Raw genomic sequence first — 57,671 nt, 5'->3', positions numbered from 1 at the left:
GCTTCTTTGTATCGGAATTGTACCATTGTTTGAGACAATCCAGCGTCTTTTTTCTATGCCAAAATAATCTTTCTGTAGATCAATAATCTGCTGTGAATTTTGGCTTTTGAGTTCGCCCAGCAATTCTAAGTTTAGACTTTTGCTGATTCCGTAAGCCACCTGCACTCTTGGTTCTGCAATATATTTTTTGAATTTTTCGATATAGTTAAGTCTAACGCCGCCCTTAAAATAGACTCGGGAAATGGTATCGTTATATTTTCCTTCTAAAATTACTGCATGAGTTCGTAAGACATCTTTTGTTTTGCGATAGAAAGCAGGATTAGTAACATGCTCTAAATTGGTAATACCGATTTCGTTAAACTGATAACCGTCGCTAAAACTAAATTTAGCGTTTAGAATATGATTGTTTTCTAAATTAACCCCATTGTTGTCTACCGTATTTTCCTGAACAACAATTTGGTTTCCATATGTTGTCTTCTGATTCGCCAAAAGTTCATACGAAGAATTGTAGACATTAATTTTCGTGGTGTTGAAGTTGTTCCAGTTTCTTTTCCACAACAAATTTCCGCCATAGTTCTGCTGACGTAAAACATTGTTTTCTGAAGTATTTATGTCGTAAACCGTTGCGCTCTGAAAAACTTCGAGATTGTCTTTTATGGTAATTAAGTCTAATACGATTTGATCTTTAAGGCCAATTTTTTGAGCATACTTCAAGGTTGCATCGTAAAAGCCAAACTTCTTGTCAATCTGATAATTTACATTTTGGTTCTGCGAAAAATCTGTTATCGTAGTGTTCTGAAATACTTTATTGAAATATTCTTTGTAAGTAGGGGTTTCCAGAAAATCAGTAATCGATTTGCGTGCAGAGATTTCGATATAACTTTTTTTAGAAAGATTATACTTGGCATAAACATCAGCATTGATCATGTTGATTCCGGCACTGAATGAATTTTTTTCTGCCTTTTCAGGGGTAGAAGAAATGGCTACTACACTAGAAACGCTTTCTCCATAAAAGGCAGAACTTCCGTTTTTGTAGATAGAAATCGTATGCGCGAGATTGGGATTGAAAACAGATATTAAACCAAAAAAATGTCCAGTCTGAAAGATTCGAATTCCATTCCACAAAAATAAATTCTGATCATGCGTGCCGCCTCGAACGTTTATGCTCGATACACTTTCGTCTAGACTGTTTACACCCGGAATCTGCTGCATGGTCTGCAAAGCATCAGGTTCAATAAGACCAGGAAGAATACCAAATTTTTTGGGTTTAATTTCAAGAGATCCGTCAGTGTTTTTTGAAATACCCGAAGCCAAAATAGAATTAGTTTTAATTTCGTGCAATTCAGTAATTTCAGGCTCAAGTAGAATTTGGAAGCAATCATTGGCATCTGTATTTCCGATTGAAATTCTCTTCGAGGCATAACCAACGTGAGTAATAATAAAGGCATTCTGATTCTCTTTGTTAAATTCGAAATAGCCGTCGGAATCACTGGTAAAGTGTTTTTTATTATTTAGGCCTATGTTTGCATTTTCAACAGGCTTTTTGTCTGCTGAAGATAAAATATAGCCACAGATTATTTTTGAGGCCTTATTCTTTTTATAGATATTGATGAATTTGTTTCCAATATTTTCAAAAGATAAATCGGTTTTTTCGGTGAGATATTCTAATTTTTGTTCTAAAGAAAGCGATTTCTTAGGGGGATTTAGTTCCAGACCTTCTATATTGTCTTCGGTGTAATTAAAGCTTACATCGTGCTGTTCTTCAATATCAGTTATTATTTTTTTAAAAGGCATAACTTTTTCTTTGCCCTGAGCAAAAAGATTCAGGACTAGAAAAAAGAAAAAAAACAAAAAATGAAATTGTTTGGGGCGGAACATTTATTTTTCGTCAAAAATTATTCTGTTGTTCGAAAGTTTTCTGGCTTCTAAATGATAAGTTGTACCGATAATCTGTAAAGCTGTATTGAGGTCTTTTGCAGGTAATTTTCCTGTAAATAGCGAAATAGTGTCTTTGGCGTTTAGATCGATCTTAATATTATACTGCCTTTCAACTTCATCTAAAATAGTTCTTATGTTTTCCTTATAAAAACATATCTGGTTATTCATCCATTCTGGTTGTAATGAAGTTACAGCTATTTTAACCTGTTTTCCGTTTTCAAAACGAACGCTTTGTCCGTGGGTCAACAGAATTTCAATATTAGAATAGTTTACTTTTACGCGGCCTTCGTAACATACAACATCAAATCTGTTCTTTCTGGCCTTAACGTTAAATTGTGTTCCTAAAACCGTTACTTTTCCAAGAACTGTCTGCACTTCAAATTTTTTGCCTTTTGCTACTTTAAAGTAAGCTTCTCCTTTTAATTCCAGATGTCTGTTATTGTCCCAATTCCATTTTTTAAAGTGTATTTCAGAACCTGAATTTAAGACCACTTCAGAGTTGTCCGGTAATGAAAAAGCAGTCTTTTTTCCAAAATCTGCAGTTTCAGTGTTAGATGCAAAAGCTTTTATTGCAAACGTAATTCCAAGAGCCATGACAAATAGAGCTGCGGCCTTAAAAATCCATTTTTTATACAAAGGGACTACTTTTGCAACTGATTTTTCTTGGCTTAAAATAGTAGACAGCATCGTATTTTCATCCAAATCGCCTGCTTCGAGGTGAGCGGTGTATTTTTTTATTTTTTGGTATTTTTCAAAATCGGGACTTGCCTCAAAAGCGGCCAATTCGTCTGGAGACAAATCGTCGTTGAGCCATTTTGCTAATAAGCGATTTTTTTTCATTTTATCGTATTATTTAATTAAAACAATTAGAACTAAATTTACCCTACTTTTTATAAATCAATTTCTTTACGTAAGCTTAACAGAGCCAAGTGAATTCGTTTTTCTACTGCCTTTACGCTAATGTCGAGTTCTGTGGCAATTTCGCTGTATTTTTTGCCATCAATCCTGTGCATCAAAAAAGCAGTACGCTGTTTTTCGTTTAAGTTCTCAATGGCTTTTAAAAGTTTTGCCTGAAATTGTTTTTCCTCCAAAAGATATTCTGGACTCTCGTTTGTCTTGTCTAGACCACTAAAGTTTTTTTCAAATTTAAGAACCACTTTTTGGTGCGCAATTTGGTTTAGGCTGCTGTTGTTTGCAATGGTATAAATATATGATTTAGCTTTTTCTAAAGGTACAGAAGCGCAGTTCTGCCAAAGCTTTACAAATGCTTCCTGCGTTATGTCTTCTGCTTGTTCTGCATTTCCAAATTTGTAAAAAAGAAAGTTTCGAAGCGCTTTTACATGACTTTTGAAGAAAGACGAAAAAATAATTTCATCACAAGTATTAGATTTGTTTTGATCTGGCATTTAAAGTTTCTATTTGTACAGCGCAAAAGTATTTGTTTTTAACATAAGTAGGGTAAAAGCAAAGCTGATTGTTTTATAGACAACAAAATGCTATTGGTTTTTGATAATTTAGTATCGATGAGCCGAGTGAAATTCTTGATGTTAGTTTGTTAAAAAAACAGTTTCTTTTAAATTTATTACCTTTGTAAAAATATTGATATGTTTCCCTTGAAAAAATATTCATCGATTGCAATTTTCCTATTCTTGTTGTTTTCATGTCAAAGTGAAATAGATGAGGAAAACAATAATTCGCAGGGAACAATTACTACCGTTTCTCCGCTTGCGACTTATCTGCAAAGGGTTGCTATGGTTACAACCGTACAAGACAACATGATTGACGGATCGAGTTATTGCACTATAAAACTCCCGTATACCGTTACTGTAAACAACCAACAGATTGCAGTCAACACTACAGCAGATTATCAAAAAGTCTTAGACAATATCAACGCCAGCAACTATGATGATGATATTGTAAGAATAGATTTTCCTGTAACGATGGTGTACTACAATTACATAGAAAAAGTAATTCCTGATCAGGCAGATTTCGATTCTTTAATCGACTATTGGAATCTTTATCCCGATCTTTTATCCAAAATCAACGGGCTAAATATCAATTATCCCATAACAATTAATATCTACAACAGCATTAATCAGATAGCGAGTTCTCAATCAATTGTAAGCGATCAGGCCTTCTTTAATTTTATTAAAAATTTAAACGAAAGTCAGTACATTTCTTTGCAATATCCTATCACAATTGCAGATTACAATGGTCAGACAAAATCGATTTCAAATAATCTGGAGTTTGAAAATGCTATTAAATATGCCATAGATTATTGTCCGGAAAATAACCTTGTCACGCTAGATTTTGCGGCAACCATCACCAACGGTGCTTGGGACTTATCCTATTTTTGCGACGGTACTGTAAAGACTTCAAATTACAGTCACTATACCTTTATCTTTAAAACAGATAAAGCTGTGGTGGCCACCAAAGCAGGTGTTTCAGAATACGGGCAATGGGAAAGTTCAGTTCAAAACGGTGTCAGAGAATTCAAAATAAGTTTTAGTACGGGAGCGCTTTCTAAATTAAATTTTAACTGGAAATTGTTCGAATTTAATAATTCTCAGATAAGATTCCGAGATACAGGCACAACGACTAATTATCTTTACTTTCAGAAAAAATAGTAACGCTAAAGCTTCTAACAGTCTTTTCGCCGGTATTAATCTTCTTCAGGACTTCTTCTATCATAAGAATCTTCACTGCCTTTTAAAGAAAATACTTTTTGAACATCAAATGCTGTTAAAGAAAAGAGCTGTTTTTTAGGACAGCTCTTTGTTAGGTTTTTCAAGTTAGAGTATATGCTTACTAATTCAAAAATACTTTAAAATAAAATAATGAAAAACCAAGTGTTTTTTATAAATGTTCAAATCAGAATTTTTGTTCTTAAGAAAAGGCTGTCTGGCAAAGACAGCCTCCCTTCACTAATAAAATAAAAATGTATTTTGAAGTTTTACTTTCCTGCTTGGCTTTCAGGACTCATAATAACTTCAACGCTACTAGAACTATCCAAAACATGCTTACTAAACTGCTGAATAGTTTTCTGGTTAATTTTAGAAATTAAGTTTTTATATTCCTCTTCTGTTGAAAACGGAATCTGATTTATGCTGTAATTGTATAAGGTTGTAGCCCAGAAAGTGTTTGTTTTGAGCGATTCTTCCCTGTTTTTCAATAAAGCTTTTTTAATATCTTCTAAATCATTTGCATTGACGGGATTGGTTTTTAAATCATTGATTTCTTTCCAGACAATCTGCATTAATTTTTCCTGTTTGTCAGGGTTGCAGTCAAATGTGAGGGCAAGGCTGAATGATGGTTTCGGAATCAATTCGAGATTACCGCCTACATTTACGCCATAGCTGCCGCCTTCTTCTTCTCTGATAGTTTCAAGAAAACGCTTAGACAGTAATTGCCCAATAATGTACATCGTCATTGCGCTCTCCTTGCTGTACTCGGTTTTCCCGGTTAGGTTCAGGTAAACGGAACTTTTTGCCACTTCCATCGGACGCTTGAAATACACCACGGTTTTTCCTTTTTTAGGCTCGATATTGTGGTCAATAAAAGCTTCCTTCGATGCAGGATTTGACTTTAAGTTACCGATGTATTTTTGAATCAGTTCTAACGCAGCATCAGGAACATTTCCGACAAAAACAAAAGTAAAATCGGCCGCATTCTTAAATCTGTCGCGATAAATGTTTTCGGCTTTATTCGAATCTATATTTTGGAGAAACTGCTCGTTGAACAAAAATGTTCGTTTGCTATGATTGGAATTTGCAACGTCTATAGAATCCTTAAAAGCATTATCATTGTCCTTTTTGATGGTTTCTAAACGGTTTTTATACTGCTCTTTCAGAATGCCGAAGATATTCGAATCAAAACGTGGCGATTCAAAAGAAAGATACAATAGCTGGAGCATTGTTTCAAAATCTGCTTTATTTGAGCTACCCTGAAAACCTTGTGTGTTTTCGCCAATAAATGGAGCAGACTGCGCTACTTTGCCTGTTAGTTTTTCTTTTAGAGCGATATTGTCGAAATTACCTAAACCAGATGATCTTGCAAGTACTGTAGCGATTTCTGCAGAAGCTAAATCTTCGGTTTTAATTAAAGATTTACCACCTTTAGCAAAAGCTGTAAGCACAACTTGATCCTGTGAATAAGTTGTAGGAAGGACAATTACGTTAGCACCATTTTCTAAAGTATATCCCTTTGCAGCTGTAATTCCCGGTATTTCAAATGTTTTTTTGATTGCTGCAGGTTTTAATTCTTTTGCGATTAACGGATCGTTGTTTTCTTTTTTCGTGTAAGGTTCCAAAGTCTTGCTTTCGACTTTTTTCATCACGCCAACCACAGCATCCTTAGTCGGAAAATTGGCTTTGTCTGCATCAGATCCTGTAACCAAAACTACTTGATTGGTTGGTTTTTGAATGGTTTTTACATAAGCATTCAGTTCTTCTAAAGTGATGTTTTTTATAATCCCGACAACCAATTTATAATCGTTTTCTGGAGAAAGGAAAGGTTTTGCCTTTAAGAAATAATCGGTCAGTTTTTCTGCCCAAGTATCATTATCCACTTTATCCTTATTGCTTATAAAATCATCATACGAGCTTACAAAAAGCTTTTTGGTGCGGTCTAGTTCTGCCTGTGCCGCACCAAAACTTTTTAGGCGTTCTGCCTCGGTATATGCTTCTTCAAAAGCTTCGATTGTTTTTCCTTTTTTGGCTGCAACCGAAATATTGTACGAGTTGTTTAACCTCGAAATAGGACTGAAATAAGCATTCATATTCAAGCTTGAGGTCTGATTTTTTAGCAACAACTCTTTTAAGCGGTTATTCAGAATGCTGGTATAAAAGGAGTTCAGCACATTTTTACGGGTGGCTGTGCTATCTTTTACCAGCGGTTCATCTAGTACATATCTTAAGGTAATTACCGTTGATGATGCTTCTTTGTCTGATGCAGTTCCAAAATACAATTCATCGTGTTTCGGAATCGTCTCATAATTTCGTGAAGCCACTTTTTTAGCCAACGGAATTCCAGAAAAAATGGTTTTTACTTTCTGCTCCATTGCTTTTACATCAATATCTCCCACAATAATTACAGCCTGCAAATCGGGTCTGTACCACTTTTTGTAATAGTTTCGCAGTTCAGGATATTTGAAGTTGTTGATGATGTTTAAATCTCCGATAACATCTCTTTTGCTGTATTTAGAACCTTTGTACAAAACAGGATCTGTCTGCATTTTTAAGCGGAAATCACTGGTTCTTCTCGTTCTCCATTCTTCACGGATAACGCCTCTTTCGGCATCGATTTCTTCATTGGTCAAAGAAAGAGAACCTGACCAGTCGTGTAAAACCCAAAGCGTAGAATCGATTAGCTTTTCATTAACCGGAACAGTGCTGATATTGTAAACCGTTTCGTCCTGAGCGGTATAAGCGTTGATATCTTTTCCAAAGGTTACGCCATTTTTTTCCAGCATTTTTATGATGCCTTTTCCTTTAAAATGTTCCGTTCCGTTAAACGCCATATGTTCCAGAAAATGCGCTAAACCGTTTTGGTTGTCTTCTTCTAAAATAGCGCCGACATTCTGAACAAAGTAAAAACTGGCTCTGTCTTTTGGTTCTTCATTATGCAGAATATAATAGGTTAGTCCGTTTTTTAATTTTCCGGTCGTAACATTTTTATCCAGCGGAATTGTGGTTTTGAACTGCGAAAATGCACCCTGAAAAGACAGGGCCATAATCGCAATCATGATATTTTTTTTAGTATTCATTTTTTTGAGTTTTATCTTCTATTTCTTCGAATAAGTATAAAAGCACCGCTTAGAATAATCAACAATGGAAAGATTCCTATAAACAAGATTTTGTTAATGAAAACCTGATTTGAAGTAATTGTTATTTTCTTGTCGGTTTTTACAGGACGAGTGGTATCGATTGGAAATTCATAATTGCTGAACCAGCTGAAAACGTCGGTTACAAATTGAAAAGTTCCAGACCCGCCACGGCTTAATTCGGCATTGCCCATAAAATCGGCATCTCCGGCAACAATTATTTTTTGTGTTTTCCCGCCTATGTTTCTGGTTAATGCAGTTACAAGCGGAATTGATTTTTTTGAAGGCTGCTTCTTGAGCTCCTCAGTAATTGATGTAATTCCGGACTGAGACTGCCAAGCTGGCTGGGCATTCGTTTTTAAAAGAGGAGTTGCTTTAAATCCGACCTCTTTTGTTGTCACAATTCCGCTACTGCCTAAAAACGGAATTGGATTATTGATTTTGCTTAATTTGATCAGAGTAGAATCAACATTTTTTTGAAGCTCGGTAACCAAGAAATCTGGAGAATTGGTTTCGCTTTCCTGAACTAAAGTCTGTTTAGTAAACTCGATTCCTAGTTTGTCTGTGATAGATGCCAAGGCCGAATTGGTTTCTGGTTCTGCCAAAATCATTAAGTTCTTTCCTTGATCAATATATTTAGAGATACGATCAACAGCACCTTGGCTTAATTGTGTCTTAGGATCTGCCAGAACAAAAATATCTGTATCAGCAGGAATATCCTGTGCATTAATATCTACAGTAGCAACATCAAATCCCTGATTAATCAACGAATATCTAAATGTAATTTCGTTAGCAAAGGTTTTGTAATTTTTGTCTCCAGTTTTTTCAATGCTGCGTTCCATGTTTCCAGAGGCAAAAACAACTTTTGGAGCTTTTACCACCAATCTTTTTAAGGCCGCTGAGATTTCTTTTTCGTTTGGCGCTTTAAAAAGATCATCATAGAACCTTAAAAATGTTCTTTTGCCATTGTATTCTACAGTTCTTACAACTCGGTTTTGCTCTGGTTCTAGGTTGATAATTTTTTTAATTTCGTCAGGAGTGTATAATTTTTTTAATTTCATATCCTGAGATTCCACCATTTTTTCTGCCAGCTGCTTATCATTCAAACCTGGATTGCGCGCATACAGTTCTGCATTGGTAGAAGTGCCGTAAAAATATACGTAGTCGAGTTCTATCTGCGGTAAGAAACGAGTATACTTAGCGAAACTTGAAATGTCCTCATTTTGGAAGTAAGGCATTGCCATATAGTAATTTACATCTAGGAGATTGTCATAAGTAGTAATCTTGATAGGACCATCCATCTGCTTCACAATCTCCAAGCTGTTTTGGGTAAGAGTTCTGTCTTTGGTGCGGGTCATATCGTAGTAAAGCGTAAGCGGTGCTCTTGAAGTGATGTAACCAAGCGATAGGACAACAGTGATTAATACAGCATATTTTAAAACTCTTTTTGAAGTGCTCTGAGCATCTCTTCCTGTTTGTAGTTTATAGATACTTAGAACAATAAATAAACCACTTACCAAGATAAAATAAAGTAAATCTTTACTGATAATTAAACCTTCAAGCATTTCATTTGCTCGCCCTGATATCGATAGAAAATAGGTTATATCTTTTATAACTTCAACGTCCTGCCATAATTTTCCAACGAAATTCAAACCCGCCAAGACAACCAACGTACTGATTGCAGCAACGACCTGATAAGAAGTAAGGCAAGACATAAAAAGTCCGATTGCAGCATAAGTGCAAACCAATAGATAAAGCCCTATAAGACCAGAAATAGCGAACTTAAAGTCTAGATTTTCTATAGAAAAACCTGCGATAATAACTTGAACTCCAAGTATGGCAACAAACAACATGCAGTAAGCGGCAATGGCCAGATATTTCCCTAAGACAATATCTTTGATTTTTATTGGAGAAGAAAGGAGGAGTTTAATAGAGCCGCTGTTGATTTCGCGGCTCACTAAACCCATAGTCAATAGTGGAACATATAAATATAAGTAATTCTGCATCTCGGTATAAAGACCGCTGAATCCTGAGAATACAACCTGTGATAAATTGTCCATTCCCTGTCCGATTTTTTGTGCTTTTTCAAAACGTTCGATCGTATCGAAGAATTTCCAGCTGGACTGTATTGAAAATATCACTAGAACAACCCATGCAACAGGCGAGTAGAACATCGTGTTGAGTTCTGTTTTAGCAATTCTATATATTGTTTTCATTTGTATATTTTTTATTTAAGAAAGTGTAGCGTTTTTAGATGGAGCCTTTTTTGATAACTGAGCGAAGATTTCGTCTAGTGAAACTTTTTCAAATTGAATTTCACGAAGTTTCCAATTCTTCTGAACGCTTAAGGAAACAATTTTTTCAGCAACTTCCTGTGTGCCGCTGAATGTAATCTGGACTTTTTTTGGAGTCAGGTACACGGCTTCTGTGATTTCTGAAATTTCTTTGAATGCCTCAACAGTTGGCGGATTTTCAAAACTAGCAGTCAGTTTATCGGCTTCGATATAATTATTAAATGCATCCAATGTATCAGAAAAAACCATGTGTCCGTTTTCAATCATTCTGATATCCTGGCAAGTTGCCTGAACTTCAGAAAGAATGTGTGAAGAAAATATTACGGCCTTATCTTTTGCTATTTTCTTAATTAAATTTCGAACTTCTAAAATTTGGTTAGGGTCTAATCCGTTTGTCGGTTCATCCAAAACAACCAATTTCGGCTCGTGTATGATGGCCTGAGCAATGCCCACACGCTGTCTGTAACCTCCTGATAAATTTTTGATTAAGCGATGACTGAAATGCGAGATGCCGCATTTTTCTTTTGCTTTTTCAACAGCGCTTCTTAGATTTTCTTTTGGGACTAATCTTAGTTGGGCACAGTGAATCAAATATTCATCCACTGTTAAATCTAAATGCAAAGGCGGTGTCTGAGGTAAAAAGCCAATCAGTTTTTTGGCTTCGACTGGGTTTTCTTTCAGGTTAATTCCATCAATAAAAATGTTTCCTTTGGTTTGGTTCAATACCCCGCATAGAATATTCATTGTAGTAGATTTTCCGGCACCATTAGATCCTAAAAGGCCTAGAATTCGATTTGTTTTGATTTCAAAAGTGATATTTTGTATCGCCCAATCCTTACTGTATTGATGCGACAAGTCCTCAACTCTTACAATTGTTGTTTCCATAGTGTTTTTTAAATCGCAGGAATGTTTGTGTTACATTCCTGCGTTATTTTAGTATTTAGTATCCTGAATTTTGTTTTAAGAAAGGATTGGAACGAATAGCCGTTTCCGGAATTGGATATAAAGCATCTGTAGCAGTCCAGATTTTACCCGTTAAACCTGAAAGCGTCTCATTTATTTTTGAAGTTCTTTTAAGATCTAGCCATCTGTGGCCGTTTTCTGCAAAAAATTCGCGCTGTCTTTCAAGAGCAATCACATCGAGTAGCTGGTTTGCATTTGTTGCAGTCGTATTTCCTAGTAATGCTCTGTTTCTGATTATATTAATATCCTGCTGAGCACCTGCAATATTGTTGGATTGAGCTCTGGCTTCTGCTCTTATTAAATACAATTCAGCAAGTCTTAGAACTGTTGAGCGTTCGATAGGAGCGTTTGTAAATCTGTTTTTGTATTTAGTAGGCGCTACACCAGCAAGGCTGCCTTGAGTGCTTGTAACGTTTCTGGTCCAGTTTATTTTACGTGCATCATCTGTTTCAAATAATGAATTGCCATTTCGTAGTAAATAGGTTGCTGTATTGGCATTTACAAAAACAGAAGACCCTTCGTAAGTATAATTGACATTAAAATAAGGGATTTGTAAAATAGCTTCATTGTTATCTGCTATAAAAGGACTGTTTGTTGCAGATAGTTCAGTAATCATACTGTAAGTTCCAGCTTGGCCGATTACAGCTGTTGCATGATTAGCGGCCTCATTCCATCTTCCTAAATAAAGATTTACTCTGGCTAATAAAGCTTCAGACGCCCCTTTTGTTGCCCTGATTCTTTCATTTTCATAATTAGCATAATTTGCAGGAAGATCTTGCGAAGCTTCGGTCAGATCTTTAAGTATCTGTGTATAAACAACGTTTTGAGAAGATTGTGGCAACACTGCTGATACATCTATATTTGTAGTCAGTACTAAAGGAACATCTCCCCAAAGATTAGTCAGATAGAAATAGCAATATGCTCTTAAGAATTTTGCTTCAGCGATCCATTGTTTTGTTTTGGCAGGCGTAAGGGTATTACTTTTTGTAATTCCTTCAATAACGTTGTTGGCGTTATAGATTGTTTTGTACAATTCTGTCCACATACTGCTTATTGAGCCATCGGTTTCAATAAGCTCATTAGAAGTGTACGGATTTGACAGGCCGCTGCTTAATATTAACTCATCAGATGTCTCTCCTAGAATGCTGTGTATTTGATTATAGTAGAAACCTGCAACCATACTTTGATAGATTCCATTTACGGCAGCCTCTGTAGTGGAATCAGACGAATAAACAGTTTCTGAAGACAATTGGTTGCTCGGAAGATCCACTTCAAGAGCACTGTCACAGCCAGTAAGCCCCAGTACAAAAAGAGAAAATACTGCGATATATTTGGTAGAAATATTTTTCATGTTTTTTAGATTTAAAATGTAAACTGAGTTCCAAGAGTTATAGTGCGCAACGGAGGCAGCGCCAGACCTTGTGTTTCTGGGTCGAGTCCTTTGTATTTAGTGAAAGTCAGCAAATTTTGTCCCTGAAGCGAAAGTCGGATTCCCTGTAAATATTTTTTCGTACCCTCATCTAAAGGAATTTGATACGAAGCACTTACGTTTTTAAGTCTTATAAAAGAGGCGTCTGTAATAACAGCATTTGATCCTAGATAATTAAAATAGCTGTTTTGATAACCAGAACTTAAAGCATTTCCTTGTGCTAAATAAGCATTGTATTCGTCTACTTGAAAGTTGGCAGTTCCGTACGGATAACCAGGCTGGGTTCCTGTAGCGGCCATCAAAGTGGTAGCGTCTTGTTTTACAAATTGGAATAAAAAGTCAAGTGAAAAATCTTTATAACTTATAGTATTAGACAGACCTCCATAGTACTGCGGATAAGCAGGGCCGTAATATTTTCTGTCTCCTCGTCCGGTTTCTGCAAATCCATTAGAAATTCTGCCGTCTCCGTTTGCATCTTCAAATTGAGCAACCCCATTAGCATCAACTCCTGTAAAAGTATGCAGAAAACGGCTGTTTAAAGGTTTTCCGACGATATATTGAGAATAATAGCTGGTAAATTCTATACCTGGAAATGAAACCAGTTTATTAGAGTTGAATGAAATATTAAAAGAGCTTGACCAGTTAAAGTTTTTAGTACGAATGTTGGCTGTACTAAAAGTAAACTCCCATCCTTTGTTTTCGACTTCGGCAGGTAAATTTGCAGTGTAAGTCGTAAATCCTGCCTGCGGACTTAGCGTATACCCAACCAATTGATTGCTTGAAGTATTTCTATAATAAGCTGTAGTGAAAGAAATGCGGTCATTATTAAAGCTTAAATCTAAAGCAGCTTCAAATTTTTTGGTCATTCCCCATTTAATATTTGGATTTGCTATTCTGGATGCCGTCATAGATGGATTTCCGTTTCCGTAAGTACGCGTGTCAAAAGTGTCTGCGTATTGGTATTCTCCAATTCCATCACTTCCGATTTCACCATAACTTGAACGGATTTTCCCGAAACTAAGCACCGGAATATTTCTCATGAAATTTTCTTGAGAAAAAACCCATGCACCTCCAACAGAGCCAAAATTTCCAAAGCGATTGTTGGCTCCAAAACGAGAAGAACCGTCTCTTCTAAAATTCAGGTTCAGAATATATTTGTTAGCAATATTATAATTAACCCTGCTAAAAAGAGAAATGTATTTATATTCTGTAGAGCCATTGTTTGCCGTAACATTTTCTGCCATAGCTAAGTTGCCAAGTAAATTGTCGGAACTATAACCGCTTGAATAAACATATGCTGGCATTTCAGATTTTCTGTTCTGCCAAGAACCTCCAACAAGGGCTGTAAGGTTTCCTTTCCATAATGTTGTGTTGTAATTAAGCTGCGGCTCAACAGAAAAATTATTGGTATTATTGATTGATGTAGTGTAAGATCTTGAAAAGTTAGAATCAAATCCGTTTGCTTCATTATAGACATGATTATTGGCAGATGCAGGCATAAATTGTTTAGTCTGCATTTGTGCTCTTCCGTATCCTAAATCTGTTTTAAAAGAAAATCCTTTCGCTATTTCATACTGAAGGCTGATACTTGTAATTAAATTAAGTCCTTTATCATCTACTCTTTTTCCTAATGCTGCAAGCGGGTTGATATCGCTGAAGTAATCAGGAGACCAATAGTAGCTTCCATCAGCATTGTACAACGGACGGTTAGGAGCGGTGTTTATTGCATAGGTGGTAATATCAAAAAATGGAAGCTTATTATTATCAGTAGCAAAAATAACAGAAGCGCCTATTTTCAATTTATTATCCAGAGTACTGTGATTAATATTGAAGTTAGTAGAGAATTTATCATAGCTGAAATTTCCTGGCACAACAGTGGTTTCTTTATGATAAGCTCCGCTTAAAAGGAAATTTGTCGTGTCATTGCCGCCTTTTAATGACGCAGAATAGTTATTAAAGTTTGCGGTTCCTCCGATTAATTTTTTCTGCCAGTTGGTGTACGCATTAGGATCCCAGTCTGTAAGCGCAATACCGTTGCTGAAATTAGAAGCTGTGTCACCGTTGTTATCCAATGCAGTCTGTAGCATGTTAAGATATGCCGGAGTATCTAATGTTTTGATCATATGTGCCACTTCCGAAACTCCAGAATTTGTAGTAATCGTAAATTCTGTTTTTCCAGATTTTCCCTTTTTTGTTGTAATAAGCACCACACCATTTGCTCCTCTCGAACCGTAGATGGCTGTTGCGTCGGCATCTTTTAGGATTTCAATACTCTCAATATCATTTGGATTAATGATATTTAACGGACTTGTAGATTTTTGCGCCCCTCTGATCACATTGTCATCCTGTGTCTGTTGTTTAATATCATCTCCAATGTAAGGAACTCCGTCTACTATGTATAGCGGCAGATTGCTTCCATCAATAAAGTTTCTACCTCTAATGCTAATGTTCATATCACTTCCGGCGTATCCAGAAGTCTGTGTCACATAAACACCAGGAGTTCTTCCCTGCAGGGTTTGTAAAATATTTGTTATCGGCTGTTTTTCAATGTCTTCAGCTGTAATTTTAACTACTGATCCTGTTGAAGTTCTTCGGGTGGTGGTTCCATATCCGATCACTACAATCTCATCAAGTTTAGCTAAGTCAGGCTGCATCTTGATCGTAATTGAAGTTTTGTTTTCAACAATTAGATCCTGAGTCTTGTATCCCAAATAAGAAACTCTTAAAGTGTGTTTGCCAGATGGAAGATGAATGTAAAATCGACCATCAAAATCAGATATTCCCTGCTTATTGCTTCCTACGAGCGAGACAGTCACACCTGGTAAAGGCAGGTCATTTTCATCGAGAATTTTTCCTTCAAGGACGTAATCGGGATCTTCGCTATTTTCTGTTCCTGAAGCTGTTGCCAACGCTTTAGGACTTTCCTTTTTGTAAATCACCACATTTTTATCAACCTGTTTGTAGTCAAGGTTACTGCCTTGAAATACAATATCCAAAATATCGCTTACACTTCTGCGTCCGCGTGGTGTAGTGACTTTAGGAAAATCTTTTATAATTTGTGGCTGATACGCAAATAGCAATCCCGTTCTGCTTTCGATGGTTTTAAAAAGCGTTTTAATGTCCTGATTATGCAGCTCGATGTCAACAGAAATAGATTCTAAATTCTGACCACTCATTTCAGTAGCGAAAATCATATGAGTGCCGCAGGTCAGTAAGAAAATGTGGAATAAACTGATTCGCATAATCATGATGGTTTTTTTTGACAGATGAAAAAAAGACGAATTCTTTTCACTGTCAAACATGGTTGTTTTACAGCGTAATTTCATAAATTTGCATGTTTTTTAATGGTTACTGGATTAATTGTTAAAAATCTCGGCCATCTGGTGTAGGAGCTAGATGGCTTTTTTAATTTGGTTTTTGGTTAATTGGTTCTTGTTTTTAAGGTTAATATTTATTTTCAAAGCTTTCTAAGTAGGAGGTTAGTCAGCCTTATCTCTTCTCTATTTTCTGTATTCTATATTCTATATTCTATATTCTGTCCTCTATATTGCTCATTCACAACCTTTCCCGTCCAAAATCACAACGCCAGCCTTACTGTAATGATACTCCGTTTCTATAACACTGCTGATTACTTTCAAGACATGATCAAGATCTTCTTCATTTAGGAAACTTGCTGTTATTCTGCAATTCTTAATTTTTTCATTGGAGATTAAAATCTGCACTTTATATTTTTGAGCTATTAATGAAACAGCTTCGGCCATATTCAAATCATCCAGAATAAGGTAATTGCTTTTCCATTCTGTTACAATAGCAGCACTCACATTATTCTGCTCAAAACTCAGGGTGTTTTTATTTACTTTAATCTGTTGATTTGGCGTAATAACGCCATATATTTTTTCTACATCTCCAACCTGAACTTTACCCCGTGAAACCGTAACTTCGATATTGTCTGACGAGTTTCTGGCATTAATATTAAAAGCAGTTCCTAGTACTTTGGTCTGAACTTTACCAGTATGTACGATAAAAGGTTTATCAGTGTTATGTTTAATATCAAAATAAGCTTCTCCGGTGAGTGTTACTTCACGAGTTTTAGAATCAAAAGAATTCTGATCGTATTTCAAGGTACTGCCATCGTTTAGTAAAACTGTACTGCCGTCGGGAAGGCGAACCAATTGTTTTCCGCTAAAATCAATTAGGGTATTTTGTGCTGCAACGGCTGGTGCTTCAGGAGCAATGCTAGGAGTCGTTGTTTGTTTAAATAATGAGTTTCCTAAAACAACAAGTAATGCAATGGTAGCGGCTGCAAATAGAGATTGTAAAATTATTTTTCTTCTCTTCGTTTGCAAATACACAACTTTAGATTCGGTTTGCGGTTTAGATAAAATGTAATTCAAAATATCATCGCTTTGTTTTTTATCCATCACATCGGCAACATAATCACCCTTCAGCATTTCATGAATTTTTTCTTTTAGAAAATCATCATGCCCGCCCTGCTGAATAAGCTCCATCAGCTGTTGCTGTTCTGCATCAGATAGATTATTCAGCAGATAGCCTTCAAATAACTCTTCGAATTTTTTTTGCTGCATTTGTTTCGTTAATTAAATTAGTACTTGTTCGTAAATGATAGTTTGGGGTTCTTTCTTTTTGCCCTTCTAATTTTGGGGATGGAACATGTTTTAAATGTCCCTTTTATATAAAGACCATTTAAAAAAGGGGAGGGAGTAGTCGAAAGTGAAAAAAATGTAAAAAAAATGTAAAAAAAGATGATTTGAAGTTTTTTTGAAAGAAAAAACTTCAGCTTAAAGTTTTACAAATACCAGCAACGACATGAACATATTCATATAAGGTGCAATTTTTATACGAATAAATTTTAGAGCTTGTGCCATGTGTTTTTTTACTGTCTCTGTTGAGATTCCTAAATCTTCTCCGATTTTTTGGTGACTTAGACCATCTCTTTTAGCCATTTGATAGACTTTTTGCTGTTGAGGAGGAAGCTGTTCTACTATCTGATTTAAAATAGTATTATATTGTTCGTCCTTGATATTAAGGTCGGTATCTATAAATCCGGTCTCGTTTAAATCATTTTTAGATACTAAGCTAGTTTCTCGGGCAATTTTTTTAATCGAATTAAATAAATGATTACGTGAAATTATAAAGAGATAATTCTCAAAATGAGTTACTTCTGCTAAGTTTTCTCGATTTTGCCAAATTTTTAAAAAGATGTCTTGAACAGCTTCTTCTGCCTGAATTTTAGATCGTGTAATCCGTAAGGCAGTAGAATAAACATTGTTTTTGTATAAATTATACATTGTTGTAAAAGCAGGCTCGCTTCCCTGAGACAATTCAAGAAGAAGTTCCTTTTCGTTTACATCAGAATTTCGAGCCATGTTTTTGAATGATAATCAGTTCAGCAATATTATTTATTTTTTTTTAATTGAAGAATATTTATCGATAACATGCCAAAAAAAATGTTGTTTTAACAATTTATTATTAAAATAATAAATAATTGTAAAAATAAATTACGCTCTTTTGCATCTTGTGCAAAACAGCATTTTGATTGGATTTGAAGTATTGTAGGTTAAGTCTTGTTTTAATTGAAAATTAAGCAGCTGACAATTTAAATTCGAACACTTTTTAAAGTATATTGAATGAAAAGTAATTTCGGCTTGAAGATTATTTCTCCTGAAAAAAAAATATGGAAAACATTTCGAGTTCTTTTGACTTCTGCCGCGTTATAAATCATAAAAAAAACCGGCGGAATCCTAATGGTTGCCACACGGTTTATTTTTTTGTAGTTTTTTATGCTAGAAAGACACTTTTTTATTTATGGTTTGCCCATTGTCTAGTGTTGTTTTGACCAATAAAATTTGGTTTTCTGCCTGGATGCTTGAAATTTCTAGCTTATCTTTTCCCACTTTACTATTGCTATAAAGCAGTTTTCCTGTGATGTCAAAAACATATACCTCTCTTAGGTCTGACTGGCTGGATATGAGATTGATAGTTCTATTTTTTGAAGAAATGATGAGATTCTCTGGAGTATTTTCAAAATCATCAATTCCTAAAGTCTTCTCTGAAGAACCGTAACTGATAAAAAAACGATCCGTAAAAACGCCCGTCAGGGTTGAGAATGTATAGCCGCCATTTTTTAAATTGTGAACAATTCCAGTTTCTTTATCGTGTAAATAAATAATTCGGTTATTTAACTCTCCGTCTGCATGATCAATAGATATGGTCAAATCTCCTGTTATGCCGGATCTGTAGCCAAGAGGGATTTTATCGGTTGGGTCAAATGGTAATGCACGGCCCTGAATGACCAATTTTTTACCTTCATTGATGCTGTAAAAATCGGCATAAGGATTCGCATCCATTGTTACGGCATCATAATTATGGTCCCATCCGTTGGTAGCACCTACTACATAGCCAATTAAAATTTGCTTAAAAAGTCCTTGAGTATTAGTTAAGTTGATCCATACTCTGTGTCTCCGCACCTCAAATGGAACTGTTGAATTTTCACAAGATTTGTTATCAAGCTTTTGAGATGCCCCTTCACGATTAGAGGCGCCCATTACGGTAGAAGGATTTGATAGGAGAACTGAATAAATAGTAAAAAGCAGTAAAGCTGATGAGAAACGTTTTTTCATTATAAGATAATTTAAATATTAATAAGGAGGCATAAATACCTGGTTACTCTGATTTTTAAATATCATCAATAGAAAAACACAACAGAATAAATATCCTGAGGCAACAATTACTGATAAAAGTGATGTGTAGTTTTTTTCCCCTATTGATTACGATTAAATTTGAAATATGTTTTTGAATCTGCTAAAGACAAAAAAGAAGATTTATAAGCGAAACATTATGTATGCGTTATACATCTGTTTTTTATGACATTTAGTCGACTAATTTATATTCCAAGGTATGAATTTACTCATAATTCCAGAAGTCGAAAAAGGAATAATATATAACGAAATATAACTTGGGACAAGTGGTGGTTCCCTCTTTATTTCGCATCTTATTCATCAATTTCATAAATTGTTTTAGAGAATGCAGTTGCGAACAAAATGTGTATAGGCGATGTTGAAGTTATTTGATAATCAATAATTTTTATATCCTGAGAAAAGAAATTTGAAGAAAAAAGCATTCTTAGCTGAAGAAGAATAGAAAATAAAATATAAAGAAAACTAACTTTTTTTAACCCGTTGAGTGGAATAGAACAAAATAGCAACATTCAATAATTAAAATCTAATTTGATCTGCTAAAATCCTTTTGCTTATAAATTTTTCACGCAGATTTAAACAGATTTGTATCTAAAAATGATTCAATAGAATTGAAAAAAACAATTTCACCCATTGGTTTTTTTAAATCAAGATCGTTTAGTTTTTAAGACTTGTTCAAAATCTGAAGTAGTCCTGCTTTGGTATTCATTTTTTGAAAAAGACAAATCATTTTTTGAAATGTCTTTTGAGAAAGAATTTAAAAAAGTTGCTTTATGTATCGAAAAAGATGTCAAGTCTGCTTAGATATTTATTAGGTCATGTGATTTTTTTTAAATAACTTCTCAATCTAATTTTAATCCTTTTTTTGATAGTAAAAATCCTTTTTAAGGAAATAGAAACTGCTAACAGAATTTATTTTTGCTTCTCGGAATTTAATACATTACAACTATATGTTAGAAAATGAATTTATAAATATCCCCGAAATAAACTTCGATGCCAAACACATTGTCATGACCAAACTGGCTCATTGGTATAGAAATGTAGAGGAATCAGGGTTTAAAAACTTTAATATTCTGCTCAATACCATAACCATTAATTACCAATCAATCTTGAACTATTTTGATAATAGAAGCACAAAAGCTTCTGCAGAATCTTTTAATGCAAAAATAAAGGCTTTCAGAAGTCAATTCAGGGGAGTAAGAAAAGTAGATTTCTTTTTATTTCGATTATCCAATCTTTTTGCATAATCCCCAAGTTTTGCTCCTGATACGTAAGAAATATAGACTTCTTCTTGTTCAGATTATCCAATCTTTTTGCATAATCCCCAAGTTTTGCTCCTGATCCACGAAGATTTTGTCTGTTTTTGAAAATATTGAAAAGCGGTATAAAAGAAGAAACCCTGCAAATCGTTTGATCTGCAGGGTTTTCCGTGAATTTTAGCCTTTTTTGTAAACTTTGAAAAGTCTCTTTTTTAGCTTCCAGCGGAGAAAGAGGGATTCGAACCCCCGGACCTGTTACAGTCAACAGTTTTCAAGACTGCCGCATTCGACCGCTCTGCCATTTCTCCAGTATGTCGCTATCATTGCTGATTGCGGGTGCAAATATAAGACGGTTTTTCGGTTCTCAAAACTTTTTTTAGACTTTTTTTGAAAGTTTTTTTTAATAATTTCCAAATGTCTAGTTATCAGTATTTCTCGTCTTTTTGAAAACTAGTCCAAATCGTCTAAAATTGGCACTGGTGTTTTGTTTTCGTCAACGGCAACAAACGAAAAGGTACCTGAAACTACAGTTTCACGAAGTTCAGAATACATTTGCTCCATAAAAATATCAACGTGAATTTTGCAGCTTGTTCTCCCAACACTCAAAACTTTTGCAACCAATTCAATCAAAGTGCCAGCCGGAATCGCTTTTTTAAAGTCAATTTGGCCTGTCGAAATCGTTACGACTTTTTTACGGCTAAAACGCGTTGCGCAGATAAAAGCCACTTCATCCATCAAATGAAGGGCGGTACCGCCAAATAAGGTGTCGTAGTGATTGGTTGTGCTCGGAAAAACAGCTTTAAAAATACGTGTTTCAGATTTAAGAATTCTTTCCTCTATCGTTCCCATATTAATAGTTTACGTATTCCGTTATTTCAAGACCATATCCAATCATTCCGACACGTTTGGTTTGTTCTGTGTTCGAAACCAGCCTGATTTTAGAAATGTCAATATCGTGAAGGATTTGCGCTCCGATTCCGTAATCCTTGCTGTCAATAATCACTTTTGGAGCTTTTAAGGTTCCTTGCGCCTGTAGGGTTTTCAGTTCAGAAATTCGGTTTAAAAGATTTACAGCTGTCATATCCTGATTGATAAAAATAACAGCGCCTTTTCCGTTTTCGTTAATCACCTTAAACATATCGTCTAACTGCTGTTCGGCATTATTGGTCAAAGTGCCCAATAAATCATTGTTAACCTGAGAAGAATGAATTCTTGTTAAAATTGGTTCGCCCAGATTCCATGTCCCTTTTGTTAAGGCAATATGAACTTGTTTGTTTGTAGTTTGTTCGTAAGCTCTCAATCTGAAAGTCCCGAAACGTGTCTCGATATCAAAATCTTCTTTTTTAACGATAAGACTATCGTGTTGCATTCTATAAGCAACGAGATCTTCAATAGAAACCAATTTTAAATCAAATCTTTTAGCTACTTCTACCAATTGTGGCAAACGAGACATTGTTCCGTCTTCATTTAGAATTTCACAAATTACTCCAGCAGGTTTAAATCCGGCAAGTCTCGCAAAATCGATTGCAGCTTCCGTATGCCCCGTTCTTCTTAAAACTCCTCCTTGTTTTGCAATCAAAGGAAAAATATGTCCAGGGCGAGCTAAATCATGTGGTTTTGTGTTTGGGTCGATTAATGACTCTACAGTTTTAGATCTGTCAGCGGCAGAAATACCTGTTGAAACTCCATTGCCTCTTAAATCAACAGAAACGGTAAAAGCGGTTTCCATATGATCGGTATTGTTGGTTACCATGGCTTTAAGGTCTAATTCTTTACAACGGCTTTCTGTAAGCGGTGTGCAAATCAATCCTCGGCCATGAGTGGCCATGAAATTGATCATTTCTGGTGTTACTTTTTCGGCTGCAGCCAAAAAATCGCCTTCATTTTCACGATCTTCATCATCTACGACAATGATTACTTTACCTTGACGAATATCTTCTATGGCTTCTTCAATGGTATTGAGTTGTATTTTTGTGGACATAGTTATTGTTTATTTTGAGCAGGAAATAACCGCTCAGAAATTTTTTGAAATAGTTGCGAAATTGGAGTGGTGATTACATCAAAATTGATTAACCCATTGTCGTTTGTTGCGCGATAGGTTAATAAAACGGCTAATGGAGACAATATGAAAGATGACATCCATGAACCCATAAACGGACTCATACCGCCTTCTTGTGAAAGCCTTTTTCCAAATGTATTGATGAAGTGAAATGTAATAAAGATTAAAACAGCGAACACAATCGGAAGTCCGAGACCTCCTTTTCTGATAATCGCCCCAAGTGGAGCTCCAATAAAAAACATTAAAAAACACGCAAAAGCAATTACGAATTTCTCGTACAATGCAGTCAAATGTTTATTTATCTCACGCTGTTTGTCTTTAAGGTCTTTTTGAGTCGTTTCTATAGAGTAGATGCTGCTCGTAACATTACTAGCGGCCATTCGTAGAATATCAGCTTTATCCTTATTGTTGTAAAGCGAAAGAAGGTTGTTTGGAAGCTGTTTCTTCTTAAAATCTTTTTTTGCTGGTGGAGCCGAAGTTTTACGAATTCCTACACGCTGATTGATGTTCTCAGAAAATGAAACAATTTCGTTATCCAGATTTTTGTTTAAGGAATCTAAGGTGTAACGCAACTCGTTTACATTCAGCATTCCGTTTGTATTGTTAATACTTTCTTTGCTGTCATCAACTTTGTTCAATTCAGACAAATCGATATTGATGATGTGTTTTTTGAAAGCGCCTTTGATGAAAGGAAGTTTGGCGCGGTCTTCGTATTTTTTAGGAGTGACATCCTGATAGTAATAGCCGTCATTCAGAACCAATTGCAGGATGCTAGATTTTTCACTGCTGATTAATTCTCCAGTCTTTGCTTTTATAACAGTTTTATTTTCGCCAACGTTATTGGATTTTTCGTGAATAGTAACTCCGGCTAAATGATTTCCATTTTCGCCAGACTTTTTATTTACTTTGATGTTGTAAGTGCCCACGTCATTAAACTGACCTTCGGCAATAGCCATTGCTGGTTTGGCTTGAGCGATGTTTTTTCTAAAGTTGACAAACTTATATTCTGCATACGGAATTACGTTGTTGGCAAACCAAAATGCCACAATGCTCAATACGCAGATAAAGATTATCAGTACACGCATGGCTCTTTGAAGCGAAATACCAGATGATTTCATGGCCGCAAATTCGTAGTTTTCGGCCAGATTGCCAAAAGTCATAATCGATGCTAATAATACCGATAAAGGTAAAACCAGCGGAATGATTCTCGGCATCGAGAAAAGCAGGAATTTCACAACCAGTATCAAATCGAGATCCTTACCGGCAAGTTCCGAAATAAAGAGCCATACGGTCTGTAATATGAATATAAAAAATAGGATTACAAATACCGTAGTAAATGTAAATAGGAATGTTTTTAGTAAGTATTTGTCTAAAATTTTCAACCTTGTAATTAATCTAATTTATTAATGTAGTATTTCGGGTATTTACTCGCTACAAATGTAAATTGATTTTTTGATAAAGGCTGATTGGTTTTAAAAGAATTAACGGTTAAAGTCGTTTTTGTTCCGTTTTTTCCAGTTTCAATCAAATTGTAAATGTGTTTGGTCTGAACGTCAATGCCTAATAAAATTTCTTTTCGCTGGTCTTTTCCGCTTGTAGGAACTAATTTGATGTACTGAATCTTTCTTCCTTTTACATTCTGAACGATATCCATATTGTACTTGTATCCAGAATTAAAGAATGTAAGCATTTTTGAAGGAGTGATTGCATTATCGTCCTTTTCGTTTACTTTAGATATCGTTACTTCTTCGTCTTCAGGAACAATAGTATAGGTTTTCTGACCATCAAAAATTTTAGTTACGCCCATGAAATTCAATACATATTGATTGCCTTTCATGGTGACATTTCCTTTGCTGTCTTGATTTATATTTTCTTTTGAATTGTTGAGCGAATATTTAAAATCGATAACAATGTTGTCGTAGCTTTTTATTTTTGAAGTCACTTCGTTCAATAAATCTTTGGCTTTTTTATCCTGCGCCTGCATAGAAGTGAAGCTCAAAAGCATGATAATTGCCATTTGAAAACACTTTTTAGTCATGCTTGTGATAGAATTGTTGTTGATTTCTTGAAATTTTGCTTTCATGATTGGATTAATTTTGTTCATTATTAAAAAATTGATCAAGAGCATTTAAGTCTAAGATGTTTACACTGCGTGCTTTACTGCCTTCAAACGGTCCGACGATTCCTGCTGCTTCCAACTGATCGATCAAGCGACCGGCTCTGTTATAACCTAATTTTAATTTTCGTTGCAGCAATGAAGCGGAACCCTGCTGTGCATTGACAATAATCTCTGCAGCTTCTCTAAATAAAGTATCTCTTTCAGAAATATCTATATCAAGATTGATGCCACTTTCTTCTCCAACAAACTCTGGAAGTAAATATGCTGTGGCATATGCTTTTTGTGCGCCGATAAAATCTGTAATTTTTTCGACTTCTGGCGTATCGATGAAAGCGCATTGAACACGAATTACATCATTCCCGTTTGTGTAAAGTAAATCTCCTCGTCCAATTAGTTGATCGGCGCCTTGAGTGTCCAAAATCGTTCTTGAATCGATTTTCGAAGTTACCCTAAAAGCAATTCGCGCCGGGAAATTGGCTTTAATTAAACCTGTAATAACGTTTACAGATGGTCTTTGTGTTGCGATAATCAAATGGATACCAATAGCACGCGCCAATTGAGCCAGACGCGCAATCGGAACCTCGACTTCTTTTCCTGCAGTCATAATCAAATCGGCGAACTCATCGACAACTAATACGATATAAGGCAAAAATCGATGTCCAGCTTCTGGATTTAATTTTCTTGATTTGAATTTTTCATTATATTCTTTGATATTACGAACCATCGCGTCTTTTAATAAAGAATAGCGATTGTCCATTTCAACGCAAAGAGAATTTAAAGTGTTGACTACTTTTGCATTATCAGTAATGATAGCGTCTTCTGTATCTGGAAGTTTTGCCAGATAATGTCTTTCAATTTTGTTGAAAAGCGTAAGCTCTACTTTTTTAGGGTCAACCAAAACAAATTTTACTTCAGCAGGATGTTTTTTGTACAACAAGGAAGTCAGAACAGCATTCAAACCAACCGATTTTCCTTGTCCAGTAGCACCCGCCATCAATAAGTGAGGCATTTTTGCTAAATCGACTACAAATGTCTCGTTAGAAATGGTTTTTCCTAAAGCGATTGGCAATTCCATTTCGGCTTCTTGGAATTTGGCTGCTCCAATAACGCTTTTCATAGAAACCATAGTTGGGTTTTTGTTCGGAACCTCAATACCGATAGTACCTTTTCCTGGAATTGGCGCAATAATACGAATTCCTAATGCAGATAATGATAATGCAATATCATCTTCTAAGCTTTTGATTTTAGAAATTCTAATTCCCGCTTCAGGAACAATTTCATATAAAGTTACCGACGGACCAACGGTTGCTTTGATTTGTGCAATTTCAATCTTGTAGTTGCGAAGTGTATCTACAATTTTGTTTTTATTTTCTTCTAATTCCTCTTGATTGATTGTAATTCCGCCAGTCGAATATTCTTTTAATAAATCGATAGTCGGAAATTTATAATTCGATAAATCCAAAGTAGGATCAAATAATCCGAAATCGGCCACCAATCGAGAAGCTAGGTTTTCTTCGATGATGTCTTCTTCTTCAGATTTTTCGATTACAAAAGCTTCGTCTGGAGAAACTAATGGCAATTCTTGTTTTGGGGTAATTGGCTTTAAAATCGGATTTAACTCAATCTCAGAAGCATGAGAAATAGTAGGTTTCAAAGCTTCTTTGTTGATTTCGAACTGCGAATCTACTGTCTTGATATGAATATTATCTATTTCAGGATCGCTTTCATCCTCAATAGCAAATTCTTCTAGATTATAGGCGCTTTCTGGTTCTTTAGCAACGGGTTTTAAAGTCTCTAATTCTGATTTAAATTCTTTTTTAGTCGAATCAAAGTATGATTGGATTTTCTCTGGAGATAAATTAATTTTGAAAATTAGGTAAACAATTAGGCCGAATAGCAATGTAAGCAATGTTCCTGTTTTTCCGATATAGTCCTGAAGGAATAGGTTTAATTCGTAACCAATTGTACCTCCTAATTCTGGTGCCGAAGTAGCAAAAAAACCAAAAAGGACAGAAACGACTATAATGGCAAAAATATCCCAAAACCAAGTGTTTTTTAGTTTTTTGGTCGAAAGCTCCAATGCAAGAAACATTCCTGTAAGGAAAAAAAGGCGTACGAATAAAAAAGAAGCGAGTCCGAAACCTCTGTAAACTGTCAAATCGGCAAGATAGGCTCCAAATTTTCCAAGCCAGTTTTGTACAACTTCTTCACGGTCGCCAAGATGATCAACTGCACTTTGGTCGGTCTGCCATTGGCCGTTTACATAAAAAGAAATAAATGCGGTTAATAACGCAATAGAAAAAAGCACCAACAGACAACCCAAAACAAACTTTTGCTGTTTGGATATTTTAAAGTGTTTTTTGTTTTCTTTTGATTCGTTTTTTTTGTCTAAAGTTTCTTTTTTGCTTGTTTTTGCCATTCTTGCTTTCCTGTTGCCTAAATAAATTTTGGAATATAAATAATCAAGCCTATTGCTATTGCAGTCATTGCAGCAAAAAATACTGCCCCTGCAGCAATATCTTTAATAAAACCGATTCGTTTGCTGTAATCGGGATGGATAAAATCGGCAATTTTTTCAACTGCGGTATTTAATCCTTCAACACTCAAAACCAAACCGATTGCCAAAGTCTGGCAAAGCCATTCGGTTTGTGAAATATGAAAATAAAACCCGGCAATGGTCATGATGATTCCTAATGAGAACTGCACCATGATGCTGTGTTCGGTTTTTATTAATTTCAGAGCGCCTTTAAAAGCATAAGTCACGCTTTTTAAACGCCCTGAAATAAAAGTATTGTCTTTTTGAAACTCCATTAAGCGGAAAATATTATAATACTGCTAGTGCAGCTTCGTAATTTGGTTCGTTTGCAATTTCAGCAACTTGTTCTGTATGAAGAATTTTTCCGTTAGCGTCAGCAACAATAATTGCTCTTGAATGTAAACCTTTTAATGGTCCGTCAACGATTTCTAAACCATTTGCTTTACCAAAAGCACCGTCTTGAAAATCTGATAAGTTTACTACATTTTCCAAACCTTCAGCACCACAGAAACGTTTTTGAGCGAATGGTAAATCTCTAGAAATACATAAAACGGTTGTGTTTTCTAATCCGCTAGCACTTTCGTTGAATTTTCTAACAGATGCTGCGCATGTTCCAGTATCAACACTTGGGAAGATATTTAAAACTAATTTTTTACCAGCAAAAGTGCTTAAAGAAGCAACTGATAAATCGTTTTGTACTAAACTGAAGTCAGCTAGTTGTGATCCAACTGCTGGTAATTCGCCTGATGTATGAACTGGATTTCCTCCTAATGTGATAGATGCCATGATTTTTGTTTAAAATTAATGAGGTTCAAAAGTAAGGATTAATATTTGAATCTAAAAGTATTTGTTAAGGGTTTAAGGAGAGATTAAGGATGGTTTTTGGGTAGCCACAAATTCACGAATTTATCTAATTAATTTTAGATTTTTAGAGGGTAGATTTTAGATTTGTTTTACTTTGCGTGGGCTTCGACTCCACTCAGCCTGACAAAGATTATTTAAAACGAAACTGAAAACTGCGACTGCCACTGAGTACTAAAAAAACTGACCACTGTAAACTAAAAAAAGCGTCTCTAAAATAGAAACGCTTTCTCAGCCTTGTTTTTTGTTTTTATTCTTGGGAAGGAGGTCGACTTATTTATCGATTGAGCCTAAAACACGTTTCATGAATGTGTTTAGGGCTTCTTTTTTGTCGGTTCCCTGAGCAACTAATTTTTGTACTTCAAGAGCACCATACATATTGGAAATCAATTCGCCGATTACATCTAATTCTTCGTCTTTAAGAGAAGGAATTTCGGTCATCGCTTCCAAAACTTCGATTGTTTCGATGATATAATCTTGATCGTTTTCTTCGATGAATTGTGTTAAATGCTTAATTACTGGTAATTTCATGTTGTGGAGTTTTAAATGATGAATTAAGCAATTGCATTAACAAGATCGATAAGAACTTCTTGTTTGTTAGTCTGCGTTTCGCCAACTAATTGTCCATTTACGAAAGTAGCAAATGTCGGCAGGTTGCTCACATTAGCTAATTTTCTTGATTCTGGAGAATTTTCTGCATCAACCAAAACAAAAGTGATAGCTTCATTTTCTGTTGCTAATTTTTTGAATTTTGGTTTCATAATACGGCAATTTCCACACCATGAAGCTGAATATTGCACAACTACTTTTTCGTTTTTAGCAACTAAATCTGCTAATGTATCTTCGTTTAAGTCGATTAACATAGTTTTTATTTTTTAAGGTGCTAAGTCGCTGAGGTGCTAAGGTTCTAAGTTTTTTCCCTTAGTCCATAGAAAGACTTAACGTTAAAATTATTTTTTGAGATTTAAGTCATCAAGGTTCTAAGATTCTAAGTTTTATTCTTAGAACCTGATGAACTATATTGTAGATTTTTATTTAAGATTTTAAGTTCAGTAAAAAAGCTTAGTGCCTTAGTATCTTAGAACCTCAGAACCTTAAAAAAGAATTAGTTTGCGCTTAAGTATTCAGCAGTACTAACTCTGTCAGCAGACATAGCTTCTTTACCAGCTTCCCAGTTTGCAGGACAAACTTCACCTTTAGTTTGGATGTGAGTGTAAGCGTCAACCATTCTTAAGTATTCGTTTACGTTACGTCCTAATGGCATATCGTTTACGCTTTCGTGGAAGATTTTTCCAGTTTCGTCAATTAGGTAAGTAGCTCTGTAAGTTACGTTTGAACCTTCGATGATAACTGAATCTGTATCTTCGCTGTAGCTTGTAGATTCGATATCAAGAATACCTAAAATGTTAGCTAAGTTACGGTTTGTATCTGCTAAGATTGGGTAAGTAACACCTTCGATACCACCATTGTTTTTTGGAGTATTTAACCAAGCAAAGTGAACTTCGTTTGTATCACAAGAAGCACCAATTACGATAGTATTTCTTTTCTCAAATTCTGGTAATGCAGCTTGGAAGGCGTGTAATTCTGTTGGACATACAAAAGTGAAATCTTTTGGGTACCAAAATAAAAGTACTTTTTTATTGTTGTTTACTGCTTCTTCAAAAATGTTGATTTTTAAGTTGTCACCCATTTCTGAGATAGCATCTACTGCAATACTTGGGAATTTTTTTCCTACTAAAGACATATTTTTCGTTTTACGTTAAAAATTTATTTCTGGTGCAAAAGTAGGGCATAAGTGCAGATTCTTACAATAAGATGTGATTATAAATATTTATAAGTTGATAAATTTTGACTATTTCATGATTTAACTTACTGAATATCAATGTTTACAGGTAGAACGCCGTTGGAACTATTTTTCTCTAAAAATTGAATGCCAGCTGTTTTTTGAAATTCTTCAAAATCCTGATACACTTCAACCAAGCCAAAAGCCTCTTTTAAGTTCGGAATTAATGGCAAAGAATACGGATTTCCGAAAACAAATACGATGCATTTTTTGGTTTGAAGTAAATGAGAAAGCAATTCTAAAACTTCATTATCAATTTCGAAATTGTTCAGTGGTTTTGCTTTTGGAACAAATAACGAAATTAAAATCGTCTCAAAATTTTCTAATTCTTTTTTGATGAATGAAATATTTGAGACTTCTAAATTTTCAAAAGCAAATTCTGCTGAAGGCAATTCTGTATTTAAAGTTTTGAAGAAAGTGTTCTCCGTATTTTTATAAAAACTCAGTTTGGCTAATTGATTGTTTTTCTGAGCATCAAAAGCCAATTCTAAACTTGAATTGTCAATGATTTTTGTAATTGCATTTTGAGCAATTTCAAGATTTAGTTGAGATGTTTTTTCGAAATCTAATTCGCCTGAAGCCGTTGTATTTCCAGCAAGAATTCCGGCTTTTCCTTTGGCTTTCATGATTCGGTTGTAACTTTCGAAAATGCGGTCTGGAGAAGCATTTTTATAGATTGCTTCAATTCCGTCGGGAACATTTTCGGCAAAACATAAAACATCATTTCCAGCGTTGAAAGCTTCCCATTCTAATTGGCCTTTGGTTTCGTATAATTTAGAAACGCTGTGCATGTTCAAAGCATCAGAAATTACCAAGCCATCATAACCTAATTTATCACGCAAAAGATCTTGAATAACGGCTTTTGATAAAGTTGCGGAAGTATCTTTTCCGTCATTTAAACTTGGAACAGCCAAATGCCCAATCATAATCGAGTCTACATTGTTTTCAATTCCTTTGATGAATGGATACAATTCGTTTTCCATCAATTCTTCCAAAGTTTCCTTTAAAACAGGCAATCCTAAATGCGAATCGACGTTTGTATTTCCATGTCCAGGAAAGTGTTTCAAACAGCCTAAAACACCAACTTCCGACATTCCGTTTAAATATTCAACAGCAAAATCGGCTACTTTTTGTTTGTTTTCACCAAAAGAACGATAGCCAATAACCGGATTGTTTGGATTGTTGTTGATGTCTGCCAAAGGCGATAAATTGTACTGAATTCCCGCTGCTTTTAAATCTAAGCCAATTTGTTTTCCAACTTCGTAAACCAATTTTGATTTGTTTTCTGGCAAAGCGCCAAGCGTAATTGCGTACGGATATTGTGGTGTTTTTTCGATGCGCATTGCCAATCCCCATTCCGCATCAATACTGATCAAAAGTGGAGTTGGGGACGCTTTTTGATAACGGATAATCAAAGCTTTGATTTTTTCGTAACTGTCATCGTTGAAAACAATTTTTTGTTTGCTTTCATAATTCGTTGCCGCGCTTGCACGACTGTGAAAAAACGTCAGTCCGCCAATATTATATGTTGCAATAAGGCGTTCCATTTCCTGAATATTTTCTTCGTTATCATTGATAAAAACGGCAGGAAAAAAGAATTGTCCAATTCTTTGTCGTAAAGCTTCAGCGGTGATTTTCATTATTATAAAGTCTTTTTCATGCAGACACTGTTATCCATTTCTTCGTATGGCGGATAATTGGGAATGATAGTATATTGTAATTTTTGGTATAAATTGATAGCTTCCGGTTGTTTTTTTCCAGTTTCTAGAACCGTATACGCATAACCGACCTCTTTGGCCCAGATTTCGAGTTCCTTCAAAATAGCCGATGCAATTCCTTTTTTTCGGTGATCAGGATGCACATACATTCTTTTAATTTCTGTTGTTCCTGATTCCTTTTCGCGAAAAGCGCCGCAACCAACCGGAATTCCGTTTTCGTAATAAACAATCGTGTGTTTTATTTTGTCGGTTTTGTTATACTGATTGTAAAAAGCATGGTCTTCACCGTCTCTAATGGCCAAATCCATATCTAGTAAAGCTACAAGACCTATAAAATCGATATCGTCTGAATTAGTGCGTTTTAAAGTAACCATTTCAATAAAAATTTAGTTATCCTTTTTTACCATTGGATATTAAGTGATTTAAGTCAAGCTTTAGGAACTTAACGGCTTAATGGTAAAGAAAATTAAGCTTAACTTAATTTAGTTATTTCAACTTTGCTTTCTTTTGTTTAGCCAATTGTTTTTTGGTTTCGATTGCTTTTTCTAATCTATTTTTGAAACGAAAAAGTTTTGGAAGTCCTTCTAGTCGATCTTCAACTGTGATTTCTTCGTAGACCAAGATGGCTTTTTCTAAAACCCTGATTTCATTTCCTAGATCGTTTTGGTTTTTGTAGATCGTTGCCAGTCGATCATAAGGGTGATTTCCTTTAAAGCCTTCCGATACATTCTCTTCATACAATTCAATTGCTTTTTCAAGATTTCCGTTTTTTTCGAACTCACTTCCTTTCAGATTGCGTTCGGCCTGTAAATTTTCATTGATTTCCATAGGTAAGATGTTTGATTTGGGGTTAAAAAACTTCTTGAGATTTTTTCCCGAAGTCTTTCGGGAAAATTAAAAAACGTGATAAAATAAGACCTGGAATTGTGGCGATGAAAACCCAAATAAAGAAGTTTTGATAGCCTAAATATTGTTGAATATAACCACTTATCATTCCCGGAAGCATCATGCCTAACGCCATAAAACCGGTTGCCAGCGCATAGTGTGCTGTTTTGAATTCTCCTTCGGCAACATGAATCAAATACATCATAAAAGCTGTAAAACCAAAACCGTAGCCAAATTGTTCTAAAATCACCACGGCATAAATGTAATAAATTGATGTTGGGTGAAAAAATGCTAATAAAATAAAACCTATAATTGGTAAATGCATGGCTAAAAACATTGGAAACATCCATTTAGTAAGGCCATGTCTGGAAATGGCAATTCCTCCCAAAATGCCGCCTAAAGTCAATGCTGCAACTCCAAACGTGCCGTAAATAATGCCGACAGCTTCGGTATCTAATCCCATTCCACCAAGCTCTTTCGAATCTAGTAAAAACGGACTTAACATTTTAAGTAATTGTGATTCTCCTAATCTGAAAATTAGAACAAAAGCCAGAATTAATCCGATTTGTTTTTTCTTGAAGAAACTGATAAATATGGTTCCGAAGTTTTGGTGAGTAGTTTCTTTTTTACTTTCTGTTGCATTGATTTCATTTTTGGGAGTAAAAATGAAATTGTAAACTGTAATAAACGTCATTAATAAACCAACGCAAATCATAGTGTAGGACCATGCTTTTGTATTGTCGCCATATTTATGCTCTAAATAACCCGCAAAAAGTACTACTAATCCGTTTCCGGCAAGCATTGAAAGTCTGTAGAAAGTACTTCTGATTCCGATAAAGAAAGATTGTTTGTCTTCTGGTAAAACCAATAAATAAAAACCGTCAGTCGCTATATCATTTGAAGCCGAAGCAAAGGCCGCAACCCAGAATATGGCCAGCGACATCATAAAAAATCCATTTGTCGGTATCGTAAATCCAACTAATAGAAAAGCAATCGAAATCAATAACTGCATCGATAAAAACCATTTTCTTTTGGTTCCGATTAATTCAATAAGCGGACTCCAAATTGGTTTGATTACCCAAGGAAGATATAATAAACTCGTGTAGACTCCGATATCTTCATTTGAAATTCCCAGATTTTTGTACATAATTACCGAAACTGAAATAATTATGGCATAAGGCAATCCGGATGCAAAGTTCAGAAGTGGAATCCAGAACCAAGGTTTATTATCTGTTTTCATTAGGCTGAGCTGGAATATAGTTTTTAAAAGGTTTCTTTAAATCTATTGTGGTTGGTGTGCTTTCGTTGGCATAATAATCAATAAAAGTTACTGCGCAGGCTTTGTAAAGATTTAATTTTCCTGCAGCAATAGAGAAGGTGATTTTTCCATCTATTTCTTTTATGGTTACTTTTTCAACAATTTTTGAAGGGTCATTGGTGTTGATTTTCGAAATATGGTCGCCTCCATAAACCACCATGTAACGAACCTTGGTGTTGAGCGGACTGTTGAATGTAAAATTGTAGCTAACACTATCCTTAGAATATTCTACAGTTTTTGGGGTATCAATAATAACGTGTTTCAAGTTTGGTACTGCTGCAGGCAAAGCAGGATATTTATACTGATTTTCTTCTAAAAGACGAACGATGTCAAAGTTTTTGCCCATAAACCATTTAGCGCTGAAATAGGCGCTTCCGCTAACGTTTTTAAAACTTCTGGCAAAATCAATCTGATTTGGAATTTCGTACGCAAAATTCCAGCTTTTGTCGGCATCTCCTCTTATTTTATAGGACGCATGACCAATGTAGATTGCAGTATTATTGGAGTTTTCGGACCACCATTTTACCAATTTCGAGTAAGACGCTCTTGGATTATTCATGCTCCAATACAATTGAGGCAAAATGTAATCAATCCATTTTTGGTCCATCCATAAAACGGGGTCCGCATACAAATCGTCGTAATTAGATGTCGACTGTGTTTCAGAACCTCTCGGATCTTGAGATTTATTTCTCCAAACCCCAAACGGACTGATTCCGAACTGAACCCAAGGTTTGCTTGATTTGATGGTTGTTGAAATAGTTTGAACAAAGCTGCTTACATTTGCACGTCTCCAGTCGGCAAGGCTTAAGCCAGCTCCGTATTTTTTGTATGAAGCCGAATCGTTAAATACCTTTCCGGGAACGGCATACGGGTAAAAATAATCATCAAAATGAATCGCATCGATATCGTATTTGTCGACTACTTCTTTTACCACTTTTGTTAAATGCGCCTGAACTTCTGGCAGGGCAGGATCGTAATAGTATTTCCCGCCATATTCAATCATCCATTCAGGATGTTTGAAAATATCATGGTTCGGACTTAAAAGGTTTTTATTTAAATCAAAAGTAGCACGATACGGATTCAGCCACGCATGGAATTCAAAACCTCTTTTGTGGGCTTCATCAATCATCCAGGCCAGTGCGTCGTAATATGGATTTGGTGCCTGACCTTCTTTGCCTGTTAAAAAACGAGACCATGGAGCCATCTGCGAAGGATAAAAAGCATCGCCCACACTACGAACCTGTACGATTACAGCGTTGTAATTTAGTTTTTTATAAGCCTCCAAAATTTCAAGATAATCAGCTTTTTCCTTTTCAACAGTGTCGGCAGGTGCTTTTGGCCAATCAATGTTGACTACGGTTGCTATCCACACTCCTCTAAATTCGTTTTTAGGATGCATTATTTTTTCCTGTGCGGAAGATAGCCATCCAAACAAAAATAAAAATAAGATAGAGAATACTACGTGCTGCTTTTTATGCATTTTAATGTTCTTTTTAACAGGAATCAAAAATAGTTTGTTTTTGCCACGAATTACACGAATTGCACTAATTTTTGTTCGCAATCATTCTTTTAAAGAATAAATCGTGAAAATTAGTGTAATTGGTGGCCACTTTTTTTAGCCACAGATTATAAAGATAAAAATGATTATTCCTAAAAATCCTTTAATCTGTGGCAATAAATTCGCGTCAATTAGTGCAATTGTTGGCAACTTTTTTAGCCACAGATTATAAAGATTAAAATGATAATTCTAAAAATCCTTTAATCTGTGGCAATAAATTAGTGCCAATTAGTGTAATTTGTGGCCGCTTTTTATAGCCACAGATTATAAAGATAAAAATGATTATTCCTAAAAATCCTTTACTCTGTGGCAATAAATTCGCTCCAATTAGTGCAATTGGTGGCAACTTTTTTAGCCACAGATTATAAAGATAAAAATGATTAATGCTAAAAATCCTTTAATCTGTGGCAATAAATTCGCGCCAATTAGTGTAATTCGTGGCTATCTCATTTTTTAATCAGGAAACGAAATTTTCCCCATTGTCACAGATGGGATTCCTTTTTGGGAACCGAAATTGTAATTTCCTCCAGAGACAGTTTCATTAGCCAAAACGGCAAACAAAACAGCTTCTTTCGCATCGCCTGAAATTCCGAGAACGTCGCTTTTCTCAAAATTACAAGGCAATAACTCTTTTAACCAGCTTACCAACAACGGATTTCTTGCGCCTCCGCCAGACATATACACTGTAAACTCTTCAATTGGCGTTTTAGTATTTTGTACCACAAACAAAACCGCTTCGGCAATCGTTTCGGCGCTAAGGCGTGTTAGAGTCGCCAACAAATCTGATGCCGAAATATTTTCTAAGTTTAATTTTATCAGCGCAGCATTCACAAAATTGAAGTTGAACAATTCTTGCCCGATTGTTTTTGGAAAGCTTTTCGCGAAAAAAGTATCACTTTTTAATTCTTTCAAAAGTTCCTGATTAACAATTCCTTTTTTGGCGATAACTGCGTCTTTGTCGAAACTTTTCTCAGGAAAAAAATGTTTAGTAAAAATATCAATTAGCGTATTGGCAGTTCCGGTATCGGTTACAAAAACTTCGTTGGCGTTTTGCGAGGCCGGCAAATACGTGAAATTTGCAATACCGCCCATGTTCAGCATGATTCTGTTTTCGCCTTTTTTGCTAAATAATAAATAATCGCCGTAAACCGCTAGAGGCGCTCCTTCGCCGCCAGCCGCAACGTGTTTCTGCCTGAAATCTGAAAGTGTGATAATTCCGGTTTTTACCGCAATATGATCGCCGTCGCCAATTTGCAGTGTGGCATTTGGAAATTTTTCCTGCTGATGCAAAAACTTTGGCGCATGCATAACCGTTTGTCCGTGAGAGGCAATTAAATCGACTTCGCTTGCGGGAATATTCCATTTAGAAAGACAATCGTTTATCATTCCAGCATGTAAATCTCCAATCCATTCGTTTAGTAAAACCAAGTGCTGAAAATCGATTGTTTTCTGTGCAAATACTTTTCTGATTTCGGTTTTAATATCGTCGCTGTAATCTATGGTTTCAAAATGTTGGATTTTGACGCTTGTATTGCTGCCTTCTCCCGAAATTTCGCAAAGAGCCAGGTCGAGTCCGTCGAGCGAGGTTCCAGACATTAAACCTAGTATTTTTCGAGTCTCTTTTTGAGCGATTTCGTAAAGAGCGCTTATATTTTTATTCATTTAAAATGAGGTTTTAATGATAGTATAGGTGACGCTAAAATCGGAATGTTTTGCTTATAAATTTATAAAAAAGAAATTTTTGTGGGTAGGATTTATAAACTAACAATATTTTAGTGTTCTAACTTGGGAAATTTTAGAAGAAATAGATGGGAAATCTTTTGGATGTATCTTTAAAAAGCTATAGAGTTATTTAGGAATCTTTTATTGATTAGTCGCTAATTCCTTTTGTTTTCTTCAAAACATATTTTTTCTTTTTTCCATCATTATAATAGGCATCCATAAACGGACTCTCCCAAGTGTAGCTATTATTTTGTAAAGTTAAAACGCCAAAATCTTTTGTTTTTTCTAAAGTCACGCTTTCAGTATTTCTCAATGCTTTACTAAATGTTAACTTTAAAGTATTACCATTTTCGACAGCAGAAAGTTTATAGGAGTGAAACAATTGATATCCTTCGGCTTCATACATAATAGAATCCTTAGTAATGACTAACGAAATATAATGCGCGTCTCTCCAGTCCTCACTGTCTTCATTTAGCGCCAATGAATAAGTTCCGTACCATTTATCTGAAATCATCTTTTTGCTGTCAGATTCTTTACAGCTTAAAAAAAGTACAAACACGATTAAGATTATATTTTTCATTTTTGATAGTTACGGTTAGTTCTATCAAAGGTAATAAGCAATTTGTTTATTGAGTCGCAAGTCCAATTCTTTTTTAAATTAAGATTTCCAATTTAAACATTCTGCAGTCGTTTTTTTGGAATTATAAATCTTGTTTAATAAAGAAATTTACATTTTTAAAGGCAAATAAGGAAGCTTAGTATCTTAGAACCTTAGTACCTCTATTTCAACACAAACTCATTCTCTTTCAATTTCTTCAAAACAGCCGCAATAATTTTAGAACGACATTCTGAATTTTCGTTATATGGGCCAGTTTTAACCCAATATCTGATATTTAAATGAATAACACCTGCTGCGGCGACATCGGTAATTACAGCGGCGTTTTCATGATCTTTTTCAGTTACTTCTTCGCTGTTTCCCAAAACCTCTTTGACCAGCTCGATGGCTCTGGTATAATCAGAACCGTATTCTAAACCTACGGTAAAAGTCTGGAGCAGAAAGCCTCCGCTATTATAGTTAATGAGCGTGTTTTTTATAAGAAGCGCGTTTGGAATGTATATGATTTTAGAGTCGCTTTTTACTTCGGTATCACGAAGATTGAGGTTAATGACTTCGCCTTTTACGCCATTACTTTCGATAATATCTCCAATGTTAAAAGGACGTTTAAAAGCTAGTAGAATTCCGGCAAGGAAATTTTCGCCAATATCTTTAAGCGCAAAACCAATTACAAAAGCCGAAATTCCGGCACCTGCAAGCATGCTCTGCGCAACACCTTCGAGACCAATAATTCGGAACATAAACAAGATTCCGATAATAATCAAAACCGATTTAATTAAACGAGCTATAAAAACAGCCAAAAGGCGGTCGTGCATTTTTGCTTTAAGTCGGTTACCAGCAAAAATACCGACACGACTGGCAATAAACCATGAAGCGAGAATAACTAAAATTGCCAGAATAAATTTTGGCGTAAGATCGACAATGCTATTGTAATAGCTTTCTAGGTGGTTGATGACATCCTGAAAGAAATTTTCCATAATGATAAAGGCATAAAAAAGTAAAATCTTAAAATTACCTTTTTAGTGACTGGAATACTTTACAGGATTCTCTCCGGATTTTATAAAATATGAGGGAAAACTAAACTGATTATCTATCTCTAAGTTTGGTTGTCGGAATTTCGAAATATTTATACAGTAAAATTGATAATACAATCGTGAAAAACCAATACAAAATGTATTTAATTAATAGCGTGATGTAAGAGTTGATCAAGTCAATTTCTATATTTGATACAATCCAGTTTTTAACCAAAGTAAGATTTAGTAGATACATCGAATAAGAAATTAAAGAAATATAGGTTACAACTTTATAAATCTTGCCTTTGCCGGTTTTTATTTCGCTTAAAAAAGGTAAAAGCAATAGTGTTCCAATAGAATTTAAAGAAAAAGTGAATACACATGCATGCAGAGAATTTAAATCTGATTTAATAAAAAACTTATTATATAGCAGCAAAATTAATCCCAATGCAAACATTATTTTTTTGTATTTATACCATAAATTATTATAATAATATGCAATGTACGAACCAGTGACTCCATACATAATACTGTCTATTCTGGTGAAAACCTGTTTTCTGAAATTGATATCCCAGTCTTTGCTGTTTTCCAAAACAATTTCTAAACTTTTTATATATCTAAAAAGTGTTGCAGCTAAGATTACCAAAACGGCGGTGATTAAAATAGCCTTTTTTGCACTCGTATTGAATGATTTAATAATTATTAGTAAAATTATTGGTACAATTAAGTAAAACCATTCTTCAATACTTAAGCTCCAAGCTTCAGGAAACCAATTTGGATGAGGGTAGTACAAGTTTTGACTAAAAATGTAATATTTTATTGAGTTAGCTATTTGAAAATTATTACTGAAAGAATAGCTAAGAAAAACAAGGAATGTTAAAACTAAAAAATAATTAGGGAGCGTCCTGTACCATCTTCTTTTCCAGAAACTAAAAAGAACTTCTTTAGAAAATGGTTTGTTTTCAAGCTCCTTGATGAGAATGCCGCCTATCAAGTACCCGCTCAGGACAAAAAAGATACTTACACCATCTAGTACAAAATAATCGAGATATTTTGCTGTTGTGCTAGAAAAAAAAAGATTCCCGTGTCCAAAAACTACAAATAATATAGCCAAACATCTAAGGATATCAAGACCAAAAATTCTATTATTTGCAATATCGATTTTTAAAAAGCTAATCATTATTATTTTAATTGAGGCAGCCAAAAATAATAATTTTCAGGAAACTTTACTTTAAATGTTTTAAACAGACTAAAACTAGATGTGCCTGTTATTTTAAAATAGAAAAAAAGTATACTGCCTTTATTCTACAATTGTTTATTATTTGCTAATACTATGTTATAATATAGTATTGTTTGTCGCAATAATATAAACATTGAATAACAGCATCTAATTTTCTTAGTTTACAATAAAAAACTAAGGAAATAAAGTATTTTTGTATTCAAAAACACATAAGTTTTAGGTCATAAATTCAACAGAATGTCAATAATTAAAGAGTTACAACAATTGTCATCATCATTAGAAGGCACACTTTTATTCGATGAGCTACACAAAACGCTTTATTCTACAGATGCTTCGGTGTACCGAATAAAACCCAATGCGGTGGCATTACCTAAAACGACCGAAGATATTGCCAAATTAATCAAGTTTGCGGCAAAACATAAGCTATCGATTACGCCTAGAACTGCGGGAACTTCGCTGGCGGGTCAGGCAGTGGGAGACGGATTGGTTGTTGATGTGTCGAAGCATTTTACAAAAATAATTGGCTACGATGCCGAAAATAAAACCGTTACGGTTCAACCTGGCGTAATTCGAGATGAGCTGAATTTATACTTAAAACCTCATGGTGTCTTTTTTGCCCCAATTACATCAACATCCAACAGAGCGATGATTGGCGGAATGGTGGGAAATAATTCTTCGGGAACCACTTCGATTCGTTATGGAGTTACGCGTGATAAAATTGTTGCCGTAAAAGCACTTTTAAGCGACGGTTCTGAAGTGATTTTTAAAGACCTGACTTCGGCTGAATTTATCGAAAAGACGAAAGGAGATACTTTAGAAAACAAAATTTACAAAACGATTTACGATGAGCTTTCTATAAAAGAGGCTCAGGAAGAAATTGTAAAAGAGTTTCCGAAACCTGAAATTCACAGAAGAAACACTGGCTACGCTGTTGATATTCTGCTAAAATCGGAATTGTTTGGCGGAACAGAACCAACAATAAATCTTGGAAAACTGCTTTGTGGAAGCGAAGGAACTTTGGCTTTTACAACCGAAGTTACGCTAAAAGTGGATGACTTGCCTCCGCCTCATAGTATTATGGTTGTGGGGCATTACCATACGATTCAGGAATCTTTAGAATCGGTTGTGGTGGCTATGAAACATCATTTGTACACCTGCGAAATGATCGACGACACGATTTTGGATTGTACCAAAACAAACCGTGAACACATTAAAAACCGTTTCTTTTTGGTAGGAGAACCAAAAGCAATTATGTTGTTTGAAGTAGCTTCGCACTCTTTAGAAGATGCCGAAAAACAAGCCGATGCTTTGATTGCCGATTTGGAGAAAAACAATTTTGGTTACGCAAGAGTAAAAATCTACGGAAATGATATTGACAAAGCCAACGAACTGAGGAAAGCCGGTCTCGGACTTTTAGGAAGTATAGTAGGCGACGACAAAGCAGCCGATTCTATTGAAGATACTGCGGTTGAACTGAGCGATTTACCTGCTTATATTGCCGAATTCTCTGCGATGATGTTAAGCCACGGACAGGAAGCGATTTACTACGCGCATGCCGGAGCAGGAGAATTGCACCTTCGTCCAGTTTTAAATTTAAAGAAAACATCCGATTTAAAATTATTCAGAACCATTGCGACAGAGGTGGCGCATTTGGTTAAAAAATACCAAGGTTCGTTAAGTGGTGAACATGGAGACGGAATCGTGCGCGGCGAGTTTATTCCGTTTATGATTGGAGATAAAAATTATGAACTATTGAAAAGAATCAAACTGGCATTCGATCCAAATTCGGTTTTGAATATAGGGAAGATAGTCAATGCTTTGAAAATGGATGAAAATCATCGTGTGGTTTCAGGCAGGGTAGAGCCCGATATTAAAACATTTCAGGATTTCTCAGACAGTTTAGGAATTTTGCGTGCAGCCGAAAAATGTAATGGTTCAGGCGATTGCCGTAAATTGCCGTCAGGCGGAGGAGCGATGTGTCCGAGCTATCGTGCGACTAGAAATGAAAAAGAAACAACTCGTGCAAGAGCCAATGCGTTGCGAGAATATTTGACTTATTCTGAAAAAGAAAACAAATTTGATCAGAAAGAATTATACGAAGTTTTTGAGTTGTGCGTAAGTTGTAAAGCCTGTGCCAGCGAATGTCCGAGCAATGTGGACGTAGCGACTTTAAAAGCCGAATTTTTATACCAATACCAAAAAGCAAACGGATTTTCAACGCGTAGTAAGATTTTTGCCAACAACGCCAAACTGAACAAATTGGGAAGCAAATTCCCTTCGATTACGAATTTTATTTCGAATCAGTCTTTGGTGAAAAAAACAATGGGAATCGCTCCTGAAAGACAGGTTCCGCTTTTAGCGAAAAAGACTTTTAGGAAATGGTTTCAAAATTATAAACCAACAACGACAGATTTTCCAAATGGCAAATTGTATTTGTTTGTAGATGAATTTACCAACTATTATGACGTAAATATCGGAATTGATGCTTTCGAATTATTAACCAAATTAGGTTATCAAGTTTTAGTTGTCGATCATGAAGAAAGTGGAAGAACGTATCTTTCGAAAGGATTTTTAGAAGAAGCGAAGAAAATCGCAAATTATAATGTAAATGTTTTTAAAGATTTGGTTTTAGCCAATGCACCTTTGGTCGGAATCGAACCTTCAGCAATTTTAACTTTCAGAGACGAATATCTTCGTTTGGCAGATGATAAAGAAGCTGCGGAAAAACTATCTCGAAATGCATTCACAATTGAAGAATTCTTCAAAAAAGAAATTATAGACGGGAAAATAACGCCAGATTCATTTTCAGAAGAAACGAAAGAAATTAAAATTCACGGACATTGCCATCAGAAATCATTGAGTTCTGTAGAGGCTACTTTTGCGATGCTGAATTTGCCTAAAAACCATACGGTTACCATATACAACTCAGGTTGCTGCGGAATGGCAGGTTCTTTTGGTTATGAAAAAGAACATTATAAAGTGAGTATGCAAATGGGAGAAGATACTTTATTCCCAAAAGTGAGAAACACGGCAGAAAACGTAAAAATCGCTGCTGCAGGAACGAGCTGTCGTCATCAAATTTACGATGGAACAAAAAGAGAAGCGCAGCATCCGGTAAGTATTTTGAGGAATTGTCTTTTGTAATTTTCTTTAAAGTACATTTCAAATCATTAATCAAATTAAAAATGAAGTTTTATTGTTATGTAATGTTGTTTGTTGCTTTTTCAATATATGCACAAAATAGGCTAGATTGCTCCAAATGTTCTTCTGAAATCATTGATGAAGCTAAATTGAATAATGAAGATATTGCCTCTTTAAAATTATTAAAAAACGAGATTTATGCCAGAAAAGGATATGTTTTTTCTAATGCCGAATACGCAACTATTTTTAAAAAGTACAGTTGGTATAAACCTGTGAACGATAATAAAAGTATTGTTTTTTCTGATATAGAAGTTAAAAATATCGCTATTCTTGGCCAAAGAATTAGTGAAATATCAGAATATCTAAACAATGAAAATAACAGCAAGTATAAAACTTTATCGGAAGAAAAAGTAAATCAGATTTTTACAAAGGAGAAAAGGAAAGAGCTTGGAGTCAATTTTGTTATTTGGAAGGTTTATGAATATAAAGACAAAACAGGAAGCTATTATTTAGTTTTGACAGAAGATAAATATAAGGAAAGCGTTAAAGGCAACAACTTTAACAATGCGGTGAAGGCATTTAATTTTAAAATAGAAAATGACCGCTGGACCAAAACTTTCGAAATCAATGATTTTAAGGAAAGTCATGAAGATAGTATATGGTTTTGGTCAAGATATATTTACGTGGAAGACTTTGACCAGGACGGAATTATTGATCCCATTGTAATTTATGGTACAAGCGGACTTAATTTATACTCTGATGGAAGAATTAAAATTTTATTATACTATAAAGGAAAAAAAATAGGAATCAGAATTCAGAACGGAATTCTTGATGATGAAAGAAATTTTTCTGTAGATGCTGATTTTTATGCGTTACCAAAGAAAATACAAGACAAAATTGTAGAACAAATGAATTTGATGGTCGGAAATAACCACTCAATTTTGCCTTACGGATGGCAAAAAAAGATGGCAAAGAAAATGACTTTCATCTCTGAACAGTGATTAAGAAAGTACTGAAAGTTTTATTTCTCTCGCAGATCTGGCAGATTGAGCAGATTTATATTTTGAAGTTTAGTTAAATCTGCTTAAATCTTTTCACCATGAAAGAAATCTGCGTTATCTGCTAAATCTGCGGGGAAAATATAGCCAACGAACTAAAAAAGTTTCACGCAGATCTGGCAGATTGAGCAGATTTATATTTTTGAAGTTTAGTTAAATCTGCGTAAATCTTTTCACCATGAAAGAAATCTGCGTTATCTGCTAAATCTGCGAGAGAAAAATCAATGACAGATTAAAAAGGATTTTCATGCAGATTGTAGAGATTTGAGTAAATTTTACAGATTTTCTTAAATCTCTCAACGTAATCAAAAATCTATATAAGCTGCAAAATCTGCGTAAAAAATGAAATTCGAGAAATTAGTGCAATTAGTGGCAAAAAAAAATTAGTGTCTTAGCGCCTTCGTGGCAAGAAAAAAAATCACAAGAAAACAAAATCGTTTTATATATTTGAAATCAAGATATTTTTTGCATTATTTGCAAAATAAAACAAAAACGACTGAATTAAATTAATTTATAACAGCAAAACATATATGGCATTTTCAAGTTTATTCCGAAAGAAAACAGTGCAGGATATTCTGAAGCAGGTTGCACAGAACGAAACAGACGGTCATAATGCACTAGGAAAACATTTGACTACAAGGGATTTAACAGCTTTCGGAATAGCGGCTATCGTTGGAGCAGGAATTTTTAGTACAATTGGAAAAGCCAGTGCCGATGGTGGGCCAGCCGTAATCTTTTTGTTTCTTTTTACTGCTCTTGCGTGTAGTTTTGCCGCTTTCGCTTATGCCGAATTTGCTTCAATGGTTCCTGTTTCAGGAAGTGCTTATACGTATTCTTATGTAGCTTTTGGAGAATTAATTGCCTGGATTATTGGTTGGGCCTTAATTATGGAATACGCCGTCGGAAATATAACCGTTGCCATATCGTGGAGTGATTATTTTACTGGACTGCTCCAAAGTGGCGGTATCCATTTACCACAATGGATTCAGATGGATTACCTAACCGCTTCAAACGGATTTAAAGATGCCGAAGCTTTAATGCGAGGCGGAAAATCATTCGAAAATTTAAGTGCAGCTTTGCAACAGGCACACACAGCCTGGACAACCGCTCCAACAATTGGATCTTTCCATTTTGTTACTGATTTACCGGCTTTATTTATCATTATTTTGATTACTGCTTTGGTTTACCGAGGAATGAAAGAATCTCGTAACGCGAGTAACTTAATGGTTGTGGTTAAACTTTGTGTTGTTCTTTTGGTAATAGCAGTCGGAATATTTTATGTAGATACGGCAAACTGGAATCCTTTTGCGCCAAATGGTGTAGGAGGAGTTTTAAAAGGAGTTTCAGCAGTATTCTTTGCTTATATTGGTTTTGATGCGATTTCTACAACTGCCGAAGAATGTAAAAATCCACAACGTGATTTGCCACGTGGTATGATGTGGGCGATTATTATTTGTACACTTTTATACATTGCTATTGCTTTAGTTTTAACAGGAATGGTAAAATACCACGAATTAAATGTTGGAGATCCTTTGGCATTTGTGTTCGATAAATTGGATTTAAAATGGATGTCAGGAATTATCGCAGTTAGTGCAGTTGTGGCAATGGCAAGTGTTTTATTGGTTTTCCAAATGGGACAGCCTCGTATCTGGATGAGTATGAGCCGTGATGGTTTATTGCCAAAAAAATTCTCAACCGTTCACCCAAAATTCAAAACACCCTCTTTTGCTACAATTGTAACAGGCTTTGTGGTGGCAGTTCCAGCTTTATTTTTGAATTTGACTATGGTAACCGATTTATGCAGTATCGGAACTTTATTTGCCTTTGTATTAGTTTGTGCAGGAGTTTTGGTATTGCAGAACAAACCTGAAATTCCAAGAGGAAAATTCAAAACGCCTTATGTCAATTCGAAGTTTATTCTGCCGGTTTTAATGATTGCAGGATTGTATTATGCTTTTGCTTTCAATAACAAAGCGACAATGGCGTTTATCAATAACGAACCGCAGATTTATGACGCCACTTCAATTGTAACTTCTTTAGATAAATCAGAATCTGAGAAAGTTTTTAAATATCTTGAAAGTATCGAAGTAAACAATAAAACAGCCGAAACATCAGATTTAGAACATTTGTTAGGACAATATCAAGACGATGAAGCAAAGTATGCTGAAGTTGTAAAAGGATTGCCAATTGCTGATGCTGCAAAATACGAATCTGGATTTAGTTTGTTCAAACACAAAATTCCAATGTGGATCTTCTTATTTGTTTTAGTTGGATTAGCAGTTTGGGCATTCAGAAAAAATCTTTCATTGATTCCGCTCTTAGGATTAATCTGCTGTCTGTATATGATGGCCGAATTGAGTGTGTGGAACTGGATTTACTTTACGATTTGGCTCATAATTGGCTTGCTGATTTATTTTGGCTACAGCCGACAAAACAGTAAACTCAACTTGGAGAAGTTCTAAGTTAAGAGTTAAGAGTTATATTGAAAAGCCGTTCTGAGTACTTCAGAATGGCTTTTTCTGTTCTTGCTATTTTTATAGAAATATTCTTATGTTTTAAAATCTCTTTTCCTTAAGTTTGTTTTCAGTAACATTTCAATTTAATTTTTAATACATGGGATTTCTAGATAAAATATTGCGCAAAAAAGAAGCTCCAATACAATCCAATAATGATTTCTGGAATTGGTTTTTAAAACACGAAAAAGAGTTTTTCAAAATCGTCAAAAACAGGCAAAATATCCACCAAGGCTTTTTTGATAAATTAGCGCCAAAACTTGATGAAATGCACGGAGGAATTTATTTTGTAACGGGAATGTTTGATGATCATACCGTCGAATTAATTTTAACCCCAGATGGCGCAATCAGAAATATTTATGCTATTGAGGAATTAGTAAATGCTGCACCTTCAATTCAGGGATGGAAAATTACGGCGCTAAAACCTTCATCTGATATTCAGAATATTGGTGTTGATTACGAAGGTTTTAAATTCAATAAAGACAACTTAAAATTTTATCCAAACATTCATGATGGATATCCAGATGAGATTGATTTAACGGTTGTGTATGAGGATTTTGTAGAGGAAAAAAGGACAATCTTAACAAATGGGGTTTATATTTTCTTAGATAATTACTTAGGAGAATTACACTCGGTCACGTTGATTGATAATATGAAGATTGTTGGGCCTAATGAAATTTCAGAAGAATTGATTCCGATTGAAAAATTAAAGGATTATTTGATTTGGAGAGAGAAAGAATTTGTGGAGAAGTACGAGGGAACAAGGCACAATACAGAAAATGACAACTATTCGAGTTTCGAAGCAACCACAAAAGATGGCGGACTGATTATTGCGATTATAAATAGCGATATTTTGCAATGGGACAAAAAAGCATCACATCCGTGGGTATTTATCATTACAATTCCCTTTGACGGAAGCAATAATAACGGAATGCCAGACCAAGAAACATATCAGTTGCTGAATGAAATTGAAGATGAAATAGTGTCAAAGCTTAAAGATGTAGAGGGGTATTTGAATATAGGAAGAGAAACATCAACAAATAAAAGAGAAATCTTTTTTGCCTGCAAAGACTTTAGAAAACCAACAAAAGTAGCAGACGAAATTGTAGAAAAGTACGCTGAAACCTTTGATGTAAGCTACGAAATCTACAAGGATAAATATTGGCGAACGTTTAGAGCTTACGAGCCAAGATAAAGTGCAAAAAGCCGTTTTTGAAAACCTTCAAAACGGCTTTTTGTAAAAAATCCGCGTAGAGAAAGTCCAAGCGGATTCAAACAAGCTAATAAAAATGTGCAAATTTATTTATAGAGGAATGTTTGTTTTATAATGAATATATATTTCACGCAGATTCCGCAGATTTTAGCAGATTTAGTTTTAAAAAAAAATGCTAAAATCTGCCTAAATCTTTTTAAATCTGCGTGAAACAAAAAAACTTAGTGAATCTCTTTGGCATCTCCTTTGCGAATCTCGGCAGAATTCAAAACGCCAACTTCAATCATACAATCCCTCATCATTTCATAAGTACGCTGAATATCATTATCTAAACCAATCGAAAAACGAATCAAACCATCGGTCAATCCCATTTCTTTTTGTTCGTCTAGCGGAATCTCACTAGAAGTTGAAGTTCCCGGTGCGCTGAACAACGTTTTATAAAAACCTAAACTTACCGCCAGATATCCTAGATTTCGTTCCTGCATTAATTCCATTAATTCATTGGCTTTTTCTAAAGTTCCAACGTCAATCGTTAACATGCCGCCGAAACCATATTCAGGATTAATCATCGTTTTATACAATTCATGACTTGGATGACTTTTTAACCCGGGATAAACCGTTTTTAAACCATCTTTTTCAAACATGTCAGCCAGAAAATGCGCATTATGACTGTGCCGTTTAATTCGGATATGAAGTGTTCTAAGGTTTTTCATTACACTTGCAGAACGCAGACTGTCCATTGTAGGTCCTAATAGCATACTGGCGCCCGAATTCACATTTTTCAGCGAATTGATAAACTCTTTTGATGCACAAGTCACGCCACCAACCGTATCGCTGCTTCCGTTAATATATTTGGTCAAACTGTGAATCACAATGTCGGCTCCCAATTTTGCAGGAGAAACCGATAATGGTGAAAACGTATTATCAACAACCAGTTTCAAATTATGCTTTTTAGCAATTTTTGCTAAACCAGCGATATCAGCCACTTCCAAAAGCGGATTACTAACTGTTTCGCAATACAAAACTTTTGTTTTAGATGTAATTGCAGCTTCTACAATATCTAGTTTTGTAATGTCGACAAAGCTCGTTTCAATTCCGAATCTCGGTGTAAAGTTTTTGAGGAAAGCATAAGTGCCTCCATAAATAGTTCGGCTTGAAACAATATGGTCGCCCGCACCGCACAATTGCAGTAGAGTAGGAGTGATAGCGCCCATTCCCGAAGCCGAAACATTAGCTGTTTCCGTTCCTTCCATTGCTGCCAAAGCCTGATCCAAATACAAATTACTTGGCGAAGAATGGCGCGAATATAAATAACAACCTTCCATATTGCCCTCAAAAGTATCAAACATAGTTTTTGCCGAAAGAAAAGTATAAGTAGAAGAATCAGAAATCGACGGATTTACTCCACCAAATTCGCCAAAGTATTGCAAATCCTGAATTTTATCTGCTGGATTGAAGTTTTTCATTTATATAGTTAGTTTTTTGTTATTGAAATTGATTTTTGAAATTGTTATTGATAAGGAGCTATTCGCCAAAATATTGCAGATTCTGAATTTTATCTGCTGGATTGAAGTTTTTCATTTATAGTTAGTTTTTTGTTATTGAAATTGATTTTTGAAATTGTTATTGATAAGGAGCTATTCCTGCTATCCATTTCAAGTCCTCATAAAAAAGCTAAAGTTTCTAATGTTCCAAAAAGAGCTTCCGTTGGTCGCTTTTTTAGAAGAAGAAACTTATATCTTTTTTATTCCGGGCTTTCCATTTCTATCAGGGCTAGGGCACTCGTTTTTCAAAAGAAATTCTGTTCAAAATAAGGTCTAATAAGAAAAATAATCAACTATAAACTAAATAATCAGATTTTAAAACTATAAAAAATGTGTTTATTGTGATTTTTAATCTAAATTTGATTCAAAAAGTATAACGAAATAGATTTTCTTTCATCTGAAAAGAAACTACCAACAATCAACTAAAAACCATCAACAAAATGATTCTTGACGAAATAGATAAAAAACTTCTGGTTTTGCTTCAAACCGACAGTAAAAAGACCAACAAAGAATTGTCTTTAAAACTCAATCTTTCGGTAACTGCAGTTTACGAACGAATCAAAAAACTTGAAAGAGAAGGGATCATAAAAAACTACGCAGCTTTAGTCGACAAATCCAAAATTGAAAAAGGATTTGTGGTTTTCTGTCATTTAAAACTCATTCAGCATACCAAAGAATTTTTAACCAAATTCGAAAGCGAAGTAGTCAAATTAAATGAAGTTCTAGAATGCCATCACGTAAGCGGCGATTACGATTATATTCTGAAAGTTTTGGTAAAAGACATGGAAGCGTACAGAGAATTTCTAGTAACCAAATTAACTTCATTACAACATATCGGAAGTACACAAAGTATGTTTATGATAAGTGAAGTCAAGAATTCTACGGTGATTTCTTTTTGAAAGATGCTAAGGTTCTGAGGTTCTAAGATGCTAAGTTCTCTTTTCTTTGTCTGAATTACTAAACGCAGTTTTTGTCATTTCGACGAAGGAGAAATCTCCGTAAGTAGCTCTTCACAGAATTTCGCCAATCTTTGTAGAGTTTCTCGCGGAGATTTCTCCTTTCAGTCGAAATGACATACTTTGTGAATAAACTTGCGACTCTGCGTCTTTTCGAGGAAAAAAACAAAAAAACTTTGTGCCTTAGAGCCTTCGTGGCAGAAAACCAAAGCCCAAAATTTCAAACAAAAAACATTGAAATTTAAACTTTAAAAAGAACTTTATTCCTTAAATTTGTGACGCTAAAAATAAAATAGACAAACTATGAGTTCATTTGACGTAGTCATTATAGGTTCAGGTCCTGGCGGATATGTATCAGCAATTCGTTGCGCACAATTAGGTTTCAAAACTGCAATTGTAGAAAAATATAATTCATTAGGCGGAACTTGCCTTAACGTAGGTTGTATCCCTTCAAAAGCATTATTATCTTCTTCTCACCATTATTCAGAAATCGCTCATTTTGCAGATCACGGAATCGAAGTTTCTGGCGATGTAAAAATCAATTTAGAGAAAATGATTGCCCGCAAACAAGCTGTTGTTGATCAGACTGTAGGCGGAATCAATTATTTAATGGATAAAAATAAAATCACTGTTTTCAATGGTTTAGGTTCTTTCGTAGACGCAACTCACATTGCTGTTGCAAAAGCTGACGGAACATCAGAAACTATCGAAGCAAAATATACTGTAATTGCTACAGGATCAAAACCATCTTCTTTACCATTCATCAAAATTGATAAAGAAAGAATCATTACTTCTACTGAGGCTTTGGCTTTAAAAGAAGTTCCAAAACATTTAGTTATCATTGGTGGAGGAGTTATCGGAATCGAGCTTGGACAAGTTTACCTTCGTCTTGGTGCTCAGGTTTCTGTAGTGGAATTCATGGACAGAATCATTCCAGGAATGGACGGAGCGCTTTCTAAAGAATTGACTAAAGTATTGAAAAAACAAGGAATGAAATTCTACGTTTCTCACAAAGTAAAATCAGTAGAAAGAAACGGTGATGCTGTTGTGGTTCAGGCTGAAAATGCAAAAGGAGAAACAATCACTCTAGAAGGAGATTATTCATTAGTTTCTGTTGGTCGTCGTCCGTACACAGACGGATTAAACGCTGACAAAGCTGGAGTTAAAATTTCAGACAGAGGACAAGTGGAAGTAAACGATCATTTACAAACGAATGTTCCGAATATCTACGCAATTGGTGACGTTGTTCGTGGAGCGATGTTGGCACATAAAGCAGAGGAAGAAGGAGTAATGGTTGCTGAAATTTTAGCAGGTCAAAAACCACATATCGATTATAACTTAATTCCGGGTGTAGTTTATACTTGGCCAGAAGTTGCAGCAGTTGGACAAACTGAAGAGCAATTGAAAGCGGCTGGAGTGAAATACAAATCAGGAAGTTTCCCATTCAAGGCTTTAGGACGTGCAAGAGCAAGTGCTGACTTAGACGGATTTGTAAAAATCTTGGCTGATGAGAAAACAGATGAGGTTTTAGGAGTTCACATGATCGGTGCTCGTACAGCAGATTTAATTGCTGAAGCAGTTACGGCTATGGAATTCAAAGCTTCTGCTGAGGATATTTCAAGAATGAGCCATGCACACCCAACTTTCGCAGAAGCGGTAAAAGAAGCAGCATTGGCAGCTACTGAAAATAGAGCTTTACACGTATAATTTTTTTACGATTATCATAACTAGACCGCCAAAGCAATTTGGCGGTTTTTTTATGCTTTATATAATATAATAATCAAAAATAATTTTGTAAATTAGATGTGCGATTGAGATGCTATCTTTATGATAATTAAAAAGATAGTTCATGAAAAGTAAATATATAGCACCAGTTTTACTGGGGGCAGGAATTGCACTACTGTTCTATTCCTGCAAATCGAAAATTCCAGAAAATGCAGTTCCTGTAAATAATTTTGAAAGTGCAAAATATCTGGGACGATGGTACGAAATTGCAAGACTTGATTATAAATGGGAGAGAGATTTAGACAATGTAACTGCCGAATATTCTCTAAACCCAGACGGTACCATAAAAGTTGATAATAAGGGCTATAATGTCAAAAAAGACAAATGGGAAGAGAGCATCGGGAAAGCCAAATTCGTCAAAAAAGACGATATTGGTATGCTTAAGGTCTCATTTTTTGGTCCTTTTTATTCAGGTTATAATGTGGTAGCCTTAGACCAAGATTATAAATATGCATTGGTTGCCGGCGAAAGCTTAGAATACATGTGGATTCTTTCAAGAGAAACTCAGATTCCAGAAAGCGTTAAGGCAGAATTCCTCAAAAAAGCTGAGGAAATTGGTTATAAGACTTCTGAACTTGTATGGGTAAAACACGACAAAGCTCATTAAAAAATAACCCGGCAGATTAATTGCCGGGTTTTCTATTTGATGCCTTTACTAAATCAAGGAGTGAAAACGGTTTTGTAATTATCCCAATATCTGTAAATCAGAAATAAATTACCTAAAAACAAAAGTCCTGCGATCGGAAGTCCTTCTGGAGCTAGGAAATAATTTATAAACAGAATATTGACTGTAATTGGTAAAATTAAAATGTTTGCCAAAGTCACAAAACGACCAGTGACAAATGCAATTCCACAAAGCAATTCGACTGTTTTTGCTAACGGAAGCAAATACGTTGAAGCAACTAGACCCATATTAAAAGCCTTAAAATTACCAGTTGTTTCTGGTTCTGGAGCTAATTTAAAGAAAAAGGAGATAGAAGCAAAAAGTAACAATAAACCAATCAAAACACGGACAATAATAGTAGCAATTTTCATAATACTTAGAATTAAAAGAGGTTAAAAATGATATAGTTAATGTGTTGAAAACGCAAAATCATATTCTTCAGATAAATGGAAATCTTTTTTAAGACCTGTTTTTATTGAGAATTTAACAATCAATAATATTCTATTTTGGGATTAGTTTAATGCTATATCAAATGTAATGAATTTTTCGTTACTATCTTGCTGTTTATTAGCACTTTTCTTATTTCTTAATGTATTTTTTATAAAGGAAAAATCCACCAATAGCCAATAAAATGAAAGGCCATATATTAATGAAGAAAACTATGATTTCCTGTAGTATATACCAGCCGCTTTTAAGTGCGTCTATGATCTGGATTCCTAAGTTTGGCTTATAGGCATCACTGTCTTTTTCGCTTACAGCCATTTCTTGTTTTACTGTTTCATTTTGATAAAGCTGTAGCGTTACGGTGCTGAAATTAATCTGATCTTGTAATGATAAATTTTCAATTGTTCTGTTATCATGCTCTTCTTTTTGGTTGGCTAATGTATTTTCGGCATCAATAACATCATTTATCTTTTTCCCTTTAGAATCTATTGCAGTTGCGACCCTTTTTTGTGTAACGGCGCTCCTTTTTTGTGAAAGCTGATTTGACAACATTTTCAACGAAACATCGTCGGCTTTTATAACGCGGTAATCCAGAAAGTCAATCTGTTTGGCTATTGTTTTGATGATAGTGTCAAGCTGTGTGTTGGGAACGCGGATAATGATATTGTTTTCTACAGCATATTTAGTGGTTTCCAGCGTGCTGTCTTGACTAACTTTTGTTTTTATTTGGTTGAGTATAGTGCTCTGTAGGTTGGTATATGTGACGAAGCCGCCAAATTTCTGAACGGCATTTTCTATAGCATAAGTAGATTTTATAACATTTTTGACCTTAAATTTGATGTCGGCAGTCCTTATAAATTTCTGCTTGCTGTCTTTTTGAACTACAGCGGCCGAAGACGAAATAGCGGTGCTGTCTGCAACCATTTTTGCATCTGCCATCGATTCTTCTGTAGCATAATCTGCTTTTTTGCAAGAAAATAATAATGTAACTGCGGCCAAGGTGGCCAATCCTAATTTTGTGATTGTTTTCATAAAAGGTTAAATATTTGATTTTTTTGATAAAACATTTACACGATGTAAATGCATTTGGTTGTTAAATATTCGCGAATTTGTACAAATTCGATATACTAAAAAGCGTGCCAATAATTTTGTAAGATTCCTTTATCGAAGGATTTTTTTTGTCGTAATTTTGGAGTTTTAAATTTTTTCGTTTTTGAGAGTTTCTATTCATAAAAATATTGCAGATCCAAAGAGTTTTAAAGAACAGCTTTTGAGCTGGGCACAGCAGTTTCGAGAAGTCGCTTTTTTGGAAAGCAATTCCTATCCGGATCAGTATTCTTCTTTTGATTTTGTTCTTGCTGTAGATGCCTTTACTTTACTGCAGACCGATTATTTTAATGCCTTTGAAGATTTAAAACAGTACCAACAGAATACCAAAGACTGGCTTTTTGGATATCTATCTTACGATTTGAAAAATGATATCGAAGATTTGAAATCTAATAATTGGGACGGATTGGATTTTCCGGATCTGTTTTTCTTTCAGCCCAAAAAAATATTTTTGATGAAAGGAAATCAGCTTGAAATATGTTATTTATTGTTTTGTGATGATGAAGTAGAAGAAGATTTTAATGAGATAAATAAAATCGAATCGGTTTCTTTTCAAACATTGAATAAAATTGAGGTACAGCAACGAATTTCAAAAGAAAAATATGTAGAAAAAGTAAAAAAAATGCTCGAACATATTCATCAAGGAGATATGTACGAAGCAAATTTTTGCATGGAGTTTTACGCAGAGAAAGCTGTGATAAATCCGTTGGAGAAATTCCAGAAGCTTAATGAGATTTCACAAGCGCCTTTCTCGGTCTTTTTAAAAAACAATAAAAACTTTTTGCTTTCGGCTTCTCCAGAACGATATCTGAAAAAAAGCGGCGAAAAGATTATTTCGCAACCTATTAAAGGAACTTCAAAACGTTTTTTGGATGCAGAAGAAGATAAAAGTTCTAAGCAATTTTTGGAATCTGATGCCAAGGAACGCGCCGAAAACATCATGATTACCGATTTGGTTCGCAACGATTTATCACATACCGCACAAAAAGGCTCTGTTGCGGTTGAAGAACTTTGCAAAATTTATTCTTTTCTGCAAGTCCATCAGATGATTTCTACGGTAACTTCCCGATTAGATGCTCAATTTTCTGCCGTTGATGTTTTAAAAACGACTTTCCCGATGGGAAGCATGACGGGTGCTCCGAAAATTTCTGTAATGAAAATCATCGAAAATCTTGAAGCGACCAAAAGAGGATTATACAGTGGCGCTGTTGGTTATTTTACTCCCGACGGAGATTTTGATTTTAATGTTGTGATCCGAAGTATTTTATACAATCAAGAAAAACAATACGTTTCATTTTCAGTCGGAAGCGCTATTACATCACTTTCTATCCCAGAAAAAGAATATGAAGAATGCTTGCTAAAAGCCAAAGCAATGCATGAAGTTTTGCAATAAATTTTTTCACGCAGATTTAGCGGATTAAAGCAGATTTAAACAGATTTTATTAAAATTAATTTGCGTAAATCTGCTTAAATCTTTTTTAAATCTGCGTGAAAAAATAATTCGTGCAAATTCGTGCAATTAGTGGCAAATAAAATATCAGACTTAACATTTCGTTTAAAAATAGATCAAATTTAATTTTTTACTTTTATCAGATGTTTTCAAAATTTCAAAGCCATATCGAATCCAGATTTCCATTTTTAGCAGAAAAAAAGCTTTTTCTTGCTGTAAGTGGAGGATTAGACAGTATGGTTTTATTGTATTTGCTTCATAAACTTCCTTATCAAATTGCGGTTTTGCATTGTAATTTCCAACTTCGCGGATTAGAAAGTTTTGGCGATCAGGAATTCATTCAAAACTATTGCAGTCAGAATGATATCCCGATTTTCACCACTCAATTTGATACAGAAGCATTTGCCAAAGATTATAAATTATCTACGCAAGTTGCGGCAAGAGAACTTCGATACAGCTGGTTTTATGAGCTTTTAGAAGAAAAAGATTTTGATTATCTCCTAACAGCGCACCATGCAGATGACAATCTTGAAACTTTTATCATCAATCTTTCACGCGGAACTGGATTAGAAGGATTAACCGGAATTCCGGAGCAAAATGACAAAATCATCCGTCCGCTGTTGCCTTTTTCAAGAGAAGAAATCTCAAAATACGCTCAAGAAAATGGTATAGAATGGCGTGAAGACAGCAGTAATGCATCTACAAAATACCTTAGAAACAAAATACGCCACGATTTGGTTCCGATTTTAAAGGAAATCAATCCCAATTTTGCAGATGCCTTACAAAAGACACAATCATACTTGCGAGAAAGCAAAGAAATGGTTGATGATGCTTCTATTATGATTTATCAGCAGGTGGCCAAAGAAGCAGGAGAAGATATTCATTTTGATCTAATTAAACTCAAAAAGCTACCAAACTACAAATCCTACTTGTACCAATGGCTAAACGAATTTGGATTTTCGGCGTGGAATGACATTTATGACCTTGTCGAAAGCCAATCTGGAAAACAAGTTTTTACTGCAGCATTCAGGTTAATTAAAAATAGAGAAACACTGATTTTGAGTCCGATTCCTGAAATATCAGAAAAAGATGAGTTTGAAATTCATGAAGACGATACAGAAGTTAATTTTCCCTTAAAAATGACACTTTGTAACGTAGGTCACACAACATTCGGATCAAATAGAACTATATTTGTCGACGCTGAAAAAATCCGTTATCCTTTGCTATTGCGTAAATGGAAAGAAGGAGATGTTTTTTATCCTTTTGGTATGGGCGGAAAGTCCAAAAAAGTTAGCAAGCATTTTAAGGATGAAAAGTTATCATTGCTGGAAAAGGAAAAAACATGGATTTTGTGTTCTGATAACCAAATTGTTTGGGTTGTTGGAGTCAGACAGGACGAACGCTTTAAAATAGAAAATACCACAAACAAAATATTAAAAATAGAATTGCAATAATGAACTTTACTCTAAGCCAGCAGACTACTATTCCCAAAAAGAAAGGAATTAAATTTCTTTTCTCTTTACTGATTTTCTTTTTTGCTTTCGCGAATGCGAATGCACAAATGGTAGAACCTGTAAAGTGGACTTCTAAAATTGAAAAAAAATCTGAGAATAAAGCTATTCTGATTTTTGATGCTGTAATCGAAAAAGAATGGCATATGTACTCGCAGTTTACGCCAGACGGAGGCCCTTTAGCGCTGGAAATTTCATTCAAAAATCAAAAAGGAAATTACGAACTGGTAGGCAAAGCTAAAGAAAGTAAAACCAGAACAGCTTTTAATGACGTTTTTGGTGTAAACGAAACTTTTTTTGAAGGAAAAGCGCGTATTGAGCAGGAAATCACAATTATAAATCCGAATTTAAAGACAGTAGAAGCTGAATTTGATTAT

The 57,671-nt window shown here is 35.0% G+C and carries 46 protein-coding genes and 1 tRNA gene (2 of these 47 cut by a window edge); 12 read left to right on the top strand and 35 right to left on the bottom strand.

The genetic code is table 11. The features are described 5' to 3' along the window. The 3 genes from E0W73_RS05980 to E0W73_RS05970 all read right to left on the bottom strand — a co-directional run. Positions 1-1,794 carry the 5' portion of a TonB-dependent receptor gene (locus E0W73_RS05980; RefSeq protein WP_244248439.1) on the bottom strand. 657 nt of this gene lie to the left of the window's left edge, so only the first 1,794 of its 2,451 coding nucleotides appear in the window; its start codon is at positions 1,792-1,794; its stop codon lies beyond the left edge, outside the window. 84 nt (positions 1,795-1,878) lie between these two features. After that, on the bottom strand, positions 1,879-2,778 hold the full coding sequence (locus E0W73_RS05975) for a FecR family protein (protein ID WP_135221177.1): 900 nt from the start codon (positions 2,776-2,778) through the stop codon (positions 1,879-1,881). A 50-nt stretch (positions 2,779-2,828) separates the two neighbouring features. Continuing rightward, the gene (locus E0W73_RS05970) at positions 2,829-3,344 is read right to left on the bottom strand and encodes an RNA polymerase sigma factor (protein WP_135221176.1); all 516 of its coding nucleotides are present in this window, start codon (positions 3,342-3,344) and stop codon (positions 2,829-2,831) included. 198 nt (positions 3,345-3,542) lie between these two features. Here E0W73_RS05970 and E0W73_RS05965 point away from each other — a divergent pair, with 198 nt between their 5' ends. After that, positions 3,543-4,565 carry a hypothetical protein gene (locus tag E0W73_RS05965; protein ID WP_135221175.1) on the top strand — a complete coding sequence of 341 codons (1,023 nt, stop codon included), beginning with the start codon at positions 3,543-3,545 and terminating at the stop codon, positions 4,563-4,565. Between the two features lie 35 nt (positions 4,566-4,600). On the opposite strand, the gene E0W73_RS21645 is transcribed toward E0W73_RS05965, so the two are convergent. From E0W73_RS21645 to E0W73_RS05925, 9 genes are all read right to left on the bottom strand, one after another. After that, complete coding sequence (locus E0W73_RS21645) at positions 4,601-4,729, bottom strand: hypothetical protein (protein ID WP_262710879.1); 129 nt, start codon at positions 4,727-4,729, stop codon at positions 4,601-4,603. A 162-nt stretch (positions 4,730-4,891) separates the two neighbouring features. After that, entirely contained in the window at positions 4,892-7,702 is a 2,811-nt protein-coding gene (locus tag E0W73_RS05960) for a M16 family metallopeptidase (protein WP_135221174.1), read from the bottom strand. Positions 7,703-7,713: 11 nt separating this feature from the next. Beyond that, a complete protein-coding gene (locus E0W73_RS05955) occupies positions 7,714-9,975 on the bottom strand; it encodes a Gldg family protein (protein ID WP_135221173.1) in 2,262 nt (753 codons plus the stop codon). A gap of 15 nt (positions 9,976-9,990) precedes the next feature. Further along, positions 9,991-10,938 carry an ABC transporter ATP-binding protein gene (locus tag E0W73_RS05950; RefSeq protein WP_135221172.1) on the bottom strand — a complete coding sequence of 316 codons (948 nt, stop codon included), beginning with the start codon at positions 10,936-10,938 and terminating at the stop codon, positions 9,991-9,993. A 55-nt stretch (positions 10,939-10,993) separates the two neighbouring features. Beyond that, a complete protein-coding gene (locus tag E0W73_RS05945; protein WP_135221171.1) occupies positions 10,994-12,367 on the bottom strand; it encodes a RagB/SusD family nutrient uptake outer membrane protein in 1,374 nt (457 codons plus the stop codon). Between the two features lie 11 nt (positions 12,368-12,378). Continuing rightward, positions 12,379-15,771: a SusC/RagA family TonB-linked outer membrane protein gene (locus E0W73_RS05940; protein WP_135221170.1), complete on the bottom strand. Its 3,393-nt coding sequence runs from the start codon at positions 15,769-15,771 to the stop codon at positions 12,379-12,381. A gap of 225 nt (positions 15,772-15,996) precedes the next feature. Next, entirely contained in the window at positions 15,997-17,031 is a 1,035-nt protein-coding gene (locus tag E0W73_RS05935; RefSeq protein WP_135221169.1) for a FecR family protein, read from the bottom strand. 213 nt (positions 17,032-17,244) lie between these two features. Continuing rightward, positions 17,245-17,832 carry an RNA polymerase sigma factor gene (locus E0W73_RS05930; RefSeq protein WP_135221168.1) on the bottom strand — a complete coding sequence of 196 codons (588 nt, stop codon included), beginning with the start codon at positions 17,830-17,832 and terminating at the stop codon, positions 17,245-17,247. 417 nt (positions 17,833-18,249) lie between these two features. After that, the gene (locus tag E0W73_RS05925) at positions 18,250-19,086 is read right to left on the bottom strand and encodes a T9SS sorting signal type C domain-containing protein (protein WP_135221167.1); all 837 of its coding nucleotides are present in this window, start codon (positions 19,084-19,086) and stop codon (positions 18,250-18,252) included. 974 nt (positions 19,087-20,060) lie between these two features. Here E0W73_RS05925 and E0W73_RS05920 point away from each other — a divergent pair. Further along, the gene (locus E0W73_RS05920) at positions 20,061-20,408 is read left to right on the top strand and encodes a transposase (RefSeq protein ID WP_317129317.1); all 348 of its coding nucleotides are present in this window, start codon (positions 20,061-20,063) and stop codon (positions 20,406-20,408) included. A 235-nt stretch (positions 20,409-20,643) separates the two neighbouring features. Here the strand turns inward: E0W73_RS05920 and E0W73_RS05915 are convergent. The 20 genes from E0W73_RS05915 to E0W73_RS05820 form a co-directional block, all read right to left on the bottom strand. Next, a tRNA-Ser gene (locus E0W73_RS05915) sits at positions 20,644-20,728 on the bottom strand. A 142-nt stretch (positions 20,729-20,870) separates the two neighbouring features. Continuing rightward, positions 20,871-21,269 (bottom strand): acyl-CoA thioesterase, encoded by a 399-nt coding sequence (locus E0W73_RS05910; protein ID WP_135221165.1) that lies wholly within the window; start codon positions 21,267-21,269, stop codon positions 20,871-20,873. 1 nt (position 21,270) lies between these two features. Further along, the gene (gene ribB / locus E0W73_RS05905) at positions 21,271-22,401 is read right to left on the bottom strand and encodes a 3,4-dihydroxy-2-butanone-4-phosphate synthase (RefSeq protein WP_162847665.1); all 1,131 of its coding nucleotides are present in this window, start codon (positions 22,399-22,401) and stop codon (positions 21,271-21,273) included. Positions 22,402-22,403: 2 nt separating this feature from the next. Then, on the bottom strand, positions 22,404-23,861 hold the full coding sequence (locus E0W73_RS05900; RefSeq protein ID WP_135221163.1) for an LptF/LptG family permease: 1,458 nt from the start codon (positions 23,859-23,861) through the stop codon (positions 22,404-22,406). Positions 23,862-23,869: 8 nt separating this feature from the next. Beyond that, positions 23,870-24,562 carry a LolA family protein gene (locus E0W73_RS05895; RefSeq protein WP_135221162.1) on the bottom strand — a complete coding sequence of 231 codons (693 nt, stop codon included), beginning with the start codon at positions 24,560-24,562 and terminating at the stop codon, positions 23,870-23,872. Between the two features lie 7 nt (positions 24,563-24,569). Then, positions 24,570-27,017 (bottom strand): DNA translocase FtsK, encoded by a 2,448-nt coding sequence (locus E0W73_RS05890; RefSeq protein WP_135221161.1) that lies wholly within the window; start codon positions 27,015-27,017, stop codon positions 24,570-24,572. Between the two features lie 17 nt (positions 27,018-27,034). Next, entirely contained in the window at positions 27,035-27,409 is a 375-nt protein-coding gene (locus E0W73_RS05885; RefSeq protein WP_135221160.1) for a diacylglycerol kinase, read from the bottom strand. A 13-nt stretch (positions 27,410-27,422) separates the two neighbouring features. Next, complete coding sequence (gene tpx, locus E0W73_RS05880; RefSeq protein WP_135221159.1) at positions 27,423-27,920, bottom strand: thiol peroxidase; 498 nt, start codon at positions 27,918-27,920, stop codon at positions 27,423-27,425. A 348-nt stretch (positions 27,921-28,268) separates the two neighbouring features. Next, positions 28,269-28,526: a DUF6952 family protein gene (locus tag E0W73_RS05875; protein WP_008462029.1), complete on the bottom strand. Its 258-nt coding sequence runs from the start codon at positions 28,524-28,526 to the stop codon at positions 28,269-28,271. A 23-nt stretch (positions 28,527-28,549) separates the two neighbouring features. Then, positions 28,550-28,858 carry a thioredoxin family protein gene (locus tag E0W73_RS05870; protein ID WP_007805605.1) on the bottom strand — a complete coding sequence of 103 codons (309 nt, stop codon included), beginning with the start codon at positions 28,856-28,858 and terminating at the stop codon, positions 28,550-28,552. A gap of 242 nt (positions 28,859-29,100) precedes the next feature. Further along, entirely contained in the window at positions 29,101-29,739 is a 639-nt protein-coding gene (locus E0W73_RS05865) for a peroxiredoxin (protein WP_053471125.1), read from the bottom strand. A gap of 125 nt (positions 29,740-29,864) precedes the next feature. Further along, entirely contained in the window at positions 29,865-31,478 is a 1,614-nt protein-coding gene (locus E0W73_RS05860) for a glycoside hydrolase family 3 protein (RefSeq protein WP_135221158.1), read from the bottom strand. A gap of 2 nt (positions 31,479-31,480) precedes the next feature. Next, positions 31,481-31,930, bottom strand: a complete 450-nt coding sequence (locus E0W73_RS05855) for a GNAT family N-acetyltransferase (protein ID WP_135221157.1) — start codon at positions 31,928-31,930, stop codon at positions 31,481-31,483. A 112-nt stretch (positions 31,931-32,042) separates the two neighbouring features. Then, a complete protein-coding gene (locus E0W73_RS05850; RefSeq protein ID WP_135221156.1) occupies positions 32,043-32,384 on the bottom strand; it encodes a tetratricopeptide repeat protein in 342 nt (113 codons plus the stop codon). Between the two features lie 22 nt (positions 32,385-32,406). After that, positions 32,407-33,681 carry an MFS transporter gene (locus E0W73_RS05845; protein WP_135221155.1) on the bottom strand — a complete coding sequence of 425 codons (1,275 nt, stop codon included), beginning with the start codon at positions 33,679-33,681 and terminating at the stop codon, positions 32,407-32,409. Beyond that, positions 33,668-35,239 (bottom strand): glycoside hydrolase family 10 protein, encoded by a 1,572-nt coding sequence (locus E0W73_RS05840; RefSeq protein WP_135221154.1) that lies wholly within the window; start codon positions 35,237-35,239, stop codon positions 33,668-33,670. Before E0W73_RS05840 ends, E0W73_RS05845 begins: the two co-directional genes overlap by 14 nt. Before the next feature lie 531 nt (positions 35,240-35,770). Then, positions 35,771-36,979 (bottom strand): anhydro-N-acetylmuramic acid kinase, encoded by a 1,209-nt coding sequence (locus tag E0W73_RS05835; RefSeq protein WP_135221153.1) that lies wholly within the window; start codon positions 36,977-36,979, stop codon positions 35,771-35,773. Positions 36,980-37,187: 208 nt separating this feature from the next. Next, a complete protein-coding gene (locus tag E0W73_RS05830; protein ID WP_135221152.1) occupies positions 37,188-37,619 on the bottom strand; it encodes a hypothetical protein in 432 nt (143 codons plus the stop codon). 200 nt (positions 37,620-37,819) lie between these two features. Continuing rightward, positions 37,820-38,632 (bottom strand): mechanosensitive ion channel family protein, encoded by an 813-nt coding sequence (locus E0W73_RS05825; protein ID WP_135221151.1) that lies wholly within the window; start codon positions 38,630-38,632, stop codon positions 37,820-37,822. Between the two features lie 109 nt (positions 38,633-38,741). Beyond that, complete coding sequence (locus tag E0W73_RS05820; protein WP_135221150.1) at positions 38,742-39,848, bottom strand: acyltransferase family protein; 1,107 nt, start codon at positions 39,846-39,848, stop codon at positions 38,742-38,744. Between the two features lie 297 nt (positions 39,849-40,145). Between E0W73_RS05820 and E0W73_RS05815 the strand changes: the two genes are divergently transcribed. From E0W73_RS05815 to E0W73_RS05800, 4 genes are all read left to right on the top strand, one after another. Further along, positions 40,146-43,052 carry an FAD-binding and (Fe-S)-binding domain-containing protein gene (locus tag E0W73_RS05815; protein ID WP_135221149.1) on the top strand — a complete coding sequence of 969 codons (2,907 nt, stop codon included), beginning with the start codon at positions 40,146-40,148 and terminating at the stop codon, positions 43,050-43,052. A 41-nt stretch (positions 43,053-43,093) separates the two neighbouring features. Next, positions 43,094-44,050, top strand: a complete 957-nt coding sequence (locus E0W73_RS05810) for a YARHG domain-containing protein (protein WP_135221148.1) — start codon at positions 43,094-43,096, stop codon at positions 44,048-44,050. A 587-nt stretch (positions 44,051-44,637) separates the two neighbouring features. After that, positions 44,638-46,569 carry an amino acid permease gene (locus E0W73_RS05805; RefSeq protein WP_135221147.1) on the top strand — a complete coding sequence of 644 codons (1,932 nt, stop codon included), beginning with the start codon at positions 44,638-44,640 and terminating at the stop codon, positions 46,567-46,569. Between the two features lie 151 nt (positions 46,570-46,720). Then, on the top strand, positions 46,721-47,815 hold the full coding sequence (locus tag E0W73_RS05800) for a DUF695 domain-containing protein (protein WP_135221146.1): 1,095 nt from the start codon (positions 46,721-46,723) through the stop codon (positions 47,813-47,815). A gap of 239 nt (positions 47,816-48,054) precedes the next feature. On the opposite strand, the gene E0W73_RS05795 is transcribed toward E0W73_RS05800, so the two are convergent. After that, the gene (locus E0W73_RS05795; protein ID WP_135221145.1) at positions 48,055-49,299 is read right to left on the bottom strand and encodes an aminotransferase class I/II-fold pyridoxal phosphate-dependent enzyme; all 1,245 of its coding nucleotides are present in this window, start codon (positions 49,297-49,299) and stop codon (positions 48,055-48,057) included. Positions 49,300-49,817: 518 nt separating this feature from the next. Between E0W73_RS05795 and E0W73_RS05790 the strand changes: the two genes are divergently transcribed. The 3 genes from E0W73_RS05790 (at position 49,818) to E0W73_RS05780 (ending at position 52,725) form a co-directional block, all read left to right on the top strand. Further along, the gene (locus E0W73_RS05790; protein WP_135221144.1) at positions 49,818-50,276 is read left to right on the top strand and encodes an Lrp/AsnC family transcriptional regulator; all 459 of its coding nucleotides are present in this window, start codon (positions 49,818-49,820) and stop codon (positions 50,274-50,276) included. A gap of 360 nt (positions 50,277-50,636) precedes the next feature. Then, positions 50,637-52,040, top strand: a complete 1,404-nt coding sequence (gene lpdA / locus E0W73_RS05785; RefSeq protein WP_135221143.1) for a dihydrolipoyl dehydrogenase — start codon at positions 50,637-50,639, stop codon at positions 52,038-52,040. Positions 52,041-52,182: 142 nt separating this feature from the next. After that, complete coding sequence (locus E0W73_RS05780) at positions 52,183-52,725, top strand: lipocalin family protein (RefSeq protein ID WP_135221142.1); 543 nt, start codon at positions 52,183-52,185, stop codon at positions 52,723-52,725. 53 nt (positions 52,726-52,778) lie between these two features. Here E0W73_RS05780 and E0W73_RS05775 read toward each other — a convergent pair whose 3' ends face one another. Further along, the gene (locus tag E0W73_RS05775; protein ID WP_135221141.1) at positions 52,779-53,153 is read right to left on the bottom strand and encodes a DoxX family membrane protein; all 375 of its coding nucleotides are present in this window, start codon (positions 53,151-53,153) and stop codon (positions 52,779-52,781) included. Between the two features lie 208 nt (positions 53,154-53,361). Continuing rightward, positions 53,362-54,258 carry a DUF4349 domain-containing protein gene (locus tag E0W73_RS05770; protein ID WP_135221140.1) on the bottom strand — a complete coding sequence of 299 codons (897 nt, stop codon included), beginning with the start codon at positions 54,256-54,258 and terminating at the stop codon, positions 53,362-53,364. 181 nt (positions 54,259-54,439) lie between these two features. On the opposite strand from E0W73_RS05770, the gene E0W73_RS05765 reads away from it, so the two are divergent. From E0W73_RS05765 to E0W73_RS05755, 3 genes are all read left to right on the top strand, one after another. Continuing rightward, complete coding sequence (locus E0W73_RS05765) at positions 54,440-55,726, top strand: anthranilate synthase component I family protein (protein ID WP_135221139.1); 1,287 nt, start codon at positions 54,440-54,442, stop codon at positions 55,724-55,726. Between the two features lie 200 nt (positions 55,727-55,926). Next, the gene (gene tilS / locus E0W73_RS05760; RefSeq protein ID WP_135221138.1) at positions 55,927-57,237 is read left to right on the top strand and encodes a tRNA lysidine(34) synthetase TilS; all 1,311 of its coding nucleotides are present in this window, start codon (positions 55,927-55,929) and stop codon (positions 57,235-57,237) included. After that, a protein-coding gene (locus E0W73_RS05755) for a protein-disulfide reductase DsbD family protein (RefSeq protein WP_135221137.1) crosses the window boundary here: on the top strand, positions 57,237-57,671 show its beginning. The gene runs 1,668 nt beyond the window's last position; the window shows 435 of its 2,103 coding nt (coding positions 1-435); its start codon is at positions 57,237-57,239; its stop codon lies off the right edge, out of view. The genes tilS and E0W73_RS05755 overlap by 1 nt, the downstream gene beginning before the upstream one ends.

The organism is Flavobacterium foetidum (genome assembly GCF_004634245.1).
Lineage (GTDB): Bacteria > Bacteroidota > Bacteroidia > Flavobacteriales > Flavobacteriaceae > Flavobacterium > Flavobacterium foetidum.
The sequence above is the reverse complement of the archived record's forward strand: the minus strand, read 5'-3'. Positions and strand labels throughout refer to the sequence as shown.

Coding starts and splice junctions, on each gene's coding strand:
- E0W73_RS05975 (WP_135221177.1), bottom strand. CDS start 2,778: ATGAAAAAAAATCGCTTATTAGCAAAATGGCTCAACGACGATTTGTCT.
- E0W73_RS05970 (WP_135221176.1), bottom strand. CDS start 3,344: ATGCCAGATCAAAACAAATCTAATACTTGTGATGAAATTATTTTTTCG.
- E0W73_RS05965 (WP_135221175.1), top strand. CDS start 3,543: ATGTTTCCCTTGAAAAAATATTCATCGATTGCAATTTTCCTATTCTTG.
- E0W73_RS05960 (WP_135221174.1), bottom strand. CDS start 7,702: ATGAATACTAAAAAAAATATCATGATTGCGATTATGGCCCTGTCTTTT.
- E0W73_RS05955 (WP_135221173.1), bottom strand. CDS start 9,975: ATGAAAACAATATATAGAATTGCTAAAACAGAACTCAACACGATGTTC.
- E0W73_RS05950 (WP_135221172.1), bottom strand. CDS start 10,938: ATGGAAACAACAATTGTAAGAGTTGAGGACTTGTCGCATCAATACAGT.
- E0W73_RS05945 (WP_135221171.1), bottom strand. CDS start 12,367: ATGAAAAATATTTCTACCAAATATATCGCAGTATTTTCTCTTTTTGTA.
- E0W73_RS05940 (WP_135221170.1), bottom strand. CDS start 15,771: ATGAAATTACGCTGTAAAACAACCATGTTTGACAGTGAAAAGAATTCG.
- E0W73_RS05935 (WP_135221169.1), bottom strand. CDS start 17,031: ATGCAGCAAAAAAAATTCGAAGAGTTATTTGAAGGCTATCTGCTGAAT.
- E0W73_RS05930 (WP_135221168.1), bottom strand. CDS start 17,832: ATGGCTCGAAATTCTGATGTAAACGAAAAGGAACTTCTTCTTGAATTG.
- E0W73_RS05925 (WP_135221167.1), bottom strand. CDS start 19,086: ATGAAAAAACGTTTCTCATCAGCTTTACTGCTTTTTACTATTTATTCA.
- E0W73_RS05910 (WP_135221165.1), bottom strand. CDS start 21,269: ATGGGAACGATAGAGGAAAGAATTCTTAAATCTGAAACACGTATTTTT.
- ribB (WP_162847665.1), bottom strand. CDS start 22,401: ATGTCCACAAAAATACAACTCAATACCATTGAAGAAGCCATAGAAGAT.
- E0W73_RS05895 (WP_135221162.1), bottom strand. CDS start 24,562: ATGAAAGCAAAATTTCAAGAAATCAACAACAATTCTATCACAAGCATG.
- E0W73_RS05890 (WP_135221161.1), bottom strand. CDS start 27,017: ATGGCAAAAACAAGCAAAAAAGAAACTTTAGACAAAAAAAACGAATCA.
- E0W73_RS05885 (WP_135221160.1), bottom strand. CDS start 27,409: ATGGAGTTTCAAAAAGACAATACTTTTATTTCAGGGCGTTTAAAAAGC.
- tpx (WP_135221159.1), bottom strand. CDS start 27,920: ATGGCATCTATCACATTAGGAGGAAATCCAGTTCATACATCAGGCGAA.
- E0W73_RS05875 (WP_008462029.1), bottom strand. CDS start 28,526: ATGAAATTACCAGTAATTAAGCATTTAACACAATTCATCGAAGAAAAC.
- E0W73_RS05870 (WP_007805605.1), bottom strand. CDS start 28,858: ATGTTAATCGACTTAAACGAAGATACATTAGCAGATTTAGTTGCTAAA.
- E0W73_RS05865 (WP_053471125.1), bottom strand. CDS start 29,739: ATGTCTTTAGTAGGAAAAAAATTCCCAAGTATTGCAGTAGATGCTATC.
- E0W73_RS05860 (WP_135221158.1), bottom strand. CDS start 31,478: ATGAAAATCACCGCTGAAGCTTTACGACAAAGAATTGGACAATTCTTT.
- E0W73_RS05855 (WP_135221157.1), bottom strand. CDS start 31,930: ATGGTTACTTTAAAACGCACTAATTCAGACGATATCGATTTTATAGGT.
- E0W73_RS05850 (WP_135221156.1), bottom strand. CDS start 32,384: ATGGAAATCAATGAAAATTTACAGGCCGAACGCAATCTGAAAGGAAGT.
- E0W73_RS05845 (WP_135221155.1), bottom strand. CDS start 33,681: ATGAAAACAGATAATAAACCTTGGTTCTGGATTCCACTTCTGAACTTT.
- E0W73_RS05840 (WP_135221154.1), bottom strand. CDS start 35,239: ATGCATAAAAAGCAGCACGTAGTATTCTCTATCTTATTTTTATTTTTG.
- E0W73_RS05835 (WP_135221153.1), bottom strand. CDS start 36,979: ATGAATAAAAATATAAGCGCTCTTTACGAAATCGCTCAAAAAGAGACT.
- E0W73_RS05830 (WP_135221152.1), bottom strand. CDS start 37,619: ATGAAAAATATAATCTTAATCGTGTTTGTACTTTTTTTAAGCTGTAAA.
- E0W73_RS05825 (WP_135221151.1), bottom strand. CDS start 38,632: ATGGAAAATTTCTTTCAGGATGTCATCAACCACCTAGAAAGCTATTAC.
- E0W73_RS05820 (WP_135221150.1), bottom strand. CDS start 39,848: ATGATTAGCTTTTTAAAAATCGATATTGCAAATAATAGAATTTTTGGT.
- E0W73_RS05815 (WP_135221149.1), top strand. CDS start 40,146: ATGTCAATAATTAAAGAGTTACAACAATTGTCATCATCATTAGAAGGC.
- E0W73_RS05810 (WP_135221148.1), top strand. CDS start 43,094: ATGAAGTTTTATTGTTATGTAATGTTGTTTGTTGCTTTTTCAATATAT.
- E0W73_RS05805 (WP_135221147.1), top strand. CDS start 44,638: ATGGCATTTTCAAGTTTATTCCGAAAGAAAACAGTGCAGGATATTCTG.
- E0W73_RS05800 (WP_135221146.1), top strand. CDS start 46,721: ATGGGATTTCTAGATAAAATATTGCGCAAAAAAGAAGCTCCAATACAA.
- E0W73_RS05795 (WP_135221145.1), bottom strand. CDS start 49,299: ATGAAAAACTTCAATCCAGCAGATAAAATTCAGGATTTGCAATACTTT.
- E0W73_RS05790 (WP_135221144.1), top strand. CDS start 49,818: ATGATTCTTGACGAAATAGATAAAAAACTTCTGGTTTTGCTTCAAACC.
- lpdA (WP_135221143.1), top strand. CDS start 50,637: ATGAGTTCATTTGACGTAGTCATTATAGGTTCAGGTCCTGGCGGATAT.
- E0W73_RS05780 (WP_135221142.1), top strand. CDS start 52,183: ATGAAAAGTAAATATATAGCACCAGTTTTACTGGGGGCAGGAATTGCA.
- E0W73_RS05775 (WP_135221141.1), bottom strand. CDS start 53,153: ATGAAAATTGCTACTATTATTGTCCGTGTTTTGATTGGTTTATTGTTA.
- E0W73_RS05770 (WP_135221140.1), bottom strand. CDS start 54,258: ATGAAAACAATCACAAAATTAGGATTGGCCACCTTGGCCGCAGTTACA.
- tilS (WP_135221138.1), top strand. CDS start 55,927: ATGTTTTCAAAATTTCAAAGCCATATCGAATCCAGATTTCCATTTTTA.